Genomic DNA, 57671 nt, shown 5'->3' with positions numbered 1-57671 from the left:
GTTCAGCAAATATTCAATCTGGTGGTAGAAGTAAAATGTCGGCAATTATTCATGGATTTTTATTATTGATTTCAGTGATATTAATTCCGAGATTATTAAACATGATTCCATTATCAGTACTTGCAGCAATCTTGTTTATTGTCGGATTTAAATTAGCAAAACCGTCTTTATTCAAAAAAATGTACGATTTAGGATGGAAACAGTCTATACCATTTTTTGTTACTGTATTAGGTATCGTATTTACAGATTTATTAGTAGGAATAGGAATGGGATTAGGTGTTGGTATCGTTGTCATCTTGATAAAAAGTTTCCAAAATTCTCACTTTTTGCATATTGAAGATAAAAGTAATGGTAAGCATAAAATTAAAATGACCTTGGCGGAAGAAGTAACGTTTTTCAATAAAGGAGCTATTTTAAAGGAATTAGATAGTTTGCCTAGAGATACCAATTTAGAATTAGATGTAAGAAAAACAAGATATCTTGACAATGATATTATTGAAATATTAGATGATTTTGCATTTAAAGCTAAAGAGAGAAACATAGATATTCAACTTATTTCAGAACGAGGTGTCGTAGAGAATCCTGAGAGTTTTATCGAATTTTTCAAACTAAGACCAAAAACAGCCTAATAGAATGAGTAAATATAAAATATTAGTGCTCACAGACATGAAGGACACTACTATTAATACCCTTAAAAATGGTGTTAGCCTCGCTAAAATTATTGATGCAGAGATACACTTGTTTCATGTAAAAAAACCAACCGACATTGTAGAACAAGAAAGTCAATTATCTGCTATTAGAACGATGAACAGGTCTTATGTGTCTACAGATTCTGAGATTCAAAATTTAATTGAACCAGTTTCCAAGGATCATAATATACCTATCAGTTATAGTCATGTTTTTGGAAATTTAAAAAATGAGATTAATAGCATTTTTAAATCGTATAAACCTGATGTCGTTATTTTAGGAAAAAACAAATCGAAGCCGTTCAGTTTTATTGGTGATAATGTGACTAATTTTGTAATTAAAAACTTTGATGGTGCAATTATGATTGTCGATAATGCTAACAACGTTACACCAGACAAACAAATTTCACTCGGTGTGTTAAATAGTTTTGATAGCTCTTTAAATGTTGCATTTTCAAAACATTTAATTACACATGCAGCTAAACCTCTAAAATCATTTAAAATCATTAAAAATACCAGTGATTTTCAGAATACAAAAAGCAGTTTAGGGCAAGACGTTACAGAATACGTTTTTGAACACAATCAAAATTCAGTCAAAAATTTATCGGGTTATTTATCTAAAAGTAACATCAACCTGTTGTTTATAGATAGGGTAAAGTCTCAAACGAAAACACAATCCATTCCAATTTCAGATAATTTAAATGATGTCATTGCAAAATTAAATGTGTCCTTTTTACTATCTGAACAAAAGTAATTGACTATATTATAAACAAACAATTAACTAGAAAATCTATATTATGAAAGCACATACAAGAGAATCTCAAGCAACAATGACACCTCAAAAGTCATTACAATATTTAAAAGAAGGTAATCAAAGATTTCAAGATAACTTAAAAGCCAATAGAAATCTTTTAGAACAGGTAAACGACACAAGTGATGGGCAATTTCCTTTTGCAACAATTTTAAGTTGTATCGATTCAAGAGTATCTGCCGAATTGGTTTTCGATCAAGGTTTAGGCGATATTTTTAGTGTAAGAATCGCTGGTAACTTTGTTAACGAAGATATTTTAGGAAGCATGGAGTTTGCATGTAAGCTTGCTGGCACAAAATTAATTGTAGTATTAGGTCATACAAGTTGTGGTGCAGTTAAAGGCGCATGTGACCATGCAGAAATGGGAAATTTAACTAAGCTTATAGAGAAAATCACACCTGCCGTAAATGCAGTTGCTGAACCTAAAGATGAAAGTTTAAGAACCTCTAAAAATTTAGATTTTGTTGATAAAGTTTCAAAGAAAAATGTCGAATTAACCATTGCGAGAATACATGCAGAAAGCCCGATACTTTCAGAAATGGAAAAAAATAATGAAATCAAAATTGTTGGTGCAATGTATGATATAAACACAGGTGCTGTTGAGTTTTTTGAATAAGGCATCACGCATCTAATGAAAGACAATAATGAATTGAAAAGCATTACCAAAAGGTGATGCTTTTTTAAGTTTTTCATAAAATAATTCGAATAAAAAATTTAAGGAGTTTTATAATGTTAATTAAAGGTTATAGTTAATCAAGAACTCTATATATCGGCAAAAAATCTTAAATTTAGTAAAAAACCAACTTATCATAATGTATGAAACATTTCTTTTCAAATATTAAAGGCGATGCTTTTGGAGGAATTACAGCCGGAATAGTGGCTTTGCCATTAGCTCTTGCTTTTGGTGTGTCATCAGGTTTAGGTCCGGAAGCAGGCTTATATGGTGCAATTTTTATTAGTTTTTTCGCTGCACTATTTGGAGGGACAGCAACACAGATTTCTGGGCCTACAGCTCCAATGACTGCTGTAAGTATGGTGATAATAGCAGGAATAGTAGCTGCCAATGATGGTAGTGTAGAAAAGGCATTGCCAGCTATTTTAACTGTGTTTTTATTAGCAGGTTTAATACAAATTGGACTTGGTTTAGTTGGTGTAGGGAAGTACATAAGATATATTCCGTATCCAGTGGTCTCTGGATTTATGACGGCAATAGGTGTCATTATTTTATTAACACAAATCTTGCCATCAATAGGTTATTATCCTAAAGAAGATGTTGCATTTGTAGAACAATTTAAACCACAAGCTGAAGAAGTTATTCTTGAGAATATTTTAAAAGAAGAAGCTGGAGAAGGAATTTTAGTTCTTGAAAATTTTAAAGAAACAATTAATCGTGCAGGCAAAATCACCTCTGAAGATATTTTAAAAGAGTCACAAACATTAGCAGCAAAGGAGGCTTCAGGTACCTTAGGAGCCATAAAAGTATTGCCAAGAGCTTTAAAAAATATCAAATGGCTAGAACTTGTTTTGGCTTTAGGTACGATATTTATTATTTACGGATTTAAACGCATAACCAAAGTTGTGCCAAGTACTTTAGTCGCTTTAGTTGTGATGTCTGGAATTGCGTATGGGTTTAACTTAAACTACAGGGAAATCTCAGAAATTCCTGGAGGTATTCCGATTCCAAGATTAGATATGTTCACAAATTTTAGTTTGGGAAGTATTACACCTTATATTTTCACAGCCTTAGCCTTAGCCTTACTGGGAGCCATAGATTCTCTACTTACAAGTGTGGTGGCAGATAATATGACGAAGACTAAACACAAACCTAATAGAGAGCTTATAGGTCAAGGGATTGGTAATAGTATAGCTTCTGTTTTTGGTGGTATTCCTGGAGCTGGAGCAACGATTAGAACCGTCGTGAATATTAATGCTGGTGGAAAAACAAAGCTTTCAGGTATGATTGCAGGTGTTATGCTATTAATAATAATGCTAGCTTTAGGACCTGTAGCTTCAAAAATACCAGCTGCAGTTTTAGCAGGTATTTTAATCACTGTCGGAATAGGCGTTATGGACTATAAAGGCTTAAAAGCAATTCCATTTTTACCAAAAGACCTTAAGTTTGGTCCTATTAAATTAAGTTCGGAAGTCTTAATTATGCTTGTTGTTTTAATACTGTCTACATTTTGGGATTTAATTTTTGCCGTAGGTATTGGTTTGGTTATAGCCTCATTAATGTTTATGAAGAAAATCGGAGATATAACTGCTGAGCGTTCTGATGTGAAATCTCTGAAAGAAGAAGCTTGGGATGACGAGGGGAATTTCCCGTCTAACTTAAAAGAGGAAGTGTTCATTAAACATATAAAAGGACCTTTATTTTTTGGCTCAACAAGTGATTTTCAGGCTTTGACTTTACAAATTCCAAAAACAGCAAAAACAGTTATTCTACGATTAGGACGTATGCAATATATGGATCAATCTGGATTGTATGCCATGGAAGATATGCTTCTGGAACTGCAAAAGAACAATATTCAAGTGTTGTTTGTAAATCTTTTAAAGCAACCAAGATATATGATGGAACGTATCGATATCATACCAGACTTTATTCCTAATGAACATATATTTAAAGATTTCAAATCCTGTTTAAAATGGATAAAAGACAATGTAAAGGATGAATACTAAATTTTATTAAAAATAGGTTTTCAAAGTCTAACGAACTAGCCAATAGATCTTTGTAAAGCGCTATCTTTACTCTGCTTCAGAATGTTCTTGTGAGTTGTCATCAGCATCGGCTTTCCCTTTGTTTAAGAGATCAGGGAAAATCATTGGTGCTAATCCTTTTACAGGTTCGTAAAGAACAGAATCTTCTAAATCTTTATCATCAACAAAGGGAATAGTATTATTCAAATTGCCAAAAACAATGAGCAAAATACTTAAAATCAAACCTATCTTCAAAAGGCCAAAAACTCCACCAAGGAGTTTGTTTAATATCCCTAAAGCAGCAAAATTTGCTAGTTTTGTCAAAGCTTTGCCAGCAAGTGAAATGACTAAGACTATAATTACAAACGTAATTGCAAAGGCTACAATATTAATGTATTTTTCATCCCAGTCTAAACTGCTATCCAAAAATTCAGCAGCAAAATTACTAAAGTGTATTGCTCCATAAACACCAGCAATAAGAGCTACTAAAGACGCAACTTCAACAAAAAGCCCTTTCATAAAACCTCTAATTAAACCAAAGAGTAAAAGTGCACCTAAAATAATATCAATTAAAGCCATATGGATTCAGTTTTAACAAACCTACATAAATTTTCTCATTTTAAATTAATAACGCATTTCAAGAGCTTATAGTTTACTAACTTTGCAAATTGTAATTTTATAAATACCATTTTTAAGCATACATTATGGCTAGAGACGAACAATTAAAAGAGCGATGGGATTTGGTAGTTAAAAAATTATCTGCTCAATTTTCAGATGGTGACCCCTTAGATTTAGATGCCATTATCTATTTAATCGGAGTACAAGAGTTAGGGCAATTTGATCGCAAATTTAAAAAAGATCACAAGATCGATTTGATGCACATTGCCATTTGTAAACTGTTGTCACCATATGGTTACTATGAATTTGATTTTGTTGATGAAGACGGCTGGCCTCATTATAAAATTAAAGCGCAATTGCCCACTTTAAAAGCAGGTGAGCAAAGCGTTTTAATGAAAGATGCTATTGTTAACTATTTTGTCGAAACGAAGTTTATAGATTAAAATTTGGGCGTTACCACACGTGGTCGTGCTCTCGGCAGTCGCTTCCACCAAAGTTCTAAAAACTTAGGAGGAGAGCTTCAACAAATGCCTCCATCACTAACGCAAATCTCGATAAAATTCATAAATTTGCCATTCATTTTAAGTTACTGAACTAAATTCAGCACAGGCATGATAGATAAGATAAAAGAACTCATAGCAGAAGCCGAAGCATTTAAAGCACAATCTAAAGAAGAGGTTGAGGCATTCCGAATCAAATATTTAGGCAAAAAGGGATTGCTTAACGATTATTTCGCTGAGTTTAAAAATGTCGCAAAGGAACAAAAGAAAGAATTTGGACAAACCATCAATCAGCTCAAAAAAACAGCTGAAGACAAAGTAAATGCCTTAAAAGAAGAGTTAGAAAGCAAAGAGGAAACTACAGGAATTTATGGTGATTTATCACGTCCTGGAGAACCCATCGAAATTGGTGCTCGTCACCCGATATCTATCGTGAAAAATCAAATTATAGATATCTTTTCTCGTATTGGATTCAACGTGAGTGAAGGTCCCGAAATTGAAGACGATTGGCATAATTTCACGGCCTTAAACTTACCAGAATATCATCCAGCTCGTGATATGCAAGACACCTTCTTTATTCAAACAAATCCAGATGTGCTGTTGCGTACGCATACAAGTTCTGTTCAGGTGCGTTATATGGAAAATAATAAACCTCCAATTCGTACCATTTCTCCTGGTCGTGTGTTTCGTAATGAAGCAATTTCAGCACGTTCACACTGCTTTTTTCATCAGGTAGAAGGCTTGTATATTGATAAAGATGTGAGTTTTGCCGACTTAAAGCAAACCTTGCAATACTTCACTACCGAAATGTTTGGTAAATCTAAAATCAGATTGCGTCCATCCTATTTTCCATTTACTGAGCCAAGTGCCGAAGTTGATGTGTATTGGGGTTTAGAAACAGAAACCGATTATAAAATGACTAAAGGAACAGGTTGGCTAGAAATTATGGGTTGTGGTATGGTAGATCCCAATGTTTTAGAAAACTGTGGTATCGATTCTAAAACCTATTCAGGTTTTGCTTTTGGTATGGGAATCGATCGTATCGCACTATTGTTGCATCAAATCAGCGATATTCGTTTGCTAAGTGAAAACGACGTGCGTTTCTTAGAGCAATTTAAGAGTGCTTTATAAATCACATATAAACTTTAAAAAAGGCGTTAATTAAAAAATTAACGCCTTTTTTATTAGTTAAGTGTTTCTTGAAACAATTTATAAATTCTTCGGTATTCATCGCTCCAACTGGAACTTTCTCGAAAGCCATGACCCTCTAATGGAAATACGGCCAATTCCCAGTTTTCTTTTTTCAATTCTATTAAACGTTGCGATAAGCGCACCACATCCTGAAAATGTACATTGGTATCAATCATACCATGTAACATCAATAAATGCCCCTTTAAACCTTCAGCAAAATATAATGGTGAACTCTGTTTGTAGGCTATAGGATCTTCAACGGGTGTGTTTAAAATTGGAGAGGTATAACCATGATTGTAATGTGCCCAATCGGTTACAGAGCGCAGAGCTGCACCACTTTTAAAGGTTTCAGGTGAGTTGAACATGGCCATCAACGTAATAAAACCACCATAGGAACCTCCATAAATTCCTAATCGATCTTTAGCAATATCATGGTCGTCTATCAGATATTTTGCGCCATCAATCTGGTCTTCTAAATCTTTTCCGCCCATATGACGATAGATGGCAGTTCGCCAATCACGTCCATAGCCTTCACTTGCTCTAAAATCTATGGCCAAAACCGTATAGCCATTATCAGCTAAAAAATTATGAAACATATATTCTCTGTAATAATCTGCCCACCAATGATGAACATTTTGTTTGTAGCCTGCACCATGCACAAAGATTATTGCTGCACCATTTTTTTTGTCTGAATCAGGTGTATACAATGTAGCCGGAACCTCTGCGCCATCTCTAGCAGTAAAATTAATAATCTCAGAATCTATCCAGTTGTACGACTTAAATTCATCAGTTGTTGATTCGGTTAACTGAATCATTTTTGCTCCAGCTTTGTTAGGCATAACAAATAACTCCCAAGGTTTATTGGAATAAGAATAGCGAATAGCTAGTTGTTTCTCATCTGGTGAAACCGTGACTTCATGACCTCCTTTTCGCGTTGTAATTTGAGTCATTTTACCTCCTTTTGATGGTAAATGATAAAAATGGTGCTCATGCGGACTTACCTTGTTGCTGATGATAAAGAAGGTTTTTCTATTCTTTGATAAGCTCGTTTCTCGAATTTCGAAGCTACCTTGAGTTAATGCTTTAATGTTGCCATTAGTGATATTAGCACTATATAGGTGAGCATAACCTGTTTTTTCAGATTTAAACCAAATGGTGTTATTGTCTATCCATCCCATTTCAGGACTCGAAAACCAACCAATTCCAGGCCCTCCTATCCAGGCATCATCATGTTGTCGGTCCAGTTGTTTTAAACTCCCATCTTTCAGATTTAACAACATAATCCAACGGTCTTTGTGATCTTGAGATGTGATATTTACGATGGCTTTGCCATCCTCAGAAAAAATGGGATTACTAATAATAACTTCTCTCGCATTTTCGTAAGTGTCCTTAAATTCTGAAAGATTTTCTGCGTAGTCTTTTAAATACGCAGGCTTATCTTTGATGCCTTCAATAGTATTTGTATCCATTTGATAGTGATTGTTCGTTTCTAGATTTAAAATCCATGATTCGTAAGTATATTGTTCACCTCCAACTTTTGGTCGTGCATTCAAATCTTTTGTATAACCACTTTGCGTCACAAAATCTGGAACAATCGTATTTTTATCATTAGGCGACTTATAGACACGGTAGATTACATATTTTAAATCTGGAGAAATGTCTAATCCATATAAGTTTTTATCACCTAAATATATAGGTTCAGGACTATCGAATCTCCTTTGTTCTTGTCTGTAAGATTCGGCATCATTTTCGTTTTTACGCTTGTCTAAAATGTTAAAATATTTTAGTTGATCGTCTTCTAGCCATTGGTCTTTTGCATTGAGTTTAGATTCTGATTGTTTATGTCCAGATTTGAAGTCGGTAAGTTGTTTCAGAGTATTATCTGAAATATGCCATTGAAATAGATTGTTATCTTGTTGAAATATTATAGACTTTTCATCTGCAGAGAACTGCGGATTAGTTTCACGATTATTGGTATGAGTGAGACGTTTATTGTCAAAGGTAATGGTGTTTAATAAAAATAGGTCACCATTTTTTTCATAAACTTTTTGAGTATAATCTTTTGAATAGACACCAGAATTAGTCTTTACTTTTAAATCTTCAAATGATAATTTCTCGATTTTTTGAGTATTAATATGAACGCGATACGTCGAACGAAGGGTATCATTATCTGGATTCCAACTAAAATAAATATGTTTGCTGTCATCAGCCCAACTTACATCAGTTGGCAAATAGCCTACAAAGCCTTCACCTTGCATGATATTATCTATACTAAGTTGAGATTGATTTTTGGTTTGGGAATTTGAGAAACTCAAACAAAAAAGCGTAAAAATTAAAAAAAGATGTTTCATGAATTAAGGGGATCGTATTTAAAGAATTATTTTTGCATCTAAATTATAGTATTTCGAAGTAATCACGAAATTAGATGAGAAAAGATATTGAAATTCCAAAGGTACAGGATGTGTTAGTAGCTGTGGTTCAAGAGCAACATCCGGAATATAAAACTGACGATTGGAATGCCTATATTATTAATAATAAAGATGTCGATTTAGATACAGTTTTAATCGTGTCTAAAGGGTTTTCCGAAGAAAAGATGACACCAGTTATGCGCCATACCATAGCATTGTTACCAGCAAGGAGTTATGCTAAAATAGAGTTTATGCAGAACGCTGTTTTAGAACTTAATAATGAGTTTAAAGTTACATTTTTTGAGGGCAATCAAATGTTTGATAAGACCTATTTGTTTCGAAAGAATACCATTAATACAAAGGCATTACAAACGCTTCCTTTGATGCAATTAAAGGGAGTTTTGGTGAAATAAATTAATGATTTGACGTATACATTTAGAGTATGTTTATAATAACCTGATGATGTTTAGTTTTTTTATCGATGAGTAGATAGAAAATTCTGAAATCATGAAAAAAATTATTCTAGTCCTTTTACTTTTATTCTTTTCTTTAAAAAGTTCATCGCAAATAGTTGAGCTAGCAACTGGTCTGGTTGATCCAGGTAGAATAACCCTAAACGGAACAGACTTATATTATACTGACGATGACAATGTTTTTAAAATAGATCTTTTAGAAACAAATCCTACATCTCAGCTTTTAGCTTCAGGTTTAGACAATCCCAATGGTTTGACTGTTAAGGATAATGAATTGTATATTGCCGAGTTTGATGGATATAGAATTTCAAAAATTAATCTTAACGACCCCAATTACACAGTACAGTTAGTTTCAGAACCTATAAATAGACCAAATTTTATGTTGTGGCGAGGTGATGAGTTGTTTTGGTCAAATAATACCAGTAGTTATGTAGGTAAATTGACTATAAATGAAGGTAATGTTTCAACAGATCTGGTCGCTGCTGCTACTTCAGGATTTACACCATTTGGGATTGCGTTTTTAAATGACACCACTTTGTATATTGCAAATTATAGCACAAATACACTAGATGTTATTAATCCTACTGAACAAAGTATTACTCCTACTCAGTTCATGACAGGTTTTCAGAAACCTTTCGGATTGAGAATGTATGGAACTACATTATATATCGTTGAACAAGATGCAGGGAAAATATCAGCCATTGATTTTTCAGTAAGTAACCCATCAGTAATTGATGTTTTGACAGGATTAAACAAGCCGTTAGATATTGAGGTCGATGATAATTATCTTTATATTATTGAAGAAAATCCAAATAGGGTTATTCGTTCTGGAAATATATTATCTGTGAATGAGTTTGATAATGATAATTTACGAATACATCCAAATCCAACGAACGATAAGTTAACCATAAACGGAATCAAAAATCCAATAAAGTATTCTATTACTGACATTTCAGGCAAGTTAATTTTAGAGGGAAATTTAACTAATTTTGAAAATATAATAGAGGTCATTGAGTTGCAATCGGGTGTTTATTTTCTAGTTCTTAATCAATCAAAACCTATGCGATTTATCAAAAATTAGAGGCATAACTAATCCCATTGATCTGTCACTTTAGGGCACTCAAATGCGATGTATGTATCATTTAATGCTATGAATATTCTTAATAGTCAACAAAGTGTTTTTATGCAATTCTCCTGTTATTTCATATCCCATATTTAAAATGTTATCGGCAAACCAGCTCGTTTCAATAACTTTATTGTTGTCTTCAAGTATGATAATTGGCTTACAACGATTAATGGTTTCGAGAGCACCTGATAGCGCTTCCTTCTCATAGCCTTCAACATCTAATTGAATTATAGAAATAGACCTGTCTTGAGGGATGACCTCATCAATCAAATTAATTTCAACATCAATAGTTCTCCCTTTTTTAGGTTCATGGATAATTTTACTCATTCCGCCCAGACCAATACCAGTTTCTGATTCAACTAACATTTTAACCGTAGTCTTATGAGCACCTAATCCAGCATTATGAAGATTAACGTTTTTTAAATTATTAATTAAACAGGTAATTTGAGCACATCTAAAATTCTCAACATTGGGTTCAAAAGCCCATACTTTTGATCCTTCAGCTAGCGCATTTGATATGCCAGGAAGAAAATCTCCAAAAAAAGTGCCTGCATGAATAATATCGCCTTTTCCGCAATTTTTTATCATAAATTTTACAGTTTCTGGTTCAAATACTTTTGCACTAAATATTTTTTGAACTGCAGGATTTTTTTGAGAAGATAAAGGTGTAAAATAGCCACCATGTTTATTATAAGCTATCATTCCACCTAACACTTCTGTTGATTTTCCAAAAGGCTCTTGTTTTTTAGGAAGTAATAAAACTTTGTGTGGCCGTAAAAATGTTTTAATTTTTTTCGGAATCATTTTTTTGATAGCTTTAATCATAAAGAGCTTTTTTAGAACTATGAACTAAATCACGAAATTGATTTTAAATGTTTAAACATACAAGGCAAGATGAGTTTAATCCAGCTTATCCGTTAGTTTTTTAAATACTTTTTTAGGGTCTTTATTTTCATAAAGAATTTCATAAACAGCATTAATTATGGGTAATTGTGTTTTTTTCTTGTTTTTAATATTGAGTTCGTGTGCACTTTTGGTCGCGTAATAGCCCTCAGCAACCATACTCATTTCCATTTGAGCAGATTTAACGGTGTAGCCTTTACCAATCATATTACCAAACATACGATTTCGGGAAAACGTCGAGTAACCTGTAACTAGTAAATCTCCTAAGTAAGCAGAGTTATTGATGTTGCGTTTCATCTTGTGCATTTTTTTTATAAAACGTTTCATTTCACGTATGGCATTACTCATTAAAACACTTTGAAAATTGTCTCCATAGCCCAATCCGTGGGCAATTCCAGCAGCAATAGCATAAATATTTTTCAGCATAACTGCATATTCAGTGCCAATAATATCATCGCTAATTTTAGTTTTAATATAATCACTTGACAATACATCAGCAATCGCTTGCGCTTTTTTAGCATCAGCACAAGAGATGGTTAAATAGGATAAACGCTCTAGTGCAACTTCTTCAGCATGGCAAGGTCCAGCAATAACAGCAATATTTTCGAAAGGAATATTATAAATATCATGAAAATGTTCTCCAACCAATAAGCCAGATTCAGGCATTATACCTTTTACTGCAGAAACTATTGTTTTTTTTGAAATATCTACGGTGAGTTTTTCCAATTCTGAATGCATAAATGCAGATGGAATCACAAAAATCAATACATCTGCCCAGTTCGCAATTTCATTAATGTCATTACTCAATTTAAGTTGTTCAATCTTAAATTCTACAGAACTTAAGTAACTAGGGTTATGCTGTTCTTTAAGCAAATGTTCTTTTGTATATACACTTCTCATATACCAACCAACTTGGTCTAAATTTTCGCAAAGCATTTTTACGATAGCTGTAGCCCAGCTTCCAGCTCCAAAAACAGCATATTTTAAGGGTTGATTCATAAATGGATCATCAATGTTTTAGATATTCAAAAATACATAAAATTTAGTGAAGCTTTAATGACTATGATTTTGTAAACTTCCATTTAAATTTATTTGAAGAGCTAAGTAGCCAATTTGATTTTTTGAATTTTGGCACGCGTTTTGGATTACACAATACAATAACCCAAAAAACAAAGGATTATGAAGACTATAAAACTATTTTTAGGCTTTGTTTTGAGTGCTACACTTTTAACATCATGCTATGTCGAAGAGGTAATTGTTGACGATTTTAACAATCAACCGGGTATTTCTCTAAATCAATTATTGGGTTCTTATGAACTTTGGTATGTAGATATTAATCAAACTTTAGGACCTGGCGAAACACCTTTCTTGCAAATCGCATTTACATTATCGTTTCGAAACGGACTGGTGTATGCAAATAATAATTTAGTCGGCTTTGGAAGTCAAGGTAGCGGTTTAGGTATTGATGTTGGAACCTACGATGCTTACAACATGATTTTAGATGTGTATCACGATATTGATGGTTATGAAACATTTGATGTCTATCAAATTGACAACAATACTATCGAATTGTACAATCCATTTAATGACACCTCTTATTTCTTAAATGGTTACCAGAGAAGTAATTTTGATTATGACTTTGTGTTTTATGATAACATTCATTATTTCCTACAAGAATATGAAGCTTGGGAGAAAACTTATACGAGTCAAATGGGAATGTTAAACGAATTTGATAATGAAAACTATTTACAGTTTTTAGCTGGTGGAAATGATTCTGAATTTAGAAGTTCTCAAGATGTCAATATCGGTAACCCTAATAATATTTATTGGGATTATACTGGTGTTTATGGCGTTGGAAATATTAGCAATAATATGTACCTAAAAACATTAACATTAGATTATGATTTTTTCGACAATGAATTCTTCGAATTGAGCGTTATTAATGACCAAAGGATAGAATTGTATCATCCAAGTTCAGATACAGTATATCAGTTTACGGGAAGAGGATATATACAATTTTTACGCGAGACTGATGCTGAAGGAAGAAAAATTGAAGGAACAAAAAAACTTAAGAAACGTAAGCAGAAGACTGCTAAAAAAGATAACCCTAGGGTAAATACAAGGAGCTAAATTTTGGTTGGTTATTTAGTTTCCAGAAACGTCCACCTCATTCATTTGAGCTGGACGTTTTCTTTTGACGTGACTTTTTAAAATATAAGGTGTCAAACTACTAGATATCATAGATATTTTTTATCTTGAACCTACAATAATTACTAACACTTAAAACAAAATTATATTATGGGATTATTTTCATTTATTAAAAATGCAGGCGCTAAAGTTTTTGGAATAGGAAAAACGACTGAAGAAGAAGCCGCAGAAGCAAGAGCAAAGGCAAATGCAAAAGCAGCAGCAGAAGAATTAAGAACTGAGGAAGCAGCAGCACGAAACTTAGAAGAGACAATTAACGATTTACAATTACAAGTAGAAGATTTAAAGGTGTTTGTTGATGATGATATGGCTCGAATTTCTGGAATGGCTTACAATCAGGCAACTAAAGAAAAGGTTGTATTAGTTGTAGGAAATACAGCAGGTATTGCAACTGTTGATGATCAAATGACGGTTGAAAACCCAGAGCCAGAAGCACAGTTTCATACGGTTGTAAGTGGTGATACTTTAGGGAAAATAGCAAAGAATTATTATGGAAATGCTATGAAGTATCCTTTAATTTTTGAAGCTAATAAACCAATGTTGACTGATCCTGATAAAATTTATCCTGGACAAGTATTACGTATTCCGCACTTGGATTAAATAATTTTTAGAGCATTCAAAAAGCGCAACATAACGTTGTGCTTTTTTGTTTTATGCTATTTCGATTATGTAGGGAATCTGTATGGTTCAGTAAAACTAAACTAGTGTATATAAAAAGATTTCTCCACTTTGGTCGAGATGACAATACAGAGTTGAGATAACAGTCGTTTGAAACCTACTCTAAAACCTTTTCCAAAGCTTCTAAATCAACTGGTTTTTGAGTAATGATTTTGTCTTTATTTAGCAGCACATAAGTTGGAGTTGCTTCCACACCATAAGTATTTGAAATAGGATTATCCCACTTCCCTAAACCTAATACATGTATAAAATCTGGATAGGCTTTAATAGCTTCATTCCAGCCTTCAGCATCGTCTTCAAGTCCTATAGCAATGACCTTTATGTTTGGTTTTGATGACAACATGGTTTTTACTTTTGGTAACTCGTCAAGACAGTGTCCGCAAGTACTGCTCCAGAATATAATTAAGTATTGCTCAGCCATGTTCAAATTGTGAAGTGTTGTTGTCGTTGTGGTTTCTTTTTCAGTAATCGATATATCAAAATTCTGAGCTGTTTTTCCAATTTGATTATTTTGATACACTTCGAGATTTTCAGTTAAGGTTAAATAATTTCCAGACTTACTCAAAGCCATTAAATAGCTGTCTGAAATATAATTTGCAACTTCCGTATTCTCCATATTTTTAAAACGACTCCATACCATTTCCAGAAGCATAGTTTTGATTTCGGCATTTTCTTCACCAATTCGATGTACCACATGATCTATGTCTGTTTTGTAAGTCTCGTTAGTCGTGTTTGTTGACATTCCGAAGATATAAGCCAAAACACGATCAATTAAAAAGTCTGAACTTTGAAGCAGATAATCCTTAAAATCGACGTGAGATAGAAAAGTGCGTTTTAAGTTTGCAGAATAGATGGACACATCTTCGTAAGACTCAGGAATATAAGGTGTATTTGCTTTTATAAAAGTGGCTGCCATGGTTCCTTTTGAAGCTTCTTCAAAAGCAATTTGCGTATCTTTTAGAGTTTTGAAAATATCATGAAATGCATTTTCATCTTTGCTTTCTTGGGTGTAGTAGTTGCTAATGGTTCTGTTTATCATATCCATACTATTGGTATAGGATGACCATAACTTATTTTCATTACTATCAGTAAACTCCAGACCTTTTTCAGTACTAAACGATATTGAAACATTTTCTTTGCCATTATAAATAAGATCAAAATTGTGGTCTTCTGGTGGAAGTGCATATACAATTTTATACATTCCAGCAGTTAGTGAAGAATCTAAAGAAATAGCAAAATGTCCTTCTTCGTCAATTTTAGCTCTATCAACATAGTCTGAACCTGTAGGAGTCGCATGATATAAAAAAGCATAGGTGTAATCTGTTGCTGGAGAAAATGTCCCACTGATACTATGTTGACAAAACAGGTTCAAAGGAATTAAAAACAAGGCAAAACATAAATATTTCATGAGTTCGAATTAGTTATTGTTGTTAAATTATTTGGCTTCAAATATTGAACCAAACCATAATTAATACTTTTAATTGACAATAGATTCTAAAACAGCCAAAGCTTGTTTAACCGATTTGATGTGATCAAAAGTTAAAAGCAAACGCAATCCATTTCTGGTTTGTTTTTCTTTCATTTTACAATCTTTTGGTCTGGTTTGCACATATTGCAATACTCTAGTAAAGTTATCACTTTGATAAAATGCACTTTGCTGATCGTTAATGAAATACCCAACAAAGCGACCTTTTTTCATGATAATTTTTTCCAGACCTATTTTAGTTGCAATCCATTTGACGCGAACACTATTAAATAAATCGATAACCTGAACTGGTAGCTCTCCAAAACGGTCAATGATTTCATTTTCAAATGTTTTCAGTTCTTCTTCGGTTTTAAGCGTATTGAGTTTTGTATAAAGATTTAAGCGTTCAGTAATATTATTGACATAATCATCTGGAAATAACAATTCAAAATCAGTATCGATGGTAATATCTTTGACGTAATCTTTCTCTTTACCTTCGTCCTGATATAAGTCTTTGAACTCGTTTTCTTTAAGCTCTTCAATAGCTTCATTTAAAATTTTCTGATAGGTATCAAACCCAATATCATTGATGAATCCACTTTGTTCACCTCCTAGTAAATCACCTGCACCACGAATTTCCAAATCTTTCATAGCGATGTTGAAACCACTTCCGAGCTCCGTAAATTGTTCTAAAGCCGTAATTCGTTTTCGAGCATCGTTTGTCATTGCTGAATATTCAGGCGTAATGAAATAACAGAACGCTTTTTTGTTGCTTCTACCAACGCGACCACGCATTTGGTGTAAATCACTCAATCCGAAATTATTCGCATTATTAATGAAAATGGTGTTTGCATTTGGTACATCTAATCCGCTTTCAACAATAGTTGTACTTACTAAAACATCAAACTCACCATTCATAAAAGCCAGCATTAATTGCTCAAGTTTTTTACCATCAAGTTGTCCGTGACCAATTCCAATTTTTGCATCAGGTACGAGACGCTGAATCATACCAGCCACTTCTTTAATATTTTCAATTCGGTTATGAATAAAGAAAATTTGTCCGCCACGCTGAATCTCATAAGTTACAGCATCTCTAATGGTCTCTTCATTAAAACGAATCACATGACTTTCAATAGGATAACGATTTGGAGGTGCCGTAGTAATTACTGATAAATCACGAGCAGCCATTAGGCTAAACTGTAGCGTTCTCGGAATAGGTGTTGCTGTAAGTGTTAAGACATCGACATTATCTTTGAGTGTTTTGAGTTTCTCTTTTACAGCCACACCAAATTTTTGTTCTTCGTCAACAATAAGTAACCCTAAATCTTTAAATTTTACATTTTTATTGACCAGTTGATGTGTTCCAATGATAATATCTACGTGTCCTTTTTCGAGTTTCTCAAGCGTTTCACGCTTTTCTTTGGCAGTTCTGAAACGGTTGAGGTAATCTACAGTAACCGGAAAATCTTTAAGACGTTCAGTTATGGTTCTGTGATGTTGATAAGCCAAAATGGTTGTTGGAACCAAAATGGCAACCTGTTTTCCGTTATCTACGGCTTTAAATGCAGCACGAATGGCGACTTCCGTTTTACCAAAACCTACGTCACCACAAACGAGACGATCCATTGGTCGCTCACTTTCCATGTCTGCTTTTATATCTGCAGTAGAGGTAATTTGATCTGGAGTATCTTCGTAGAGAAAAGACGCTTCAAGCTCGTGTTGTAGGTAACTATCTGGTTTGTATTGATAGCCTTTTTCGAGTTTGCGTTTTGCATACACCTTAATGAGGTTGAATGCAATTTCTTTTACTCTGGATTTTGTTTTCTGTTTAAGCGTTTTCCAGGCTTTGCTTCCAAGCTTATACACTTTTGGAGGCTTACCATCTTTTCCGTTAAACTTCGTGATTTTATGAAGTGAATGAATGCTTAAATACAGGACATCACGTTCGCCATACACCAATTTAATAGCTTCTTGTTTCTTGCCTTCTACATCAATTTTTTGGAGTCCGCCAAATTTTCCAATCCCATGATCAATATGCGTGACATAATCTCCAATATCTAAATTAGTAAGTTCTTTTAATGTAATAGCTTGCTTTTTGGCATAGCCATTTTTAAGATGGAATTTATGGTAACGCTCAAAGATTTGATGATCGGTATAACACGTTATTTTTTGATCGTGGTCAATGAATCCTTGATATAGAGACAATACAATCGTTTTATAATGAACATCTTCTTCGACATCTTCAAAAATATCGTGAAATCGTTTGGCTTGTTGCTCACTTACACATGCGATATAATTGGTATAACCTTTGTCATGATTGGTATTTAAATCTTCAATTAATAAGTTGAATTGTTTATTAAAAGACGGTTGAGGTGAGGTATTGAATTGGATTACATTGTCATTCTGAACTTGTTTCAGAATCTCATCATGAGACATCTCGACTGCGCTCGATGTGACAGAAAAATTAGCTGTTGTTCCAAATTCAACCAAACTAAAATCAAGAAGTTGTTGTTTCAGTAATTTTGCATTACAGAACAATTCTTCAGGTGCCGAATGTTTTAATTCTGAAGATAGATTTTTGAAAGCCTCTTCAGCCTTTCCGAAAAAGTCATCTATTCTTGAAAAAAGTAAATCTGAGTTCTTTGAAAATACGACTGTTTTTTGAGCAATATAGTTTAGAAAACTCTGTCTGTTTTCCTCTAAAAACTTATTAGCTACATTAGGGATGATGCCTATTTTTTTGATTTGCTCAGTTGAGAGTTGTGTTTCAACATCAAAGGTTCTAATGCTATCGACTTCATCTCCAAAAAACTCAATGCGATAAGGTTCATCATGAGAAAATGAAAAGACATCTACAATGCCACCACGAACTGAAAATTCTCCAGGTTCGGTAACAAAATCAACGCGTTTAAATTTGTATTCAAAAAGTACTTCATTTACAAAATCCAGAGACAATTCGTCACCAACAGCAACTTTTAAGGTGTTCTTCTCAAGCTCGCGACGCGTCACTACTTTTTCAAAAAGCGCATCAGGATACGTGACAATGATAGCTGGTTTTTTTCTGGAATTTATTCTGTTTAAAACTTCTGCTCTTAATAATACATTAGCATTATCGGTTTCTTCTATTTGATAGGGTCTACGATAACTACCTGGATAAAACAAGACATCCTTATCATTGAGTAATACTTCTAAGTCGTTGAGATAAAAAGCAGCTTCTTCTTTATCGTTAAACACTAGTAAAAATGGAAGCTCAGAAGCTTTAAAGACTTCGCTAATGACCAATGACAATGAAGAACCAATTAAACCTTTAACATGTAATTTTGCTCCAGTTTGAGCTATAGCAGACTGCAGATTTTGCATTTGCAAAGCCTGTGCATACGTTTGCGAGAGAATGGATTTACTCAAGACATTTTATTTTGTGCAAATATAAAATATTTGTGCTTTAGCATATTGTTAAAATGTATTAATAAAACTATCTTTGTGCCACTTAAAAATTAAAGGATATGTCATTTTCAGAATTATTCGAAAGCGGATTTAAAAAACGTAATGAAGATCATTTTGCAGCAATCGTAAGAGTTGCAATGAGTGATGGAGTAATTAATGATGCAGAAAAAGCATTTTTAGATCGTTTGGCTACACGATTAGGTATTACAGAAGCCGATTATAAAGAAATTTTAAAAGATTACAAGAGTCATCCCATTAATCCACCATTGTCTTATGATATGCGATTAGAACGCCTTTACGATTTAGCACGTATGGTTTGGGCAGATCATATTGAAGGACCAGATCAAGCTGGATTATTAGAGAAATTAGCGGTAGGTTTAGGATTTAATCAGGATAATGTAAAATATATTACAGACAAGGCTTTAACTTTAGTTCATTATGAAGTTGACCTTGATGAATTTATAGATAAAATGAAGAAAATGAATCAATAAAAGAGTCTTCATTGTAAGCGAATAAAGCAGTCTGAAACAGGCTGCTTTTTTTATGCGTTTCTCATAAATTCTTCAGCTTTTTCTACCATGTTTTTACTGCCACAGATGAATGGTACCCGTTGGTGTAGTTCGGTAGGTTGTATGTCCATAATTCTCGTAAATCCGTCACTGGCTTTACCACTTGCTTGTTCAGCAAGAAATGCCATTGGATTACATTCATACAGTAATCGCAATTTACCATTAGAATTTGTAGAACTCTTAGGATACATGTAAATACCTCCTTTGATCATATTTCTATGAAAATCTGATACTAAAGATCCAATGTATCGGCTTGTATATGGTCTGTCACCTTCTTCTTGTTGGCAGTACTTGATGTAGTTCTTTATGCCTTGTGGAAAGTGAATGTAGTTACCCTCATTAACTGAATAAATCTTGCCGTCTACAGGAAATTGCATGTCTGGATGTGATAAATAGAAAGACCCAATAGCTGGGTTTAAGGTGAATCCGTTTACACCACTTCCTGTTGTATAAACAAGCATTGTTGACGTCCCGTAAATGATATATCCAGCAGCCACTTGTTGATGTCCTTTCTGAAGAAAATCGTCAATAGTAACAGGAGTTCCAACAGGAGTAATACGTCTGTAAATAGAGAAAATGGTACCAACGGAAACATTAACATCAATATTAGAAGAGCCATCTAATGGATCAATTAAAACGACATATTTGTTTTGATGGTTTTCATCCTGACTGTTAATTGAGATAAAATCGTCCTCTTCTTCACTGGCAATACCACAAACAATATTACGTTTGGTCATGGTTTGGATAAACTTATTGTTTGCATAAACATCCAGCTTTTGTTGATCTTCGCCTTGTATATTCGTATCACCTGCAGCACCAATGATATCAACCAAACCTGCTTTGTTTACCTCGTGATTAACAACCTTAGCCGCTAGTCGAATTGAATTTATGAGTCGAGAAAGTTCTCCTGAAGTGTATTTAAATGCAGATTGGTTTTCGATGATGAATTCACCAAGGGTTTGATTTTTTTGAGACATTTATTCCGAATGATTAGTTTATACAAATATCGTATTTTTTAACAAACTACAACGTTATCGCTATGCTTTTAATGTTTTATTAAACTTAACTTTTAAACTATCTTTACCCAAATTATTTTAAAAATGAAGTTTCGCATCAGAATGGCAACAAAAAATGATATGCCAAGAGTTCATGAGCTTATCACTGAGCTTGCGATTTTTGAAAAAGAGCCCAATGCGGTTAAAATAACTGCTGAGGACTTGAAGCTGTTTGGATTTGGTACTAATCCAAAATTTCATTGTTTTGTAGCTGAAATTGATGATAAAATTGAAGGTATAGCTTTGGTATATCCACGTTTTTCAACATGGAATGGTCTTGTTTTACATCTTGAAGATTTGATTGTAAGCCAGAACAAAAGAGGACATGGTTTGGGAACAATGCTTTTAGATAAAGTTGTTGTGTATGCAGAAGAATTAGGCGCTAAGCGTGTAAGTTGGGAAGTATTAGATTGGAATGAACCTGCTATTGCCTTTTATGAGAAGAAAGGTGCTAATGTGATGCGAGACTGGAATGTTGTTCAGTTAAACGAAGAAGGAATTAAAAATTATTTATCAAACAAATAGTATGCAAGTATTCAAATTTGGTGGAGCTTCGGTAAAAGATGCTAATGGAGTAAAAAATTTAGCTTCTGTTTTAAATCAGGTTGGTTTTGAAAATACATTAGTTATTGTTTCTGCTATGGGAAAAACAACCAACGCACTTGAAGTTGTTGTTAAAAACTATTTTGAAAATAAAGGTGAATTACAAAGTTCTATTCAAGATGTAAAAAAATATCACAACGAGATTCTATTAGATCTTTTCGAAAACACGCAGCATCCAATATTTAAAAAAGTCACTACTATTTTTGAAGATTTAGACCTTTTTTTAAGTCGGAATAAATCGCCTGATTATAATTTTGTATACGATCAAACGATTGGTTTTGGTGAATTAGTTTCTACTACAATTATTAGTGAATATCTAAATGTTATTGGAATACATAACAATTGGATAGACGTTAGAAGTTATATCAAAACAGACAGTTACTATAGAAGAGCAAATGTTAACTGGGAAGAAACGCAACAAGCTATTAAAACACATTTTGATAAAGGATCCTTAAACATTACTCAGGGATTTTTAGGTAGTGATGCTAATAATTTTACAACTACTTTAGGACGAGAAGGCAGTGATTATACTGCTGCAATCTTTGCCTATTGCTTGAATGCTCAGAGTGTTACTATCTGGAAAGATGTACCAGGCGTTTTAAATGCTGATCCTCGTTATTTTGAAAATGCTCAACTCCTTCATGATATTTCATATAGAGAAGCCATAGAGTTAGCATTTTATGGTGCATCAGTTATTCATCCAAAAACATTACAACCTTTACAACAGAAGGAAATTCCGTTATTTGTAAAATCGTTTTTGAATCCAAAAGATAAGGGAACAAAAGTTGCCAAAGGAATAGGTATAGCACCTAATATTCCTTGTTATATCGTAAAAAAGAATCAGGTTTTGGTATCCTTGTCTTCTTTAAATTTTAGTTATATCGTCGAAGAAAACATCAGTGAAATTTTTAAGTTGTTACATTATTATAAAATGAAAGTTGATGTCATTCAAAACTCTGCTATTAGTTTTTCAGTATGTTTTGAGAATACTTACAATAACCTCGAACAATTACTTCAGCATTTAAAAGCAAAATTTAAAGTAACATGTTACGAAAATGTGAGTCTTTATACTGTTAGACATTATAATGAGCAGGCAATAGTATCGATTGAAACGGATAAAACCCTGTTATTAAAACAATTAACACAAGAAACAATTCAAATCGTAACTAAATAAACATTTTAGTACATTTACAGTCATGACCAAGCCACCAGATATAGGATTAGTTACCGCAAAAGAAGTTGCAAAAGCCATTAATGTAGACAAATATGGTTTTATAGGAACCTTTATTGGCTGGCTATTGATGAAACTTCTTAAAATATCTACGCTGAATAAAATCTATAAACGCAATAAGCATTTAAGCGATGGTGCATTTTTAGATGGCATATTAAGTGATTTTCAAATTAAATTTGAAATTCCAGAAGAAGATTTAAAGCGCTTACCTAAAGATGGTGCCTATATAACGGTTTCAAATCATCCATTAGGAGGAATTGATGGGATTTTATTATTGAAATTAATGATAGAACAGCGCAAAGACTTTAAAATTATCGCTAATTTTTTATTGCATAGAATAGAACCTTTAAAACCTTATATCATGCCAGTAAATCCTTTTGAAGACCGAAAGGATGTGAAGTCGAGCATTGCAGGTTTTAAAAATGCCATATTACATTTGAGAGAAGGTCATCCTTTAGGAATTTTTCCTGCAGGAGAAGTGTCAACCTACAGAGATGGCAAACTCGTAGTTGATAAACCATGGGAAGAAGCGGCAATAAAGCTTATAAAAAAGGCCGAAGTTCCAGTGGTGCCTATTTATTTTCATGCAAAGAATAGTAAGTTGTTTTATAAGCTTTCTAAAATTAGTGATACGTTCAGAACCGCAAAATTACCTTCGGAACTTTTGACTCAGAAACATCGTGTTATTAAGGTGAGAATAGGGCGACCAATTTCGGTAAGTGACCAAAAGGAGCATGATACACTTGCTGGTTTTTCAGAGTTTATACGACGTAAAACCTACATGTTGTCTAATGCTTTTGAAGACAAACCAAAAATATTAGATAATCTTTCAAATACATTAAAAAATCCACCAAAACCTCCAAAGCGAATTGTTGGAGGTGTGAGTCAGGATAAAATGATTTCAGAAGTTGAAGCCTTACGTAAAGGCGATTTCAGATTGCTTGAAAGTAAAAATTATGAAGTGTATTTGTGTAGTGCAAATCATATTCCTAATATTTTACACGAAATTGGACGCTTACGTGAAATTACCTTTAGAGCTATTGGAGAAGGTACTAATGAAGCGATAGATCTCGATAGTTTTGATACGTATTATCACCATATGTTTTTATGGGATACTGATACTAATCAACTCGCTGGAGCTTACCGAATGGGATTAGGTGCTCAAATTTTTGCTAAGTATGGTATTGACGGATTTTATCTTCAGGATTTGTTCCGTTTTGAGCCAGAATTGTATAAAATGATGAGTCAGTCTATTGAAATGGGACGTGCTTTCATTATCAAAGATTACCAACAAAAACCAATGCCTCTATTTTTACTTTGGAAAGGCATTGTGCATACCACACTACGTTATCCAGAGCATAAATACCTTATCGGAGGCGTGAGTATTAGTAATCAGTTTTCAAACTTTTCAAAGTCACTGATGATTGAATTTATGAAGTCGCACTATTATGATCCATATGTTGCCCAATATGTGCACCCAAAGAAGGAATTTAAGGTAAAACTTAAAGATGCTGATAAGGATTTTGTATTTGATGAAACGGAAGCTGACTTGAATAAGTTTGATAAGATCATTGATGAGGTCGAACCAGGAGCATTGCGTTTGCCTGTATTACTAAAAAAATACATCAAGCAAAATGCACGATTGGTAGCTTTTAATGTAGATCCATTGTTTAATAACTCCGTTGATGGCTTAATGTATATTAAAATTGCCGACTTACCCGAAAGTACAGTTAAACCAGTTATGGAAGAGTTTCAAGCTGAGTTGGAACGCAAATTTTCAAATGGTGGAAATGAAGACGTTTAGTTAATTAATCGCGATAGTACGATAATATAAGATATAAAAAAACCAGAACTGAATGTTCTGGTTTTTTTTTATAGTATTTTTTAGAACCAAGGTTTTTTACCAACCTGATAGGTGTTGTAAAATTCTTCATCAGATTTAGTTAAGTAAATAATACCTTCTATTAATCCTATAACTCCAGGAATCCAAATAAGTAGGAGTCCGATACCAACACAAGATAAAACGGCACCAAGAATCCAAATTCCAAGCAGTATTCCACCTTCTTTATTATAGCCTAAAATAAATTTATGAACACCTAAGCCGCCGAGGATGATTCCTAAAATTCCTGCTAATATCTTTTTGTTATCACCAGAAGCTTTATTAAAAGCGTCTTTAGCACCATCTGAAAATTCCTTAGCTGTATTTTTTGCTTCACCAGCAAATTCCGAAGCTTTTTCTTTAGCTTCGCTTGCTAATTCTTTAGCATCATTTGCAAGTTCACTTGCTTTTTCACTTGCCTTATCAGCCGCTTTTTTTGCGCCTTCTTTAGCATCTCCTAACATATCGTTAAGGTCGTCACTTAAATTCTTGTTATCGTCAGACATCGTATATATGATTTTATTGGTTAGGTTATAAATTTAATAAATATGTACAAGATATTAGTCTATAATCTTCACCAAATGTTACATAAAGGCCTTATCTATAGGTTCCCAGAGTTCTATTTTATTACCATCATTATCTAAGATCCAGCCAAATTTACCGTAGTCATATTCTTCAATTTCTCCAACAACTGTAACACCTTCCTCTTTTAACACCTTGATTAATTCGTGAAGATTTTCGACACGATAATTAAACATAAAGTCCTTTTTTGAAGGCTCATAATACTTCGTGTCTTCTGGAAACGGACTCCATTGAGTCGAGCAATCATTTCCTTGTTGATCTTTCCACCAAAATGTGCATCCATAATCATCTGTATTAAAACCTAAATGTTTTCTATACCAGTCTTTTGAGGCTTTTGGGTCTTTGCTTTTAAAAAACAATCCGCCAATTCCTGTAACTCTTTTTTTCATTTTATTTCTTCTTTAGTGCAGTTTCATAAACATCAATCCACTCTTCAGGTGTTAATTTTTTACAGAGGTCAGCAATCAAATCGAAAGGGATTTCATCCACTTTTTTAAATCTAATACAACTTTTCCCCATGTCTAATTTACGTGAGCTGTGTTTAGGGTATTCATTTACAAACCAATCATGTATTTTAGGAATTGCGTAGATTCCGCTATGATAAAGGTTTACTGAATTTTTTTGTGAGGCAAAACTCATAAACGGCAAAGGTATTTTGGGATCACAATGGTAACCATCTGGATATATCGAATGTGGGACATAGTAGCCAATCATACCATATTGAATGCCTTCTTCAAAACCTTTTGGTAAATTGTCATGGATCACTTTTCGAAGTTTTTTGAGAGCGTCCTGACGTTCTTCAGGAACTTGTTTGATGTAATCTTCTGGAGTTGTTGCTTTATACTGCATCCTATTTAATTTTATTTTCGTTGAAGGATTAATGCTGAAATTAAAGATATGATAAATCCGATAATAGTGACTAGTACAAGCATAAATAATGCAGCTGTTGCACTTGTCATTTCGAAGATTTCATCGGCTTTTCCTTGTTCTATCAAGGCTTTTTCATAGTCGCTAAAAAAAGAAGGATTTATGAATTTTGTATAGATGAAATCTGCAATTGCGATCCCTATCCCAACCAATATTGAAATTAGAAGCCCAATTAAAATGGCTTTTCCTAATGAAACCACACCATCGTTAATGTGATCTCTATAATGTTTTATTCCAAAATAAATGAATGAAAGCGATAAGAAAATGGATACATAACCAAGAATTTCATTGGTTGCATAGTCGAAGTTATCTATTCCAACGGTTAAGTGAATCGTAAAAATTATAAATCCGGCTAGTAGTCCGTAAAGACCATACTTAAGTACTGTTTGTTTCATGATATGATGTTTTTAGAATTAGTATTTACGAATTATATATGTTGGTCAATAAGAATGGTATTGCCATCAGGATCGTAGAACACAATACTTGCAGGACCAGATGTGCTTTCGTCTGTTTCTTTTTCCAATTTTACTGAATTCGACTTGAGGTGCTTTTGAATGGTTCTCACATCGTCATACGAATCCAATGTATTTGCATTTTGATCCCAACCTGGATTGAAAGTCAAAATATTTTGCTCAAACATACCTTGGAAAAGTCCGATAATGGAATCGCCATTTTTCATGATTAGATAATTGCGTTTCAGGTCACCAGCAAATACTGAAAAGCCTAAAGTTTCATAAAATGTTTTTGAAGCATGAATGTCTTTTACACTCAAACTCACCGAAAATGCACCTAATTTCATAAGGGTTGATTTTTAAATTAATTCTATCACAAAACTATGAGAAGTCTAAGAAAAATAGGTCATACTAAAGTACCAAACCACTCATACTTTAGTTTAAAAGTAGCATTTTTAAATAATATTGAGGTCTTTTGCAATTTGTAAAGCCTGAGTACGACGTTTAGCATTAAGTTTTGAAAGCAGGTTGGACACATGTGTCTTTATGGTGCTTTCTGAAACAAAAAGCTTCTCACCAATTTCTTTATTTGAAAGCCCTTCGGAAATACCAACAAGCACTTCGTATTCACGTTTGCTAATATCGAGATCTTTAATCTTTTGGTGATTGATAACTTCGGAAGCTGTCTGTTGTTTTTGAAGACTTTTTTTATTCAAATACACACCTACAAAAAAGAATACAACTGCAATAATGGCTATGGCAAACTCAGAATCTAAATCGCCAGAAATAACAGCATATTTACTAAACTGAAACAGGAGTAGCAATGCCAGAATTAACAATCCGAAAATGAGAATGGTTTTTTTCACTCTTTAAATTTAAATAAAAATAGTAGTATGTCATTCAGAAGGAGGAACGACTGACGAATCTTCTTTATTTAGCAATGAGATTCTTCGTTTCGTTCTGAATGATCAATTGAATTTATGTAAAATGAGCTTTAATTTTATCGACGATAGTTTGTGCTAATTTTTCTTTGCTCTCAATAGTCCAGCCAGCAACATGAGGCGTTAGTAATACATTATCTGCTGAAATGAGATATTTAAAAGCGTTTGGCATCTCGACTGCGCTTGATGTGACAGAAGCTTTAAACAGATTTTCAAACGACGATTTTTCATATTCTAGAACATCTAAACCAGCACCTAAGATTTTACCAGATTGTAAAGCTGAAACTAAATCTTCGGTGACGACACTTTTTCCTCGAGCTGTATTGATTAACCAAAACGAATTTTGAAATGCATTTATAAATTCAGAGTTGATCATACCAATAGTTGATGGTGTTTCAGGTGTATGAAGACTAAGGACGTTTGCTTTTAATTGCAGTTCTTCTAAAGTCACTTGTTTGGCGTTTTCATCTCCAACATCTGCTTTGATATCATAACACAACACCTCGACATCAAAACCTCGTAGTTTTTTAGCAAAAGCTTTTCCCATATTACCATAGCCAATAAGTCCAACAGTTTTTCCATCGAGTTCCAATCCACGATTATCTTCACGATTCCATGTGCCATTTCTGACTTCTCGATCTGCTTTATTGAGTTTATTAAAGAGCGACAATAACATGGCTAAACTATGTTCGCCTACAGCATTACGATTGCCTTCTGGAGCAGCAATGAGTTTGATGCCTTTTTGTTCTGCATATTCGCAATCGATGTTTTCTAATCCTGCACCAACGCGACCAATAAATTTTAGATTTGTAGCTGCATCAAGAAATTGCTTATCAATTTTAAATCGGCTACGAATGATGAAACCATCGTATTGGTGAATGATATTGGCAATAGCTTCTTTAGAAGACGTATAATCCTCGTCGTTAGTAAATCCTAAGGCATTAAGTTGCTCTATAAGCAAAGGATGGTTGGTATCTAAATGGAGTATGTTCATTCGTGTTTCCTGCTGATGTAGGACTCTTATGGTTTGATGTGTAAAAGTAAAAATAATGAGATGCTGAAACAAGTTCAGCATGACGAATTTACATTTGTCTTAGAGATGAAGTACATCAACTAAGCTTTTATTTAAGTTTCGGTTTACTGTTGCGCTCGATAACAGATTACTCATTTTTAAATGTCAGGATATTCGGTTTGGGTGCGTTCGGCTTTTACGTTTCCTGTATGAGCTGTACTTAACTTTTCGAATAATAAAAGATGCACTTCTTCATCATTTTTTGTACTCGGATTATGTTCAACACCTTTAGGAACCACAATGATTTCACCTTCTTTTACAATCTCTGTTCGGTCTCTAAATTGCATGTATAATGTGCCTTTTAAAACCTGAAACAATTCGTCTTCATCATCGTGACTATGCCATACAAATTCACCTTTAATTTTGGCTAAGATCACCTGCATGTTATCTACTGTGGCAATGCGATGCGGATGCCATTGTTTGGAGAATAGTTTATGCTTTTCTTTAATGTTTATCGCTTTCATACCTTAAATGTAAGAAAATATGAACTGCTGAGCTAAGTTCATCATACGAATTGGAATTTGCGTTAGTGATGGAGCAATTGTTGGAGCTCCTCGAAGAGAGCGACTGGCGAGAGCACGACCTTTAGGTAACGCCCAAAAAATTAAATACCTAAAATTAATCGGGCAATCCAGAAGTAGATTAAAATTCCGAAAATATCGTTGCTTGTTGTGATAAACGGTCCTGTAGCGATGGCTGGATCGATGCCTCTTTTATCTAAGAATAAAGGCACAAATGTTCCGATTAAACCTGCGACGATAATGACTGCAATTAGCGACACTGAAATGGCTAAAGCAGTGATAAAACTTCCTTTGGTTGCCCAGACAAAAAAGAACAGGAATAAGGCTAAAATGGTTCCGTTTAAAGCAGCGAGTAGCATTTCTTTTATGAGTCGTTTGTTGACACTTCCTTTCACATCGTCGTTTGCCAAACCCTGAACAATAATCGCACTGGATTGTACACCAACATTTCCAGCCATTGCGGCAATTAATGGTGTAAAAAAGAATAAAATAAAAGCCTCACCTTTAAAAGCTTCTTCAAAACCTTCCATAATTAAAAAGGCACCAACACCACCAACAAGTCCTAAAAACAACCAAGGTAATCGTGCTCTTGTGAGTTCTAAAATGCTGTCATCGGCTTCAACATCTCCAGTAATACCTGCTGCCATTTGATAATCTTTATCGGCTTCTTCCTTTAAGACATCAACAATATCGTCAATGGTAATTCGACCTAGTAACGTTTGGTTCGTATCAACTACTGGAATAGCTTCTAAATCGTATTTAGACATCACTCTAGCAACATCTTCGACATCATCATCTACAAAGACATAGTCGACATTACTGTTAGAAATTTCGGCTATTTTTTGTTCGCTTTTGGCAACGATTAAATCTTTAAGCGATAAGCGACCAATAAGCTTTTCTTTTTTGTCAACAACGTATATAGAATGCACTCTGGTGACATCTTTTGCCTGACCTCTAATACGACGTAAACAACCAGCAACGGTCCATGTTTCATAAACTTTTACCAATTCTTTTGCCATAAGGCTACCAGCTGTATCTTCATCGTAGGCTAAAAGTTCGGTAATTTCGTCTCTATGTTCGTCATCTTCAATTTGAGAGATGACTTCAGCCTGACGTTCTTCAGATAATTCGGCAATAATATCGGCAGCATCATCTGTATCAAGCTCTTCAATTTCTTCAGCAATTTCTTTAGCTGAAAGATTTTCAAGAATTTTTTCTCTGGTATCTTCATCAAGTTCAGTAAGAATGTCTGAAGTGGTTTCAGAATCTAATAATTTAATGACATATACCGCATCTTCAAGGTTTAACTCATCTAATATTTCAGCAACATCAGCATAGTGAAACTCATTTAAAAGTAGTTTTAATTCTTTATCACTTTTTCCAGCGACTAGAAGTTCTACTCGTTCAACGAGTTCATCGGTAAGTTCAAATTGACTATTTTCTTTTTCTTCTACCATGTGATGTTATGCTTCTCGGTGTATTTTTAAGATTCAGAATTAAAAGAGTACTCGAAGTCATCTTCTAATTATTATCGTTTTCAATCAGTTGCGTTAATTCTATAAAGGATGCTACACTGAGTTGTTCAGGACGTTTGTCAAATATAACATTTGCTTTTAAATTATCTGAAAGATTGAATGTTTTTAAACTGTTACGAAGTGTTTTTCTACGCTGTTGAAAGGCCGTTTTTACCACTCTGAAAAATAGCTTTTCATCACAATTTAAGTTGACATTTTCTTTTCGCTTTAAAAGTAAAACACCAGAATCTACCTTTGGAGGTGGATTAAATACGGTTGGAGGAACCGTAAATAAATACTCAGCATCATAAAATGCCTGAGTTAGAACGGAAAGAATCCCATACACTTTACTGCCTTCTTTTGAACAAATGCGTTCGGCGACTTCTTTTTGAAACATTCCGGAAAATTCAGGAATTTGCTCACGCATTTCTAAGGTTTTAAAGACGATTTGTGTTGAAATATTATATGGGAAATTACCAATAACAGCGAAAGGTTCTTCCTGAAAAACATTTTTTAAATCGTACTTTAAAAAGTCCTTTTCATACACGCGATTTGCCAAATTGAGGTAATTCGCTTTCAAATACGCAACCGATTCTGTGTCAATTTCTATGACATGAGTCGTAATGTCTTTTTTTAGCAAATATTTAGTGAGCACACCCATTCCTGGTCCGATTTCCAGAACATGCTTATAGCCATTAAAACTAAGCGTATTGGCAATGCGTTCGGCAATGGTCTCGTCGGTTAAAAAGTGTTGACCTAAATGTTTTTTTGCTCTGACAGACATATAGTGATTAGTTGTTTGTTTAGTTGTTACTACTAAATTCTATGTTACTTAAATTTTACTGAATATTCATCCACGATTTGAAGTTCGGTTCTAAACGCCAACATTTTATCGGCAAATTTTTTCAAGCCTTCCGTTCTAAGTTTATCGGCATCGTCTTTATAATACGCATCAAGTGCTTCTCTGGAGTACGAACGATATTGAATAGAATAGGTTTGTCCTCCCATATCTTCTTCAACCAGAACTTTGGTTAAAGTTGCTTTTTCAAACTTTCCAGTAGCTAAAACCTGGGGAATATGGTCTTTAATCCATAGTAGCCATTCGTCATGAACACTGTCGTCAATATTGACAGTTACATTATATATGTACATGTGTATTAATTATAAATTCTTTGCAAATAACAGAAGTTCTTCGTCGTCTTCAAAGGGTTTTACTGTTTTTTGGTAAGATAAGCCTAATTTTTCCAATAGATGAATGGAAGGTTGGTTTATTGGAAGCGTTATAGCACAAAGTGTTTTTATGTTGAATTTGTGTTTGGCAAGGTTTATAATTTCTGAAGCCGCTTCAAAACCATAACCTTTACCATGATACTCAGGAATAAATGAAAATCCGATATCTACATGATCTAAATTGTCGCGTTTTAGTAAACCACTAGTGCCAATGGTTTTTAGGTTTTCGGCTTTCACCTGAATTTTATAATACCCAAAACCATGTGTTTCATAACATTTGAGCTGGTTGTTTTGAATATAGGTTGCAGCCTGTTCTACGGTTTTAATATTTCGGTCACCAATGTATTTGATCCAGTCAGGCGTATTCATTAATTGTAATAGGAATGGCGCATCGTCAACGGTTATTTTTGAGAGCAGGAGTCGGTTGGTTTCGGCGATGATCATTTTAAATGGAATTTAATTCAATCGGAAATTGGTATTTAAATAGTTGAGATTCCTCCTCATTTGCTTCGCAATGTACTTTCAACCAAAATATATTTTGATCTCAGTAACGTTCGGAATGACATCAAGATATTTTTAATAAATAGATATAGAATTCTTAATTACATCATAAAAAATATATTCTAACAACTAACAACTAACAACTAACAACTAACAACTAACAACTAACAACTAACAACTAACAACTAACAACTAACAACTAATTAATCGCATCGCCTCGTAACATTCTAAACCGTTTTCTGGCTTCAATAAAATAGATGCTGTCTTCATGCTTGAAAATTATGTTTTCGTAAAGCGGTTTTGCTTTTTCCGGTTCACCAAGTTGGGTTTGGTACAATTCAGCTAAATAGAAGTAAGCGTCATCAGCTAAAATTTCATCTCTGTAATTGGCAATAATGTATTCGTAATTTGCAACAGCTTTATCGTATTGTTTTGTCTTTTCGAATAATTTGGCTTGCATAAACAGAGCCTGATCTTCAATAGTTTCACCTTTGTGTTCCGTTAAAATTTTACCTAATAAAGTAATGGCTTCTTCATTTTTATTCTGAAACGCTAACAAATCGGCTTTAGAGTAGAGACGCAATGCTGTATGTAGTGAGTCTTCCTGAATATTATCTGAAATTAAAAGCTTCAAGTCTAAGGCATCGTTAGCAATCAATTGCGATGTTGATGATTTTAAAATTTTAAGTTGCGATTCAGCCCATTCAAAATCACCTTTGTAATAACTTGTTTTAGCTACCTTATATCTGGCTTGCTGTGAAATGGTACTGTTTTTAAGGTTCGCCTGAATTTGAGAATAATAAATAAGAGCTTCATTAAATTTTTCCTGAAACACTAAAATGTCGCCTAATTTTAGTTTTACTGTAGCTTCCTGAAATAAGGACAATTCTAATTCAAGGCTATTCTTGAGAAATGCACTGGCTTCTTTTGGCTCATGAAGGTTAAATGCTAAAAAATCACCATAAGCAATTTGAAGCGCAATGGTTTGTTCATACATTCCATACTGTTTAAAAAGTTCCAGATATTTGTTTTGAATATCCTTTAGGTCTTTTTTACTGGCATTGGTGATTTCAATATCTAAAAGGTATTGATGAGCTGTAAGTTTAGTTTCTATGTCCTGAGAATTTTCTAATATGTAATTAAAAATTGAATTGGCTGTGTCGTAATCTTTCTCATTAATAGCTGTGAGTGCTAATTCTGTTATTCGAGATAAGCTTTCAGGATTTCTTTTGTATAAGGCTTTCTCCTGAACAAACGCTTTGTTATAAGCTTTTTCCTGAATGTACAACCAGCTCAACATATCATACCACATTTCATCAGGTTGTGCCTGAATTTTTTTCAGGAGTATTTTTCTTAGTGAGATGTTATTTTCATTGTCACTGTTTTCAGAAATAAAATCGCTAAAGGCTCGTTTACCATTGTTTAGAAATGTTGGTTTTGTTTCGATATAATCGATGTAGTTGGAGAACATTTCTTCAACATTTCCAAGTTCGCCATAAATACGTGCAAGCTGTACATTGTAATTTTGATTTGGATTGAGAATCATTCCCTTTTTATAAACGATAATGGCTTTTTCTAAAAGACTGTGGTCTTGAAATTGTTTTGCCACACTATACGTAAATGCTGGGTTTTCGTCGATGGCAATTATAGCATCTGTATAATAGGTTTCTGAAATGTCTGTATTACCTTTTAATTGATAATTGTAGCCTAATTCCACCAATAATGATGGATTGTTACTTTTTGAAATACGTTCTAATAAAAGAATTTGAGCATCATCATAGCGTTCAAGTTGCTGGTAGGTTTCAACAAGTTTATAGATGTATTTATAATTGCCTTTATTTTTTTCGTAAAGTTTTTGGTAAGTGATTAGCGCTTTTTCAAACTCTCCACGTTTGAAATAGTCATCTGCCAGTTGTTCATTTTGGGAAAACCCAAATGAAAAACTAATAAGTAAGACGATAAGTAGAAATTGCTTCATGCCACTAATTTATGTAAATATAACTTATGCTGTGCTTACATATTGTGAATGTTTTTATAAAAAAAATGCCTAAACATAGGTTTAGGCATTACCAATCAAAATAAATGTGCTATTAATCACTAATTAAAAAATGATTCAATTATTCTGCTGTGGCTACTTTTATTGGGATTATATAAAATGTAATACGATTATTATAGTAAAACTTTACTTGCCATAACAATTAACGATACCAGAAGTACGATGCGTTTGATATTTTTCATAATAAGTAGGTTATTGGTTGTTTGGATGACTAACTTCTTTATTATTATTGAAAAAACAAAGGAAAACCCAAAAAAATCGTTGAATAACGTCTTTTTTTAGCATTTAAACGATGTTAGATAAGAATATTCTTACAATACTAAATTTTATCGAAACCTGTATATGGGATCAAAACTTCAGGAATCTGGATGCCATCTTCCGTTTGATAGTTCTCTAAAATACCTGCTAAAACTCTAGGTAAAGCCAGTGAGCTACCGTTAAGTGTATGGCAAAGTTCAGTTTTTCCTTCGCTATTTTTAAAGCGGAGTTTTAATCTGTTGGCCTGGAAGGTTTCAAAATTTGATACTGAAGAAATTTCTAACCAACGATCTTGAGCCGTAGAGAACACTTCAAAATCATAGGTTAACGCAGATGTAAATCCTAAATCACCTCCACACAAACGCAAAATACGATAAGGCAACTTAAGTTCTTGCAGAATAGTTTTTACATGCTCTACCATTTCAGTCAATGCATCATACGAACGATTAGGATGCTCAACACGTAAGATTTCAACTTTGTCAAATTGATGTAATCGGTTTAATCCTCTTACATGTGCTCCATAGCTTCCTGCTTCTCTTCTAAAACATGGTGTATAACCAGTAATTGAAATTGGCATCTCGCTTTCAGCAAGTAAATTATCTCTAAATAAATTGGTCGCTGGAACTTCAGCAGTAGGTATCAAGTACAGATTGTCTTCAGTAACATGATACATCTGACCTTCTTTATCAGGCAATTGTCCAGTACCAAATCCTGAAGCTTCATTCACCAAATGTGGCAATTGATATTCAGTATAACCAGCAGCTGTATTTTTGTCTAAAAAGTATGCAATTAATGCGCGCTGTAATCTTGCGCCTTTTCCTTTGTAAACCGGAAAGCCTGCTCCTGTGATTTTATTGCCAAGTTCAAAATCAATGATGTCGTATTTTTTTGCTAGTTCCCAATGTGGTAAAGCTTCGCTATGCAACACCGGAATATCTCCTTCTCGAAAAACCTCTTCGTTATCTTCATCTGTATCTCCTGATGGTACAATTGAATTAGGAACATTTGGGATTTTATAAAGTAAATTGTTAAGCGCATCAGATTTGGCGTTAAGCTGTTCGCTCAAGGTTTTTGAATCTTCTTTCAGCTGTGTTGTCTTTTCCTTTAAAACATTAGCTTCAGCAGCTTTTCCAGATTTAAACAAGTTGCCAATTTCTTTAGAAAGACTATTAGATTCTGCTAAAGTATTATCTAATTGCGTTTGTAAAGCTCGTCGGTCTTCATCTAAACCAATCACATTGTCAATCATTTCGGTGGCATCCATATTTCGTTTTGCCAACCGTTTTATGATATCTTCTTTATGTTCTCTAATAAAAGCAACTTGTAACATGAGTCAAAAATTTAAGCTGCAAATTTAATGAATTGTCAGTTATTCTCGTCTAGTTTTGAAGGTAAAATCCACTCCTGATGTTTAAAAGGATTCCATTTGACACTTGCTAAGTCAACTTCAGGATCGATGAGTTGTTTTTTTGGTCTTCCATTAACGCTTACAAATGCCCTTACATAGACTTCAACATCCATACCTTTTTTAGCGTAATCTTCTTTAATACGCTGCGCAAATTGCCAAATGACATCAGGTTTTGAGCTTGCAGGTTTACGTTGTTTTTTGGTAAGATAATCGTCAAAATCGATAAGCGTAGAATTGTTTGTAGCCTTATCAACAACCGTATACATCGTGGTAGCATGTTTAGTGCGAAGCATCATTCGCCATGACATTCTGTGACCTTCTTCAGTCCAAAGCACATTATCTTCAATAAAATGATGTCTTAGAGGCAGTGCAATTTGTACGATAAAATACATCACAAACGCAGTTTTAAAAATAGGAGCATATTTTGGTATTCTAACTTCATTTGTGCTATAAAACGGTTTTCTTTTAAGGAATAACTGTTGCATGTATTTTGGTTCAAAAAAGAACAAACTAAAGGCTAATGATAAGTATGGAAAAATACCAACCTGAAAAATGAAAGAATTAAACAGGTGAAAAAAGATAGAGGCAAAAAATGCAATCTTACGAGTCCGTTTCCACAATAACAACGGAATTATGAGTCCGTCAAACAAAATCCCACCATAAGCCACAAAGTAATGTACAACTTTGTATTGAAGGAGGTCACCTACCAAAACATAATGTTGTTTACTTTCCATAAGAAGTTTAGGAACCGTAAGATCAAGCCAATCTGGATATAGTTTTGCTATTGAAGCATATGTATATAGAATGAATAATTGTAGAAAAAAATACAACCTACACCAGTTAGGCATTGAAGTTCTTTTTATGTCTGGATTGCGTTTAGCATCAACTGAAGCGTATTGATGAGCAGGCATAAGAATCATGCAGGCACTTAAAATCATTAAAAAGTAATAATGATTGTTATACGACGATTTTTGCATAAAATATACACCAGCCCAAAGTATAGTGAAACTCAACATACTTAATCGGTACTTGTAGCCAATCATTACGAAAATTCCAAAAATTCCCATTACTGCATAGTACATGTACATCCATGGTCCTGGAAGAGGTTGAAGCCATTCAAAGCCGATAAAACTAAATGTAAATTTAGGCTCAACTAAGGTACGCGTAATCCATCCAGTTGCGATAGCACCAAAACTTTCTAAAAAAATTAGTGCACCGAAAAACATTCTAAAAACCACTAATGCACTATTGTCAATATGTTTGAATAACAATTTATTCATGGTCAGTTATATAGTTTAGCGCTTGTTTTTGATCCAATTTTAATTGTTCCTGAAGTAATTCTAGTGATCCGAATTTATGTTCATCTCTTAAACGATTCAAAATATGGATTTTGAGATGCTCACCATACAAATCTTGATTCAGATTAAAAAAATGAATTTCAATAGACTGTTTTATGCCGTTAACAGTTGGGTTTGTACCAATATTCATCATGCCATAAACGGTTGAGTTATTAATACTTGATTTTACAACGTAAACACCATGTTTAGGGATGAGTTTATAAGCTTCTTTTATATGAATGTTAGCCGTTGGAAACTGAATTTGTTTTCCAAGCCCTCTTCCTTTAATTACGGTACCTGTTATGAAATAAGGCGAACCCAAATATAAGTTGGCAGTAAGTAAATTTCCATTTGCAATGGCATTTCTAATCTTCGTTGAACTTACCGAAACATCTTTAATGTCTTGAGCAGAAATTTCTTCAACTTCAAATCCAAATTCCTTTCCGAAGGTTTTTAAATCATTAATGTTAGCGCTTCTGTTTTTACCAAAATGATGATCGTAGCCAATAATAATATGTTTTGCATTTAGTTCATCTACTAAAATTGATTTTACATACGCTCTTGCAGACAAATTAGCAAAATCTTCAGTGAAGGTTTTGACGACCAATGCTTTTAAATTTAATTTTGAAAGCAATTCTTTCCGTTCGTCGATAGTATTCAGAAGTTTAATGTTTGCGTCTTTTTGAAGCACCATTCTTGGATGAGGAAAAAAGGTTAAAACAACCGATTCGAGAGATTTTTTCTCACCAACTTTAACTAAACGCTCAATAATTTTTTGGTGGCCAATATGAACACCATCAAAGGTGCCTATGGTAATTACAGAGGGCAATTTTGAATATGATTTTTGATTGTCGTAAAGTTTCAAATTTGTAAATAATTTTTGGTAAAAATAACTATAAACCTAAAACCAATGAAATATTAGTTGAAGCATATAGCGATTTCAATTTTTATAAAATTAAGCAACATTCTGAAGGGTAACATATTGCGTATGAAATCTAGAAATTAAAGAAAAACGTAGAGATAACTGTTAAAACCTGAATTTTTGTTTAAAAAAATATAAAAAAATGATATGATTTCATTAGATTTGGTGTCACTATTTGCATAAATGATAGTGACAAATAACATTTTTAACTAATTATAATTACACATGAAGAACTTTACTTTAAAATCAATATTTACAGTTCTAGCACTTTTGCTTGCCGTAACTAGTTATTCCCAAGATCGTACCTGTGGAATGATGGAGTATATGGAAGAAATGCTAAAAGACCCAGTTTTTGCGAAAGAATATGAAGAAAATCAGAAAAAATTCAAAGCCGAAGTGGCTAGACGTTTAAGTACGGATTTCAATGCAAGAGGAGGCGCTACAATACAAATTCCAGTTGCTGTGCATTTTACGACAGGAAATCCAGCAGACAGAGCTTGTTTAGAAGCTTTAGCACAAAACCAAATTGATATTTTAAATGCTGATTATACAGCGACTAATGCAGATCTTTCTATTTGGAATACTCAATCAGGTCAGTATTTCCCTGGCTTAAACCCTGGAGCTGCTAACATTACATTTTGTTTGGCAACATCAAATCATCCAGCTGCTGTACCTCAACTCGTTGAAGGTGAGCCTGCTGTTACTATTGGTTATAATTTCGCAAACGGTTCAGGATTTCCAGAATTTGATGCTAATTTTCAAGGGTATATGAATTTTGTCGTTAAACCAATTGGACAATTATTAGGCTATTCTCCTTTAGGAGGGAGTGTTGCCAATGGAGGCGCTGTTATTTTAAATACTAATGCTTTTGGATCTGGCTCTGGATGTCCTACTTCAGGAATAGTACCAGGTGCACCTTACAATCAAGGAAGAACAACAACTCACGAATTGGGTCATTTTTATGGCTTAAATCATACATTTATTGCAGATGGAGGAGGAAATTGTGCTCAACCAGATGGTGATGGTATTGCAGATACACCTAAAGTTGCTAATAGTACTTACGGTTGCCCTAGTAATCCTACACCATTTGCTTGTACTGCACCAGAAAGAAGATTAACAATGAACTACATGGATTATGTAAATGATGCATGTATGTATATGTTTACGCCAGGACAAATGAATAATGTTGATGCTTACATATCGGGTGTTTTAGCACCTCAGTTTAAGCCAAATGTTTGTGATCCTGCAGATCCTGGATTTGTTCTCGGAGCAGATAGTGCTATCGAATATACTTGTCCGAATACAGATACGTCTGTAGATTTTACTTTTGGCTTTGCAACCATATCTGGATTTAATGAAACAACCACTTTCTCAGCTTCTGGAGTACCAGCAGGTGCATCTGTTAACTTTACGCCTTCATCGTTGGCAACAGATGGTGATTTTACAATGACAATAGGTAATCTTGGTGCAACAGCTCAGGGTACTTACACCATAACTGTTACAGGTACATCAGCTTCAGTTACTGAAAGTGTTGATGTGACTTTAGATAACAACTGTACAGTTGTCGTTTGTGATACGTACACCGGAAACAATTTACCGGTAGCTATCTCTGCAAGTGGTGCAGGAAATGCATATACTTCTACAATTACAATTACTGAAGACTTACCTGTTGATGATATTAATGTTACTTTAGGAATAGACCATACTTGGATTCGTGATATTCAAGCAACACTTACAAGTCCTCAAGGAACATCTGTTGTTTTAATAGGTAACGAAGGAGTTGATGGTGCTGGAGAATTTCAAAGTTTAGTTTTCGATCAGGAAGCAGCAACTTCTATCGTTGGTGCTACACCTCCTGGAAACATTTTCTCTGGATCTTATATCCCTGAAGAAGATTTATCTCTAATTTATGGTGAAATGTCTGCAGGTACATGGACGCTCGAAGTTGTTGACCTATTTAATTTAGATGGAGGTAACTGGACTAATTTTGAAATCGAACTTTGTTTGGAAGATCAATTAAGTATCAACGAATTTGATTTAAACAGTTTTGCAATTTTCCCTAATCCGAACAATGGAGAGTTTACCATCAAATTGAATTCTAATTCTGGAAACGATATCAAAGTAGATATATTTGATATTAGAGGAAGACGAATATTTAATAACTCATTTACTAATACAGGTGAATTTACTGAAACAGTAAGTCTTAACAGTGTTCAAGCTGGAATGTATTTAGTGACTGTTAATGATGGAAACAAAGAAGTAACGAAACGTATAATTGTAGAGTAAACTTTAAACCAATTATATTTTTAAAAAAGGAGACAATTTTGTCTCCTTTTTTATTTCTATTTATTTTATCTTTAAGAAATTTAAAAAAATTACTATGAAAAAATCGCCACAATTAACCATTGTGTTAGTCGTTTTATTGGCTACAATTTGCTCTTTTGCACAAGAAAGAATATGGGAACCATCCCAATTTAGAAATGGAACTGATAACATTACATTGCAAGGGTTAGATTCAAAAAATTACAATGTTCTTGAATTAAACATTGAGAATTTAAAACAACAACTTTTGAATGCTCCTCATCGAAACGATTCAAACGGACAGTCAAATACAGTAATTCAATTTCCTAATGTTAAAGGTGAATTAGAATCATATCGCGTGGTTGAAACAGCAATATTTTCTTCAGAATATGGAGCTAATATGTATCCAAACATCAAGACATATTTAGGATCACGAACTGATAATTCTGGAACTCGTGTTAGATTTAGTGTAACACCATTAGGGTTGAAAGCAATGGTTTCTGAACCAGGTAAAGCTAATTTTTACATTCAGCCAGTTACCAAGGTGTCCAATGGTCAATATTTAGTCTATAACAGAAACGCTAAGGTTGATGATTCTGAAACATTTGAGTGTTTAACAGAAGACTTAGAAGTACTTTCAAGATCTGCTGCGCCTTCTTCAATGCAACGAGATGCCAATGATCAATTTTTGAGAACATTCCGAATAGCTATTTCAACAACATCACAGTATACAGGGTTTTGGAATGATGGTAATGCTGGTAATGGTGGGCCTCAAGAAGATGCTTTAGCGCAAATGATATCAACATTAAATAGAGTGAACGAGGTGTTTGAAGTCGATATGGCAATTACTTTTTTGTTAGTTAATACTGCTGATGATTTAGCTATTGATTTAGTATATTCTGGTACAGATCCTTATGGTGGTAACCTAAATGGAGATTTGCAAGCAAATTTAACAGCAACCGTAGGTGAATCAGATTATGATATTGGTCATTTATTGCATTTCGCTGGAAATAACGGTAATGCTGGTTGTATAGGTTGTGTTTGCGAAAGTGGAAAAGGAAGTGCTTTTTCGGCACACTCATTTGTTGATAATGATGGTGGACCATTTATGGCAGATTTTTTCGATATAGATTATGTACCTCATGAAATGGGACATCAAATGGGAGCTAATCATACCTATTCTAACTTTAGTGAAGGAACAGGTGTCAATATGGAACCTGGAAGTGGAACTACTATTATGGGTTATGCTGGAATTACGGGACCAGATGATGTACAAGACCATAGTGATCCGTATTTTCATTATGCTTCAATTAATCAAATCTTAAACAATGTTGGTTCGGCACCAAATAATTGTGCAATAACTACAGCAATTACTAACAATCCGCCAGTGGCCGATGCTGGAAGTGATTATACAATTCCTAATGGAACTGCTTTTGTTTTAAGAGGAACTGCTACTGATTCGGATGGTTCAGACGTATTAACTTACTGTTGGGAGCAAATAGATGATGGAGTCACAAATACGGGCAATTTTGGTCCAACCAAAACAACAGGAGCTGTGTGGAGATCAAGACCACCAAGTACATCACCAAATAGGTATATGCCAATTTTAGAGCGTGTATTAAACGGACAATTAACTGAGAGTAACCCTGTTGAAACTGTTGATAATACTTCTTGGGAAACAGTATCTACTGTAGGTAGAGATTTGAATTTTGCTTTAATTGTCAGAGATCGATCTGAAGCTGGTGGAGTAGGTCAGACACCTCAGTCTGATTTTGACTTTATGACTGTTACTGTAGACAATACAAGTGGTCCTTTCGTAGTAACGTCTCAAACCACTAATGAAACTTGGGATGCAGGATCTTTACAAACCATTACTTGGAATGTTGCAGGTACTGATACAGGAAATGTGAATACACCAACGGTTAACATTTTATTGTCTGTAGATGGTGGTCAAACGTTTCCTTTTATAATGGCGTCTGATGTGCCAAATGATGGTTCACATGATGTTACTGTGCCAATTACAGGAGGAGATACATCTATGGCTAGAGTTATAGTTGAAGGAAATAATAACATTTTTTATGCCGTAAATGGATCAAATATTAGCATTCAGGAGTCTGAATTTGTGATTACTGTAGATAATAGCGAATTAGATATTTGTCAGCCAAACAGCCTTGTATTCAATTTTGAATATGATACATTTTTAGGTTTCAGTGATCCAACCAATTTTTCAGTTTCAGGATTACCAGCAGGTACTTCAGCAGTGATAAGTCCAAATTCTGCTTCGGCTGATGATACCATGGGAACCATAACAATTAACGGAACTGGAAGTCTTGCTACAGGAAGTTATTCTTTGACATTTGTAGGGACTTCAGGTGCTATTTCAAGAAGTGTAGATTTAGTAATGAATGTCTATAATGACACTGTTGATGCAGTCGTGCTTGCATCACCAGCTAACGGAGCAATAGACCAAAGTACTGAGCCTGAATTGACGTGGAATGGTAGTGATAATGCACAGGATTATTTGGTTGAAGTTTCTTCCGATATTAATTTCGCAACCATTGTAGATAGTGGAATTGTACAGTCAACATCCTATGTGCCAAGTAATTTGAATACCAGTACATTGTATTATTGGCGAGTAACTGCATCTAATTTATGTAATACTGCACCAGCATCTTCAGAGTTTAGTTTTACGACTGCTGAAATCTCATGTGGATTTTTTGATGCAATAGATTTGCCTATAGACATCTTAGTTACAGGAAACGGAACAGATAATTATACATCTGTTATAAATGTTCCTAATAATGCTCCAATTACTGATGTAAATGTTACGATTAGCATACAACATGACTGGAACAACGATTTGGATATCTTTCTAATCAGTCCTCAAGGAACATCTGTAGAACTTTCAACAGATAATGGTGAAGATTTTGATGATGATTATATTGATACAACATTTGATCAGGAAGCAGCTACACTTATAACTAATGGAAGTTCTCCATTTACCGGAACATTTATTCCAGAGGGCGATTTATCTACGCTATATGGTGAAATGTCTGGTGGAGATTGGACGTTATCTGTCGATGATGATTTCGGATTTGCCGATGGCGGACAAATTTTGACGTTTAGTTTAGAGCTTTGTATTGAAGGTGCGCTTTCAGTTTCTGAACAAAGTATAAATCTTTCAGATTTTGTGATTTATCCAAATCCGAATGAAGGAACGTTTAATGTGGTTATTAAGAATTCTAATTCAGAAGATGTAAAAATATCAGTATATGATATTAGAGGACGACGTATTTTTGATAACATGTACGCGGGTTCGCCGTCATTCAATCAAACAGTGAGTCTAGATAATGCACAGTCTGGAGTGTATCTTGTAACGGTTGAAAATGGAACAAGTAAAGTAACTAAACGCATAGTAATCGACTAAAATTAACAGGTCACTTTATCAAATAGAAAAGAGAAGAGAGGTGTAAAAATCTCTCTTTTTATTTTCCATTGAAGGCATTCATGGTATTATTGACACCAGCAGTGCCAAAGGATTTGATAAGTTCAATGGACTTATCTAATCGTTCATTAAGTTTTTCAGATTCTTCCTCTGTCCATTCCCCTAAAACATAATCCACTTGTCTTCCTTTGCTATATTCATCACTTATACCAAATCTGAAACGATTATACTTGACAGTTTGTAGTTTATCTTGAATATCCTTTAAACCATTATGACCACCATCACTTCCTTTAGTCTTTAAACGGATACTTCCAAAAGGAAGATTGAGATCATCAGTGATAACTAGTAAATTTTCTAATGGAATTTTTTCTTTTGTTAACCAGTACAATACAGCTTTACCACTTAAATTCATAAAGGTGCTTGGTTTTAAAAGAATAAATGTTCGTCCTTTAAATTTATAGGTAGTTATATCGCCTAATTTTTGAGTTTCAAAATTAAGTTCTTCTTTTTCTGCCAAGGCATCCAGAATTTTAAAGCCTATATTATGTCTAGTATTAGCATATTGTTCTCCAATATTACCAAGTCCAACAATTAGAAATTTTTTCATAGGATTAGTCGCTTCAATATCTAAAGATGTCGAATTCCATTTAAAGAGATTAGATATATATTTCCAGATAGTGATGTATTTATAATTTATTCAAAATTAAAAAAGCATTCTAAATAAATAGAATGCTTTTTACATTTAATAAATCAAAATGTTATTTATTCTTTAACAGCTGCTGCATCATCAGTTTCAGTTGAAGGTACTCCTCCATCTTCACCTGCAGTTGCTTCCGCTCCTTCTTCAAGCTCATCTTCATCCTCATCATCAGTAAGAATGGCAGTTCTAGCTGTCTTAATTTGAACGACTACAGTATTATCTGAGTGTAATAATTTGTATCCTTCTCCTTCAAGAGCAGTTACGTACAATTTATTTCCAATTTTTAATGGTGTAATATCAGCTTCTAAGAAATCTGGTAAATTTTTAGGTAAAGCTTTTACTCTTAATTTACGTCTGTTCTTACGAAGTACACCACCATTTAAAACACCTCTTGATGTTCCGATAACATGTACTGGAATATCCATCGCAATTTCTTTATCCTCAAATAAACGGTAAAAATCTACATGTAAGATTTTATCCGTTACGGGATGAAATTGAATGTCTTGTAATACGGCATCATAAGAAGTGCCATTGTCTAAGGCAATCACAACTGTATGCGCATTAGGCGTATAAACCAGTTTAGAGAAAGCCAATTCAGCTGCAGAGAAATGCACTGTTTCGTCTCCTCCGTATAATACGCAAGGAACCTGACCAGCATTACGTAAGGCTTTTGTTGCTTTCTTGCCTACGCTTTCTCTTTGAGATCCATTGATTGTAATTGATTTCATAATTATTTATTTATTATTACTTAATTGTATAATGGAAACTTCGTTGATAGAAAATCAACTTGTTTTCATTGCTTTTGTTTTTTTTAATTACATTATAAATTGTGAACTTATCGATTTGTTGTAATGCACGTTATGCATCACATCTGCAAAAAGTTCGGCACAACTTAACACTCTAATTTTAGAATGTTGCTGTTTTAAAGGAATTGAATCAGTAACGATTAATTCTTCTAATTTAGAGTTTTCAAGTTTCGTGTAAGCATCACCAGATAATATAGGGTGTGTGCAAATAGCTCTGACGCTAAGTGCGCCTTTTTCCATCATTAAATCGGCTGCTTTTGTTAATGTTCCGGCAGTATCTACCATATCATCAACTAATACTACATTCTTGCCAGTAACATCACCAATAAGTTCCATGTGAGAAATTACATTAGCTTTAGCACGTTGCTTATAACAAATCACAACATCACTTTCTAAAGCTTTAGAATATGCATAAGCTCTTTTAGATCCTCCCATATCAGGAGAAGCAATTGTTAAATTACTTAAATTAAGATGTCTTAAGTAGGGTAAAAATATAGTTGAAGCAAACAAATGATCTACAGGTTTTTCAAAAAATCCTTGAATCTGGTCTGCGTGTAAATCCATTGTGATAATTCGAGTGGCTCCAGCTGCTTCAAGCATTTTCGCAACTAATTTGGCTGCAATAGGAACTCGTGGTTTATCTTTTCTGTCTTGTCTTGCCCAACCGAAATATGGAAGAACTGCTGTAATATGTCTTGCTGAAGCACGCTTTGCTGCATCAATCATTAAAAGCATTTCCATTAAATTTTCAGGTCCAGGATGTGTAGAACCTATAATGAATACACGTGTACCACGAATAGATTCTTCATACGATGGTTGAAATTCACCATCGCTATAAGTTGACGTTATTACATTACCTAATGGCACACCAAAAGTAGCTGCAATTTTCTCTGCAAGTTCTCTACTTTGGTTACAAGCAAAAATTTTTGCTTCTGTTGCTAAATTAGGCATATCTAATTGATTGTTTGGTAATGACTTAAACCCTTTTCACTAAAGGAGGTGCAAATTTAGGAATTTATTTGGACTGAAAAAGCATAAAAGCTACTATTTTTAATGGATTGTAATAAATTATTTTATAATTTTGCAGTCCGAAATTGCTCAAGTGGCGGAATTGGTAGACGCGCTGGATTCAAAATCCAGTTTCTTCGGAAGTGTGGGTTCGATTCCCACCTTGAGTACTTTAAAACCTCCAACCTTATTAGGTTAGAGGTTTTTTTATGTTTGGTTAAGACAATATTATTGTCTAAATATGATCATGGTATACCTACTTGAAACCTTATTCTACTTTATTGAATTTAGTATTGAAAAGCAGCTTAGTGATACAGCCGATAATTATACGCTAGAGTTTCATTGATTTCTCTTATTCTTTCAAATTCATTCTAGCGGAATTGAGTTCTATTTCTATAACCTCTTCATTTGTATTTACGTATACTTGATCTGTCGGGTCAGGTTTAATTATAAATTTACCTGTAAAATTTCCGAAAGCAGGGAAGATCATTTGATGTTTTTTTCTCAAAAAACAACTCACCTTTAAAGACTGTTTTCCCAATCCTTGTAGTCGGATTCCAGGATGGATATGACCAGAAAAGTTAAATAAATCATTTCTAGATTCTGGATAATGTGTTAATAGAAAACCATTGATAAGCCATTCTTTTTTTACAATGACATTGATTTCCTCATACATAGACGTTGCTATGACATCGTGGTTTCCTGAGATTAGAACGATTTCCCGATTAAACTTCTTAACCCAGTCCTTAAATAAAATCCATTCGTTGTTAACGTAGCTATGAAACAAATCGCCAAGAAAACATATTGTTTTAGGGTTAAAATAATCTGTAATTACTGATAACTGTTCAAAATTATGATATATGGATGCTTGTGGTACAGCACTGCCATGTTTTCTAAAATGTGTCACCTTACCCAAATGTACATCTGCAATTAATAGCATCTCTTTATCTTCCCAAAATGCAACACCAAAAGGATGTAAAATGAATGACTGATTATTACAATTTATCTTTAATGTTTTCATGTTGTAAGGAAATTCAAATTACAATTTCTCTAACTGAATAGTCATTCGTTTAATTCTATCTGCTAATTTTTCTGAAGACAACTTTGCTCTGAGTCGATCTGTAATAATAGGAAATGAAAATGGTGTTGGTTTCTCGCAATTTTTCCAAATGACAGTCTGATTATTTATACGCTCTATGGCTAATTGCAAACGTCCTTCTTGTAATTGATGCTCAAAGGTCTCTCTATAAGCCTGCTGATAAAGTAAATTGTCTGGTTCGTAATCTTCAAATACACCAAACAACAACTGTGCGCTTGATTGTAAGTGCTTGCTCTTTACCAATTTACTTGGAAACCCTGTAAATACCAGTCCAGAAATTACAGCAATATCTCTAAATTTTCGCTTTGCCATTTCGCTAGCATTTATACTTTTTTCGAGGTCGCTTCTTAAATGATCGTTAGTGAATAAATTATTATCTAAAATCGCTTGCATATCGATAGGTTGGTCTGATAGCAATTCAAAACCATAATCGTTAAAAGCTATCGTAAATGTGATTGGTTGTAATAAGCTTGCCCGATAGGCAATTAAACTTCCCATAGCTTCATGTACAAAACGACCTTCAAAGGGATAAAACACTGCATGGAAACCTTCACGAGTTTTAAATGTTTCGATCAAAAACTGATTATTATTAGGAATAATGCTTTCACGCTTTTGTCTTGTAAAAATAGGTTCTAAAATTTCAAGCTCTTTAGATTTTTTGGATTCTTCCATATTTGCAAGATAAAGCTCTTCACGCAGCAAATCACTCATCTCAGAAGAGAAACTCATTCGACCTCCCATCCAACTAGGAATTTTAGAGGTCTTCTGTTTCGATTTTTTCACTAAGACTTGCATATTTCTTATACTAAACAATTCTAATTGCTTACCTGCAAATGTGAATATATCACCAGGTTTTAGTTTTGATACAAATGATTCTTCAATCGATCCAATATAACCACCTTTTAAGAACTTGACTAATAATACAGCATCGCTCACAATAGTGCCAATTTGAAGACGATGACGCATAGCAACTTTTCTACTGTTTACTTTAAATCTCCCATCAGCTTCAATTTCTACGCGTTTATATTCATCATAAGCCTGCAAGCTTTGACCTCCCAATGTAATAAAATTAAGAATCCACTGAAATTGTTCTCGGGTTATTGATTGAAAGCAAAAGGTGCTTTTAACCTCAGGAAATATCTCATCTGGAAAAAAACCATCAGATACTGCTAGCGTAACTAAATATTGTACTAAAACATCAAAACTATTGAGATGTGGTACTCGGTCTTCAACGACATTAGTTTTTACCGCTTTTCTTAATGCCGAAGCTTCAATTAGTTCTATAGCATGTGTTGGAAGAAAATGAATAACACTTGTTTGACCCGGTTGATGACCACTTCGTCCTGCACGTTGTATAAATCGTGATACACCTTTTGGTCCACCAATTTGAATAATAGTCTCTACTGGTGCAAAGTCGACCCCTAAATCAAGACTCGAGGTACAGACTACTACTTTAAGATTTTCATCACGAATGGATGACTCTACCCAAAGTCGAGTTTCTTTACTTATACTTCCGTGGTGCATGGCTATATTACCCGCAAATTCAGGATAACGATCTAGTATGTTTTGAAACCAAATTTCGCACTGAGATCGCGTATTTGTAAATATAAGTGTGGTTTTACTCTTTTTTAGAATGGGAATGATGTCGTCTAATAAATGCAATCCTAAATGACCACGCCATGGGAATCTATCAATAGTTTTTGGTAAGATGGACAAGACATCAATTTTTTTGTTAATCTTAGCTCTGATTAAAACGGAATTATCAATCACTTTTTTGTCTATTCCTAGTAAGATTTCTCTTGCCTCGTCTAAATTTCCTATAGTTGCTGAAATTCCCCAAATCCTTAATTTAGGCGAAATAGTTTTCAATCGCGATAAGGCCAAGGTCATTTGAACACCACGTTTATTGCCTACCAATTCGTGCCATTCATCTACCACAACAGAAACTAGTTTGTTAAACACTTTATCATAGCCTTTTGAAGCCAATAACAATTGCAAACTCTCTGGTGTTGTAATTAATAAGTTAGGCATTGCTCTTTTTTGAGCAGCTCTTTCTTTTTGTGATGTATCTCCAGATCTAATTCCAACCGTAAGTGGTATATTTAAATCTTCAACAAATCGTTCTGTTGCTTGTTTAATTTCTACTGACAAAGCTCTCAAGGGTGTTACCCAAATCGCAATTAAGCCTTTGTGTTTTTTAGTGGCGTAATCTGGATTTCTTTTAAGGTACTCTAAGACTATCGGAATCCAAAGTGCATAAGTTTTACCACTTCCTGTTGGTGCGTTTAATAGCCCATTTTTACCTTGGAGAAAAGCCGTCCAAGTTTGTCTTTGAAATGGAAAAGGTTTCCAGTCTTGTTGTTCAAACCAATGATGTGCGATATTTTCTAAATCTTTCCTTTTTATCATTTACATTGGTATAAGCATCTCTAAGTCTTCTAAACTATTTGCATCTTCAATTTTCTTATCATGACGCCATCTCAAAATACGAGGGAATCGTGTTGCATAGCCACTTTTGTGTCGTGTTGATTTAGCAATCCCTTCAAAAGCAATTTCAAAAACCAATTTTGGTGAGACACTTCGTACAGGACCAAATCGTTCTAATGTATTTTTTTTAATCCAAGCATCTACTTTTCTAAATTCTGCATCTGTGAGACCAGAGTAAGCTTTTGCAAATGTTACGAGTTCTTCTCCACTGTCATTCCATAAAGCAAAAGTATAATCTGTGAATAAATTTGAGCGTCTTCCGTGACCTCGCATAGCATACGTAAGTACAGCATCTATGGTTAATGGGTCGGTTTTCCATTTCCACCAATCTCCTTTTTTTCGACCGACTTGATAAGTAGAATTTTTTCTTTTAATCATAAGGCCTTCACTTCGCATGTCGCGTGCACGATTTCTTTCCGCTGCGACTTCACTCCAAGAATTGCAATTAACAATTTTTGAAAGGTAAATCGGTAAATCTTTTGCGTTTATATTATTTATGAAGTCTTTAAGAATAGCTCTTCTTTCAACAAAAGACCTTTGACGTAAGTCTTTGCCTTTCCACTCTAAAAGATCATAGACTTTAAGAATTACAGGTGTTTTTTCTAAAAGTGCTTTACTGACTGTTTTTCTGCCTATTCGCGTTTGCAAATCTTTAAATGTTCCTATTTCATTTTTAGGAAATGGTAAGATTTCGCCGTCTAAAACAGTGCCATTTTGAATCTGATCTGCAAAAGGATGGAATTCTGGATATTTATCGGTAACCAATTCTTCTCCGCGAGTCCAAACAAAAACTTCATTGTCTCTAATAATAACTTGAGAACGAATACCGTCCCACTTATGTTCTACGCTCCAATCATCAACAGATCCTAAGTTAGAAACATCGCCTTCTAAGCCATAAGCCAAATAAAATGGATAAGGTTTAGATAAAAAATCGGAAGCGTTTTCCTTTAAAACCAAATCTTCAAATGAAATGGTATTGGGATCCCATTTCCCCATTAATTTATAAGCGAGAATATCTTCATCTATACCTGTTGCTTTGGATAAAGCGCGTGTCATAAGTTTTTGACTAACACCAATTCTAAAACCACCAGTGATTAATTTGGTGAAAACAAAACGTTCGTAGTAATTTAATTTGCGCCAATTATCTGTTACATATTTTTTTTTAAAATCATCATCTTCCTTTTTTAGAGCAATCATTTCTGATAGGAATTTTGTTAAGGATTTATCGCTCTTACCTGTTGAATTTGGGATTACCAATGCAATTGTTTCAGCTAAATCACCAACAATATGATACGATTCTTCAAAAAGCCAAAGAGGTATATTAGATAATTCTGAAGCCCATTGCCTAAGTAAGGTTGTATTAACAGGTCTTGGTGGTCGTCTGTGTGACAAAATAGCAATAGTCCATACACGATCTTCATTTGTTGCGTTCTCAAGATAATTTGTAAGTGCTTTTACTTTCAACGTTGTTTTTGTTGTACTATCTAATTTTCTAATTAAGTCAGCAAATTTTTTCATTACACCGCCTCTTTTATTTCCTTAGTATCAGACTCAGATAACTCACCTTCAAATTGAGTCGTTTCAGTACGTGCATCATAGCCTAGTTCTCTAAGATATTTCGAAAAAATTTCTGTATAACCATGTGTACAAATAACTTTTTCAGCACCTGTAGCTTCAATAGCTGTTAAGAGTTCTTGCCAGTCGCAATGGTCAGACATCACGAATCCTCTATCAACCGCTCTACGACGTCTTGCTCCTCTAAAAGCCATCCATCCACTGGCAGAAGCTGTGACATAAGGCACCATTTTTCGAATCCACGTTGAGCCATGAGCACTTGGTGGAGCCAAAACTAAATTGCCAAGCAGTTCTTGCTTAGTAGTTTCTCTTGTAATTCGTGTGGTTTCAGGGAAATCAACCATTGGTCTTATAACCCCTGTCATATTTTCGATGGCACCATGAGTGAAAATTTTTCCTATATCTGTGTTTAAATGCTTTAGGAGTCTTTGCGCTTTTCCCAGTGAATATCCAAATAAAATTGAGGTTTGCTTTTCTTCTTTATTTGAAGCCCACCAATGATTTATATTTTTAAATACTTCAGCCTGTGGTGTCCATTTAAATGCGGGAAGCCCAAAAGTACATTCTGTAATAAATGTATGGCATTTGACAGGTTCAAAAGGAATTGCAATACCATCATCTTCTAATTTATAATCTCCAGAAAACACCCAAACTTCTCCGAGGTGTTCTACTCTAATTTGTGAACTTCCAATGATATGACCAGCAGGATGTAGCGAAAATTTAACGTTATTGATAACAAAGGTTTCATTATAAGATTTGCCACTAACATTGATATCTCCTAATCTATGTTTTATAATTGGAACGTTGGTATGATGTGTAATGTATTTTTTATGACCATAACGACTGTGATCTGCATGACCATGTGTGATAACAGCACAATCAACAGGATGCCAAGGATCAAGATATACCTTTGCCTGTTCACAATAAATACCATTTTCATTGAAAACTAATAATGGGTTTTTCATAGTCCTTTTTAATCTAAAGATAGCTTAATTTAGAGTGGAAAAATGATTACAAATGGCTTAGCGTTAAGAATTATAGCTTTACAGCAAATTAAAACGCGTTTTTAAAAAGTAATGCGTATTAATTAACCGTAATTGGATTATAAATGTAATAAACTAGTTTTTAAATCAATAAATTGGTTCGAGAATAAGTCATTATAGCGTACAAAAAGAGCTTCAAGATTAATTTGAAGCTCTTTTTAATTAGAAATTCTAAAACTATCATCAGAATTCAATGGTAGTTAAATTTTTATAAATTTTTTAATTGTTTTGTGATGGGCTGACTGTATTTCAATGAAATAGATGCCACTTTGAAATCCGGAAATTATAAGTTCTTGATGATAGGTATCAGGTTTCATCTCCTTAATTAATTTTCCAAGGGTGTTAAAAATTCGAATAGTTTCAATGTTATCTTGAGAAGTAATCGTTAAAAATTGTTTTGCTGGATTTGGATAGATCACAAAATTCTCAGATGTCGACACTTCGGAAAGACTTAGGCTTTCGCCAATTTCCGTGACATAATTGTTAGTTAGAATAGGGAAATTATAATCGAAATAAATTTCAGCACTATTTGCAAAGAATTCACTTTCCATCAAATCAGAAAGTGTCCTGATTTTATAGAGAATAAATCCATCATTATTTTGATCGTCGAAAGGAAGGTTGATGTTTTCAAAAACAAACTCTATTTCATCTCCATTTATACGAGTTACAAATTCATGACTACCATTTAAAACCTTAAGACTTGTTACATCAAATTTTTGTAAATCAATTGTGTTTTTGACTACTATATTTTCTGCAGGAAACGTTCCCGTATTTTCAAAACGAATACGATAGTGGACGTATTCACCAACTTGGTTTACAGGAATGTTTTCTCCTTCCAAGCATAGAATATCATTTGGATCGTAAGAGCCTACAACGGTTTGATTTAATTCGAAGGTATTGTTTTCGGGATTTGCATCTCCTGATATTGGGTTTGCTATAATATCAAAAGTTAAAATGTCATCAATATTCACGGGGAAATTAGGGTCTGTAGGTGGATTCACTGTAAAGCTAATATGAACTGAAAATGATTGAAAAGGTATTAAATCGGTGAAATTCCATGTAAAACTATTGCTTGTTGAAGTGTCAAATGGCAAATCAGAATCGAAAAAAACCATCAAATTCTCAGGATAACTCAAAGTAACATCACCACTTAAGATTTGATTTCCTACATTTTTCACTAGGAGTTGATAATCCGAATCAAAACCAGGTCGAGCAGGAGTTAATGGCGTTAAAATAGTTTCTAAGTCATTTGTCGTAGAGTTAGGTACTACACAAATGTCCTGCACCAAAGGATTAGCATCTTGAGGAAAGTTTACTGTAAAATTTTGTGGTGTGACATCATAAAGAGCTGGATCAAAACCATTAGGAGTAATTGTGTAGGTTCCAGCTTGTACAGGAATTTTATAAACTCCAGTGCTATCGGCAACGCCAAACCCTTCATTAGTCCCATCATTTATACTATATGTCATAAACGGAACCATTGAATCTGTAATAGAGCATCCATCATTGTTAAAATCGTATTGCGTTTGACCTTGAATTTCGAAAAATTCACCACCAGGAGTAAACGAACAATAGGTATTTATGTTGACATTTTCGTAACCACCAACGGTTAGCCACGCTTGAACAGCATTCAATTGGTCATCATCTGCACATACATATTGTAAGCTGGGAAGATTGTTTATATTAATATTAAAAAGTGATTCTATACTACCGTTTTTAAGAAGAATAGATTCTAAGTTTGGATTATTGTTAAATGATCCCCAATTTAAGTTGGTACAATTATTCAAATTAATTTCTGTTAAGAGATTATTGGCTAATTTGATTTGATAAATTTCATTATCATCTGCCAATATTAAATTTTCTAAAGCATTGTTTTCAACTTCAACGATTACTGTGCTAGGTACATTAGATAAATCTAAAGTAGTTAATTGGTTGTCAATCATTACAAGTGTGAAAAAGAGAGGGCAATTTTGAATATCCAAATTGCTAATGATATTTCCACTTGCGCTAATAGATTGTAATACAGGTAAATCGTGTACTGTTAATGATGATACTTGGTTGTAAGCAATATTGATATTCCCTAAGCTTACTGCTCCTGTGACATCAATTATAGAGATGTTATTGTTTTCAGCAAACATAGTCGACAGGTTAGCAAGGCCACTTAAATCTAAACTTGTCAATGCACTATACTGACAGTATAAATCTTCTAGTGCACTACATCCATTTACATTTAAACTAGTCATCGTATCATTGCTGCTACAGAAAAGATCAATGAGATTCGTTAAATTACTAACATCTAATCCTGTAAGATTGTCACAATAGCTAATGTCCAATAACTCAAGAGCACTTAGAGAACTTACATCGATCGAACTAAAAGGGTTTCCATGAGCCCAAAAAATTTGTAGATTGGAAAGGCCTGCTAGGTTTATTGTCGTTAAATTATTATTACTGAAATTGAGATATTCTAAATTAGTAAAAGGCGTTCCATCAAAAGCAGAAATGTTATTTAAATTTATCTCTAATCGGGTTAAATTTGTAAAGTGTTCTAGTCCATTGAGATCAGTAATATTGCTAGAACTGACGTTCAGTTCATAAATCACTTGAGCTTCTGCAATGTCAATTTCATTGTCTGCATTTGTATCAATAGGAACGTAACTACCATTACTATCAGCAGCAACAATTACATTTGTATTTGCGGATAACAGTTTGTTTTTAAGTTCAACATCAGTAAAATTAATGATTTGACCTTGAATAAAAGTTGTAAGTAAAAAAAACGAAAGAATAGATAACTGTTTCATGACCGTAAGATTTATGATAACCTCTTAGGTTATTTGGTTGTTGGTTTAAAAATAAAGTCGTACCACTGCGTTGGTGGTTAAGCCTAAGGAATACCTTGTGAACTTATTGACATCATCATTTTGATTGATTCTATAATAATTATTGATTGCATTTTCTCTATTTGAGATATTCCAAACTGAAGCTCCGATTTCTGATCTTAAGCTGTTATTCAGTTTAAATTTATAGAGAGCAGAAGCATCAATTCTTAAATAATCCTGTAATCGATTCGTATTTGCTTGGTCAAAATTTACGTTGTCATCAATTATTTCATTTCCTTGTTCAGGTATTGACGTAGGTTTTCCGGTTCTGTAATTTAGACCTGCTGAAATGTTCCAATGCTCATTACTGAAAGTACTTCCAACAGAAATAGAATGTGTGATATCAAAATTACTCGGAAATTCTATCTCTTCAAGCGTATCAAAAGTGTAGGTGTTTGTGATATAAGAATAGCTTAGCCAGTTACTGAAGTTATTAAAGTTTTTTCTGAAAAGACATTCAAAACCTAGAGCATCGTAGCTGCCTTTTTCTTTTACTATTTCATATTTAGTAGTGAAACTTTGACTTTGCGTAGTAATACCATCCACATGTTTATAATAAACTCTGGCATCTATTAACCAGCCTTTATTTTTGTAGAGTACTCCTAAAGAGGCTTGTTTACTTCTTAAAATTGGGATACTATCATTATCTGTGGGTTGCCACCTTCTTTTTTCAATCCCTAAAAAGTCATTTTGGAAATTGACGATTTGTGATACATTTTGATGTTTAAATTCGCCTAAAGCCTCAACTTCAATATAGTTACCAATAGTTTTTAAAATACCAAGTCTTGGCTCAACTATTAGTGTTTCAAATTTAGTAAGGTAGTTTGCTCTAATACCACCTCTTATTGATAAACCTGTATTGGAATCATTATACCAAGCTTGACCAAAAGCTGCATGCTCTCTTAGTACTTCTTCATCACGTCTTACAAATCTTGGTAAATCAATATCGTTGAGATTAACAACTTCAGATTCAACAAAATTATAGCCTAGTATAAACTTCCATACGTTGAGTTGGTATAGATTTTCAAGTTTTATTGCAGTTTCTGAAACTGTATTTTCTTGTAAGTAGCGTTGTTCGGCTAAAACATTAGCATTTATAGCCTGAAGCTTGTAATCTGTGTTGTAAATGTGTAATGTTGAGCTTAAATTAGAATTCCAAGTTCTTTTATAATTGATGCCTCCTGCGATACTGTTTTGAGAAACATTACTTGTTCTGGTTTCAAGCTTACCATCAAGCACTGCTGTTTCATCAAAGTTTAATTCATTATTTATGAGGATAAAATTTAATCGGATTTCATCTTTATCTGAGGGTTTATAAAGCCATCGTAATGATGTGTCATAAAAATCAAATTCTTGATTTGAATTACTAACGTTCTCAACATTGTTCTGAGCTTCAGTATCTTGTGTAACTCTATCAAAATAAGTCTCGTAAGTTGGAGTTCTTAAAAGTTCATCGGTAGATTTTCTTGCTGCAATTTGAACTGAAGACTTTACATTCAAAGGAACGTCTAAAAACAAGTCGGCATTTAAAAGATTAACTCCAAAAGATCCATTAAAAGTTGATTCTAAATGTTTATTAGACTGCATATCGATAGTTCCAGAAACACCATCACTAAGTGAAGCATCAGTACCATTGGTAATCACTGTTGCTGTTTGCGTAATATGTGGATTAAATCCAGAAATAAGTCCGAAGAAATGTCCAGACTGATACATCTTTATATCATCCCAAAGAATTAAGTTTTGATCATGTGAGCCTCCTCTAATATTTATATTTGAAACCGTTTCATCAACACTCATAACGCCAGGCAGTGCTTGCACAGTTTGAAGTACGTCAGATTCAATGAGTCCAGGCAATAATGTAAATTCACTGTAGTCAATTGAAGTACTTCCATCTTGCCTTTTGTCTATACCTCTTACAATGTAACCTGTAATCACTATCGGACTAATGGCTTGTTTTTCTTCAGCCATAACTATTGTTTCGCAATTATCTAAATTGAAAAAGCTTGCTACTTGTTCGATAGTTTTGAAGCCAATATGCCTAATGGTTAATAAGTCGGTTGAGGAT

General features: G+C 33.8%; 48 protein-coding genes and 1 tRNA gene (2 of these 49 cut by a window edge). 17 read left to right on the top strand and 32 right to left on the bottom strand.

Annotated elements, in window-relative coordinates; all coding sequences use genetic code 11:
• The 4 genes from TD18_RS11040 to TD18_RS11025 form a co-directional block, all read left to right on the top strand.
• A protein-coding gene (locus TD18_RS11040) for a SulP family inorganic anion transporter (RefSeq protein WP_040252495.1) crosses the window boundary here: on the top strand, window positions 1–629 show its end. Its footprint begins 952 nt before the window's first position; 629 of the gene's 1581 nt are visible here — the last part of the coding sequence; the start codon falls outside the window, past its left edge; it ends in the stop codon at window positions 627–629.
• Window positions 630–633: 4 nt separating this feature from the next.
• Window positions 634–1440: a universal stress protein gene (locus TD18_RS11035; protein ID WP_040252493.1), complete on the top strand. Its 807-nt coding sequence runs from the start codon at window positions 634–636 to the stop codon at window positions 1438–1440.
• A gap of 43 nt (window positions 1441–1483) precedes the next feature.
• Window positions 1484–2113 (top strand): carbonic anhydrase family protein, encoded by a 630-nt coding sequence (locus TD18_RS11030; RefSeq protein WP_040252491.1) that lies wholly within the window; start codon window positions 1484–1486, stop codon window positions 2111–2113.
• Between the two features lie 200 nt (window positions 2114–2313).
• Window positions 2314–4176 carry a SulP family inorganic anion transporter gene (locus tag TD18_RS11025; protein ID WP_040252489.1) on the top strand — a complete coding sequence of 621 codons (1863 nt, stop codon included), beginning with the start codon at window positions 2314–2316 and terminating at the stop codon, window positions 4174–4176.
• 66 nt (window positions 4177–4242) lie between these two features.
• Here TD18_RS11025 and TD18_RS11020 read toward each other — a convergent pair whose 3' ends face one another.
• Window positions 4243–4773 (bottom strand): CvpA family protein, encoded by a 531-nt coding sequence (locus TD18_RS11020; protein ID WP_040252487.1) that lies wholly within the window; start codon window positions 4771–4773, stop codon window positions 4243–4245.
• 125 nt (window positions 4774–4898) lie between these two features.
• On the opposite strand from TD18_RS11020, the gene TD18_RS11015 reads away from it, so the two are divergent.
• Window positions 4899–5255, top strand: a complete 357-nt coding sequence (locus TD18_RS11015; RefSeq protein ID WP_040252485.1) for a hypothetical protein — start codon at window positions 4899–4901, stop codon at window positions 5253–5255.
• Window positions 5256–5423: 168 nt separating this feature from the next.
• Window positions 5424–6443 (top strand): phenylalanine--tRNA ligase subunit alpha, encoded by a 1020-nt coding sequence (gene pheS, locus TD18_RS11010; protein ID WP_040252483.1) that lies wholly within the window; start codon window positions 5424–5426, stop codon window positions 6441–6443.
• A gap of 53 nt (window positions 6444–6496) precedes the next feature.
• Here pheS and TD18_RS11005 read toward each other — a convergent pair whose 3' ends face one another.
• On the bottom strand, window positions 6497–8854 hold the full coding sequence (locus TD18_RS11005) for a S9 family peptidase (protein WP_040252480.1): 2358 nt from the start codon (window positions 8852–8854) through the stop codon (window positions 6497–6499).
• 74 nt (window positions 8855–8928) lie between these two features.
• Between TD18_RS11005 and TD18_RS11000 the strand changes: the two genes are divergently transcribed.
• Together TD18_RS11000 and TD18_RS10995 are read left to right on the top strand one after the other, a co-directional pair.
• Complete coding sequence (locus TD18_RS11000) at window positions 8929–9324, top strand: hypothetical protein (protein ID WP_040252478.1); 396 nt, start codon at window positions 8929–8931, stop codon at window positions 9322–9324.
• A 94-nt stretch (window positions 9325–9418) separates the two neighbouring features.
• A complete protein-coding gene (locus TD18_RS10995) occupies window positions 9419–10465 on the top strand; it encodes a T9SS type A sorting domain-containing protein (protein WP_040252476.1) in 1047 nt (348 codons plus the stop codon).
• A gap of 57 nt (window positions 10466–10522) precedes the next feature.
• Here TD18_RS10995 and TD18_RS10990 read toward each other — a convergent pair whose 3' ends face one another.
• The gene (locus TD18_RS10990; protein WP_040252475.1) at window positions 10523–11335 is read right to left on the bottom strand and encodes an FkbM family methyltransferase; all 813 of its coding nucleotides are present in this window, start codon (window positions 11333–11335) and stop codon (window positions 10523–10525) included.
• A gap of 75 nt (window positions 11336–11410) precedes the next feature.
• The gene (locus TD18_RS10985; RefSeq protein WP_040252472.1) at window positions 11411–12412 is read right to left on the bottom strand and encodes an NAD(P)H-dependent glycerol-3-phosphate dehydrogenase; all 1002 of its coding nucleotides are present in this window, start codon (window positions 12410–12412) and stop codon (window positions 11411–11413) included.
• 180 nt (window positions 12413–12592) lie between these two features.
• Here TD18_RS10985 and TD18_RS10980 point away from each other — a divergent pair, with 180 nt between their 5' ends.
• Both TD18_RS10980 and lysM read left to right on the top strand, forming a co-directional pair.
• The gene (locus TD18_RS10980) at window positions 12593–13543 is read left to right on the top strand and encodes a hypothetical protein (RefSeq protein WP_040252470.1); all 951 of its coding nucleotides are present in this window, start codon (window positions 12593–12595) and stop codon (window positions 13541–13543) included.
• Window positions 13544–13711: 168 nt separating this feature from the next.
• Window positions 13712–14221, top strand: coding sequence for a peptidoglycan-binding protein LysM (gene lysM / locus TD18_RS10975; protein ID WP_040252469.1), 510 nt, complete (start codon window positions 13712–13714; stop codon window positions 14219–14221).
• A gap of 175 nt (window positions 14222–14396) precedes the next feature.
• Here lysM and TD18_RS10970 read toward each other — a convergent pair whose 3' ends face one another.
• Entirely contained in the window at window positions 14397–15707 is a 1311-nt protein-coding gene (locus TD18_RS10970; protein ID WP_040252467.1) for a TlpA family protein disulfide reductase, read from the bottom strand.
• Window positions 15708–15776: 69 nt separating this feature from the next.
• Window positions 15777–19169, bottom strand: a complete 3393-nt coding sequence (gene mfd / locus TD18_RS10965; RefSeq protein WP_040252465.1) for a transcription-repair coupling factor — start codon at window positions 19167–19169, stop codon at window positions 15777–15779.
• Window positions 19170–19267: 98 nt separating this feature from the next.
• Here mfd and TD18_RS10960 point away from each other — a divergent pair, with 98 nt between their 5' ends.
• Window positions 19268–19699, top strand: a complete 432-nt coding sequence (locus TD18_RS10960) for a tellurite resistance TerB family protein (protein WP_040252463.1) — start codon at window positions 19268–19270, stop codon at window positions 19697–19699.
• 50 nt (window positions 19700–19749) lie between these two features.
• Here the strand turns inward: TD18_RS10960 and fbp are convergent, their stop codons facing one another.
• Window positions 19750–20754, bottom strand: coding sequence for a class 1 fructose-bisphosphatase (fbp, locus tag TD18_RS10955; RefSeq protein WP_040252461.1), 1005 nt, complete (start codon window positions 20752–20754; stop codon window positions 19750–19752).
• 123 nt (window positions 20755–20877) lie between these two features.
• Between fbp and TD18_RS10950 the strand changes: the two genes are divergently transcribed.
• The 3 genes from TD18_RS10950 to TD18_RS10940 are packed head-to-tail and all read left to right on the top strand — an operon-like array spanning window position 20878 to window position 24470.
• Window positions 20878–21357 (top strand): GNAT family N-acetyltransferase, encoded by a 480-nt coding sequence (locus TD18_RS10950; protein WP_040252459.1) that lies wholly within the window; start codon window positions 20878–20880, stop codon window positions 21355–21357.
• A gap of 1 nt (window position 21358) precedes the next feature.
• Complete coding sequence (locus TD18_RS10945) at window positions 21359–22609, top strand: aspartate kinase (protein ID WP_040252457.1); 1251 nt, start codon at window positions 21359–21361, stop codon at window positions 22607–22609.
• A gap of 22 nt (window positions 22610–22631) precedes the next feature.
• A complete protein-coding gene (locus TD18_RS10940; protein ID WP_040252455.1) occupies window positions 22632–24470 on the top strand; it encodes a GNAT family N-acyltransferase in 1839 nt (612 codons plus the stop codon).
• Window positions 24471–24550: 80 nt separating this feature from the next.
• On the opposite strand, the gene TD18_RS10935 is transcribed toward TD18_RS10940, so the two are convergent.
• The 16 genes from TD18_RS10935 to TD18_RS10860 form a co-directional block, all read right to left on the bottom strand.
• The gene (locus tag TD18_RS10935; RefSeq protein ID WP_040252453.1) at window positions 24551–25051 is read right to left on the bottom strand and encodes a hypothetical protein; all 501 of its coding nucleotides are present in this window, start codon (window positions 25049–25051) and stop codon (window positions 24551–24553) included.
• A 78-nt stretch (window positions 25052–25129) separates the two neighbouring features.
• On the bottom strand, window positions 25130–25516 hold the full coding sequence (locus TD18_RS10930; protein WP_040252452.1) for a VOC family protein: 387 nt from the start codon (window positions 25514–25516) through the stop codon (window positions 25130–25132).
• Between the two features lies 1 nt (window position 25517).
• Window positions 25518–25976 (bottom strand): DUF1801 domain-containing protein, encoded by a 459-nt coding sequence (locus tag TD18_RS10925; RefSeq protein ID WP_040252451.1) that lies wholly within the window; start codon window positions 25974–25976, stop codon window positions 25518–25520.
• Window positions 25977–25987: 11 nt separating this feature from the next.
• Window positions 25988–26449 carry a DUF4199 domain-containing protein gene (locus TD18_RS10920; RefSeq protein ID WP_040252450.1) on the bottom strand — a complete coding sequence of 154 codons (462 nt, stop codon included), beginning with the start codon at window positions 26447–26449 and terminating at the stop codon, window positions 25988–25990.
• Window positions 26450–26481: 32 nt separating this feature from the next.
• Window positions 26482–26853: a VOC family protein gene (locus TD18_RS10915; protein WP_040252448.1), complete on the bottom strand. Its 372-nt coding sequence runs from the start codon at window positions 26851–26853 to the stop codon at window positions 26482–26484.
• Window positions 26854–26961: 108 nt separating this feature from the next.
• Window positions 26962–27372 (bottom strand): response regulator transcription factor, encoded by a 411-nt coding sequence (locus tag TD18_RS17545; protein ID WP_040252446.1) that lies wholly within the window; start codon window positions 27370–27372, stop codon window positions 26962–26964.
• A gap of 112 nt (window positions 27373–27484) precedes the next feature.
• Window positions 27485–28441 (bottom strand): 2-hydroxyacid dehydrogenase, encoded by a 957-nt coding sequence (locus TD18_RS10905; protein WP_040252565.1) that lies wholly within the window; start codon window positions 28439–28441, stop codon window positions 27485–27487.
• A gap of 176 nt (window positions 28442–28617) precedes the next feature.
• Window positions 28618–28983: a cupin domain-containing protein gene (locus TD18_RS10900; protein ID WP_040252444.1), complete on the bottom strand. Its 366-nt coding sequence runs from the start codon at window positions 28981–28983 to the stop codon at window positions 28618–28620.
• Window positions 28984–29123: 140 nt separating this feature from the next.
• Window positions 29124–30497 (bottom strand): magnesium transporter, encoded by a 1374-nt coding sequence (gene mgtE, locus TD18_RS10895; RefSeq protein WP_040252442.1) that lies wholly within the window; start codon window positions 30495–30497, stop codon window positions 29124–29126.
• 64 nt (window positions 30498–30561) lie between these two features.
• Window positions 30562–31338, bottom strand: a complete 777-nt coding sequence (rsmA, locus tag TD18_RS10890; protein WP_040252440.1) for a 16S rRNA (adenine(1518)-N(6)/adenine(1519)-N(6))-dimethyltransferase RsmA — start codon at window positions 31336–31338, stop codon at window positions 30562–30564.
• Between the two features lie 44 nt (window positions 31339–31382).
• Entirely contained in the window at window positions 31383–31706 is a 324-nt protein-coding gene (locus tag TD18_RS10885) for a DUF4286 family protein (RefSeq protein ID WP_040252438.1), read from the bottom strand.
• A gap of 9 nt (window positions 31707–31715) precedes the next feature.
• Entirely contained in the window at window positions 31716–32228 is a 513-nt protein-coding gene (locus TD18_RS10880) for a GNAT family N-acetyltransferase (protein ID WP_040252435.1), read from the bottom strand.
• Window positions 32229–32484: 256 nt separating this feature from the next.
• Entirely contained in the window at window positions 32485–34263 is a 1779-nt protein-coding gene (locus TD18_RS10875) for a tetratricopeptide repeat protein (RefSeq protein WP_040252433.1), read from the bottom strand.
• A gap of 397 nt (window positions 34264–34660) precedes the next feature.
• Window positions 34661–35929 (bottom strand): serine--tRNA ligase, encoded by a 1269-nt coding sequence (gene serS / locus TD18_RS10870; protein WP_040252430.1) that lies wholly within the window; start codon window positions 35927–35929, stop codon window positions 34661–34663.
• A gap of 35 nt (window positions 35930–35964) precedes the next feature.
• Window positions 35965–37287: an HTTM domain-containing protein gene (locus TD18_RS10865; RefSeq protein ID WP_040252428.1), complete on the bottom strand. Its 1323-nt coding sequence runs from the start codon at window positions 37285–37287 to the stop codon at window positions 35965–35967.
• Window positions 37280–38209 carry a bifunctional riboflavin kinase/FAD synthetase gene (locus TD18_RS10860; RefSeq protein ID WP_040252426.1) on the bottom strand — a complete coding sequence of 310 codons (930 nt, stop codon included), beginning with the start codon at window positions 38207–38209 and terminating at the stop codon, window positions 37280–37282. Before TD18_RS10860 ends, TD18_RS10865 begins: the two co-directional genes overlap by 8 nt.
• Window positions 38210–38491: 282 nt before the next feature.
• Here TD18_RS10860 and TD18_RS10855 point away from each other — a divergent pair, with 282 nt between their 5' ends.
• Together TD18_RS10855 and TD18_RS10850 are read left to right on the top strand one after the other, a co-directional pair.
• On the top strand, window positions 38492–40552 hold the full coding sequence (locus TD18_RS10855; protein ID WP_040252425.1) for a zinc-dependent metalloprotease: 2061 nt from the start codon (window positions 38492–38494) through the stop codon (window positions 40550–40552).
• 94 nt (window positions 40553–40646) lie between these two features.
• A complete protein-coding gene (locus TD18_RS10850; protein WP_052461142.1) occupies window positions 40647–43994 on the top strand; it encodes a zinc-dependent metalloprotease in 3348 nt (1115 codons plus the stop codon).
• Window positions 43995–44052: 58 nt separating this feature from the next.
• On the opposite strand, the gene pth is transcribed toward TD18_RS10850, so the two are convergent.
• From pth to TD18_RS10835, 3 genes are all read right to left on the bottom strand, one after another.
• The gene (gene pth / locus TD18_RS10845) at window positions 44053–44619 is read right to left on the bottom strand and encodes an aminoacyl-tRNA hydrolase (RefSeq protein ID WP_052461141.1); all 567 of its coding nucleotides are present in this window, start codon (window positions 44617–44619) and stop codon (window positions 44053–44055) included.
• A gap of 155 nt (window positions 44620–44774) precedes the next feature.
• A complete protein-coding gene (locus tag TD18_RS10840; RefSeq protein WP_040252423.1) occupies window positions 44775–45440 on the bottom strand; it encodes a 50S ribosomal protein L25/general stress protein Ctc in 666 nt (221 codons plus the stop codon).
• 87 nt (window positions 45441–45527) lie between these two features.
• Window positions 45528–46469 carry a ribose-phosphate pyrophosphokinase gene (locus TD18_RS10835; protein ID WP_040252421.1) on the bottom strand — a complete coding sequence of 314 codons (942 nt, stop codon included), beginning with the start codon at window positions 46467–46469 and terminating at the stop codon, window positions 45528–45530.
• A 145-nt stretch (window positions 46470–46614) separates the two neighbouring features.
• On the opposite strand from TD18_RS10835, the gene TD18_RS10830 reads away from it, so the two are divergent.
• Window positions 46615–46696: transfer RNA gene (locus TD18_RS10830), tRNA-Leu, on the top strand.
• A 182-nt stretch (window positions 46697–46878) separates the two neighbouring features.
• On the opposite strand, the gene pdeM is transcribed toward TD18_RS10830, so the two are convergent.
• The 6 genes from pdeM to TD18_RS10800 form a co-directional block, all read right to left on the bottom strand.
• On the bottom strand, window positions 46879–47547 hold the full coding sequence (gene pdeM, locus TD18_RS10825) for a ligase-associated DNA damage response endonuclease PdeM (RefSeq protein ID WP_040252420.1): 669 nt from the start codon (window positions 47545–47547) through the stop codon (window positions 46879–46881).
• 18 nt (window positions 47548–47565) lie between these two features.
• Window positions 47566–50034 carry a ligase-associated DNA damage response DEXH box helicase gene (locus TD18_RS10820; RefSeq protein ID WP_241480667.1) on the bottom strand — a complete coding sequence of 823 codons (2469 nt, stop codon included), beginning with the start codon at window positions 50032–50034 and terminating at the stop codon, window positions 47566–47568.
• Entirely contained in the window at window positions 50035–51630 is a 1596-nt protein-coding gene (locus TD18_RS10815) for an ATP-dependent DNA ligase (RefSeq protein ID WP_040252418.1), read from the bottom strand.
• A complete protein-coding gene (locus TD18_RS10810; RefSeq protein ID WP_040252416.1) occupies window positions 51630–52652 on the bottom strand; it encodes a ligase-associated DNA damage response exonuclease in 1023 nt (340 codons plus the stop codon). Before TD18_RS10810 ends, TD18_RS10815 begins: the two co-directional genes overlap by 1 nt.
• A 278-nt stretch (window positions 52653–52930) precedes the next feature.
• On the bottom strand, window positions 52931–55528 hold the full coding sequence (locus tag TD18_RS10805; protein ID WP_052461140.1) for a T9SS type A sorting domain-containing protein: 2598 nt from the start codon (window positions 55526–55528) through the stop codon (window positions 52931–52933).
• A 45-nt stretch (window positions 55529–55573) separates the two neighbouring features.
• Window positions 55574–57671, bottom strand: the 3' portion of a protein-coding gene (locus tag TD18_RS10800; RefSeq protein ID WP_084205906.1) for a TonB-dependent receptor. It continues 407 nt past the right edge of the window; 2098 of the gene's 2505 nt are visible here — the last part of the coding sequence; its start codon lies beyond the right edge, outside the window; its stop codon occupies window positions 55574–55576.

It is taken from the genome of Psychroserpens mesophilus, assembly GCF_000826645.1.
Taxonomy (GTDB): domain Bacteria; phylum Bacteroidota; class Bacteroidia; order Flavobacteriales; family Flavobacteriaceae; genus Psychroserpens; species Psychroserpens mesophilus.
The sequence above is the reverse complement of the archived record's forward strand: the minus strand, read 5'-3'. Positions and strand labels throughout refer to the sequence as shown.

Bases quoted from the DNA above. Each gene is read 5' to 3' on its own strand.
- TD18_RS10820 (WP_241480667.1), bottom strand. From the start codon at position 50,034: ATGATAAAAAGGAAAGATTTAGAAAATATCGCACATCATTGGTTTGAA.
- TD18_RS10915 (WP_040252448.1), bottom strand. From the start codon at position 26,853: ATGAAATTAGGTGCATTTTCGGTGAGTTTGAGTGTAAAAGACATTCAT.
- TD18_RS10875 (WP_040252433.1), bottom strand. From the start codon at position 34,263: ATGAAGCAATTTCTACTTATCGTCTTACTTATTAGTTTTTCATTTGGG.
- fbp (WP_040252461.1), bottom strand. From the start codon at position 20,754: ATGTCTCAAAAAAATCAAACCCTTGGTGAATTCATCATCGAAAACCAA.
- TD18_RS10840 (WP_040252423.1), bottom strand. From the start codon at position 45,440: ATGAAATCAATTACAATCAATGGATCTCAAAGAGAAAGCGTAGGCAAG.
- TD18_RS10920 (WP_040252450.1), bottom strand. From the start codon at position 26,449: ATGAAACAAACAGTACTTAAGTATGGTCTTTACGGACTACTAGCCGGA.
- TD18_RS10885 (WP_040252438.1), bottom strand. From the start codon at position 31,706: ATGTACATATATAATGTAACTGTCAATATTGACGACAGTGTTCATGAC.
- TD18_RS10930 (WP_040252452.1), bottom strand. From the start codon at position 25,516: ATGAAAAAAAGAGTTACAGGAATTGGCGGATTGTTTTTTAAAAGCAAA.
- TD18_RS10865 (WP_040252428.1), bottom strand. From the start codon at position 37,287: ATGAATAAATTGTTATTCAAACATATTGACAATAGTGCATTAGTGGTT.
- mgtE (WP_040252442.1), bottom strand. From the start codon at position 30,497: ATGGTAGAAGAAAAAGAAAATAGTCAATTTGAACTTACCGATGAACTC.
- TD18_RS11025 (WP_040252489.1), top strand. From the start codon at position 2,314: ATGAAACATTTCTTTTCAAATATTAAAGGCGATGCTTTTGGAGGAATT.
- TD18_RS10980 (WP_040252470.1), top strand. From the start codon at position 12,593: ATGAAGACTATAAAACTATTTTTAGGCTTTGTTTTGAGTGCTACACTT.
- TD18_RS11035 (WP_040252493.1), top strand. From the start codon at position 634: ATGAGTAAATATAAAATATTAGTGCTCACAGACATGAAGGACACTACT.
- TD18_RS11005 (WP_040252480.1), bottom strand. From the start codon at position 8,854: ATGAAACATCTTTTTTTAATTTTTACGCTTTTTTGTTTGAGTTTCTCA.
- TD18_RS10950 (WP_040252459.1), top strand. From the start codon at position 20,878: ATGAAGTTTCGCATCAGAATGGCAACAAAAAATGATATGCCAAGAGTT.
- TD18_RS11015 (WP_040252485.1), top strand. From the start codon at position 4,899: ATGGCTAGAGACGAACAATTAAAAGAGCGATGGGATTTGGTAGTTAAA.
- TD18_RS10835 (WP_040252421.1), bottom strand. From the start codon at position 46,469: ATGCCTAATTTAGCAACAGAAGCAAAAATTTTTGCTTGTAACCAAAGT.
- TD18_RS10810 (WP_040252416.1), bottom strand. From the start codon at position 52,652: ATGAAAAACCCATTATTAGTTTTCAATGAAAATGGTATTTATTGTGAA.
- pdeM (WP_040252420.1), bottom strand. From the start codon at position 47,547: ATGAAAACATTAAAGATAAATTGTAATAATCAGTCATTCATTTTACAT.
- TD18_RS10970 (WP_040252467.1), bottom strand. From the start codon at position 15,707: ATGAAATATTTATGTTTTGCCTTGTTTTTAATTCCTTTGAACCTGTTT.
- TD18_RS11000 (WP_040252478.1), top strand. From the start codon at position 8,929: ATGAGAAAAGATATTGAAATTCCAAAGGTACAGGATGTGTTAGTAGCT.
- TD18_RS10990 (WP_040252475.1), bottom strand. From the start codon at position 11,335: ATGATTAAAGCTATCAAAAAAATGATTCCGAAAAAAATTAAAACATTT.
- lysM (WP_040252469.1), top strand. From the start codon at position 13,712: ATGGGATTATTTTCATTTATTAAAAATGCAGGCGCTAAAGTTTTTGGA.
- TD18_RS10880 (WP_040252435.1), bottom strand. From the start codon at position 32,228: ATGATCATCGCCGAAACCAACCGACTCCTGCTCTCAAAAATAACCGTT.
- TD18_RS11030 (WP_040252491.1), top strand. From the start codon at position 1,484: ATGAAAGCACATACAAGAGAATCTCAAGCAACAATGACACCTCAAAAG.
- TD18_RS10905 (WP_040252565.1), bottom strand. From the start codon at position 28,441: ATGAACATACTCCATTTAGATACCAACCATCCTTTGCTTATAGAGCAA.
- TD18_RS10850 (WP_052461142.1), top strand. From the start codon at position 40,647: ATGAAAAAATCGCCACAATTAACCATTGTGTTAGTCGTTTTATTGGCT.
- TD18_RS10995 (WP_040252476.1), top strand. From the start codon at position 9,419: ATGAAAAAAATTATTCTAGTCCTTTTACTTTTATTCTTTTCTTTAAAA.
- TD18_RS10855 (WP_040252425.1), top strand. From the start codon at position 38,492: ATGAAGAACTTTACTTTAAAATCAATATTTACAGTTCTAGCACTTTTG.
- TD18_RS10945 (WP_040252457.1), top strand. From the start codon at position 21,359: ATGCAAGTATTCAAATTTGGTGGAGCTTCGGTAAAAGATGCTAATGGA.
- TD18_RS10935 (WP_040252453.1), bottom strand. From the start codon at position 25,051: ATGTCTGACGATAACAAGAATTTAAGTGACGACCTTAACGATATGTTA.
- pheS (WP_040252483.1), top strand. From the start codon at position 5,424: ATGATAGATAAGATAAAAGAACTCATAGCAGAAGCCGAAGCATTTAAA.
- TD18_RS10815 (WP_040252418.1), bottom strand. From the start codon at position 51,630: ATGAAAAAATTTGCTGACTTAATTAGAAAATTAGATAGTACAACAAAA.
- pth (WP_052461141.1), bottom strand. From the start codon at position 44,619: ATGAAAAAATTTCTAATTGTTGGACTTGGTAATATTGGAGAACAATAT.
- serS (WP_040252430.1), bottom strand. From the start codon at position 35,929: ATGTTACAAGTTGCTTTTATTAGAGAACATAAAGAAGATATCATAAAA.
- TD18_RS10985 (WP_040252472.1), bottom strand. From the start codon at position 12,412: ATGAATCAACCCTTAAAATATGCTGTTTTTGGAGCTGGAAGCTGGGCT.
- TD18_RS10805 (WP_052461140.1), bottom strand. From the start codon at position 55,528: ATGAAACAGTTATCTATTCTTTCGTTTTTTTTACTTACAACTTTTATT.
- TD18_RS10960 (WP_040252463.1), top strand. From the start codon at position 19,268: ATGTCATTTTCAGAATTATTCGAAAGCGGATTTAAAAAACGTAATGAA.
- TD18_RS10925 (WP_040252451.1), bottom strand. From the start codon at position 25,976: ATGCAGTATAAAGCAACAACTCCAGAAGATTACATCAAACAAGTTCCT.
- rsmA (WP_040252440.1), bottom strand. From the start codon at position 31,338: ATGTCTGTCAGAGCAAAAAAACATTTAGGTCAACACTTTTTAACCGAC.
- TD18_RS10900 (WP_040252444.1), bottom strand. From the start codon at position 28,983: ATGAAAGCGATAAACATTAAAGAAAAGCATAAACTATTCTCCAAACAA.
- TD18_RS10940 (WP_040252455.1), top strand. From the start codon at position 22,632: ATGACCAAGCCACCAGATATAGGATTAGTTACCGCAAAAGAAGTTGCA.
- TD18_RS11020 (WP_040252487.1), bottom strand. From the start codon at position 4,773: ATGGCTTTAATTGATATTATTTTAGGTGCACTTTTACTCTTTGGTTTA.